The sequence below is a fragment of the Clavibacter sp. AC415 genome (assembly GCF_979252985.1).
The window spans coordinates 1-56,402 of the sequence record NZ_CEEDAR010000017.1 but is presented as its reverse complement, the minus strand read 5'-3'; the positions used below and the strand labels follow the sequence as shown (position 1 = coordinate 56,402).

Here is a 56,402-nt window from a genome sequence, read left to right as displayed (position 1 = left end):
TCGAATCGCGGAGTTCTTCACGGGGTCGGTCGCGGCACGGCTGACCCATCGACAGCACCGTTTAGTGCTCGTAGTGCCCGTTGATCCGGTCGGGTTCGATGCCCCACTGCCGTGGGGCACCCAGTGACCGGCCAGCTTGTTCTGCTCCGCGACGGACAGAGCACTGCGAACGCTGCCGGCACCTTCACCGGCTTGCGAGACGTCGCGCTGACCGAACAGGGCACCGCCGAAGCGAATCGGGCTGGGTTGCTACTTCTGCATGCGGGCATCCGACCGGACCTCGTGCTCACGTCGACGCTCGAGCGGGCGCTCCATACGGCGGAGCTCGTCACCGACGTCGTCGGACGTGATGCGCCGGTCGAGTCGACGTGGCGGTTGAACGAGCGGAACTACGGCGCCCTCACCGGCATGTCCAAGCAGAATGCGCAATTGGCGTTGGGGGCGGAGCAGTTCTTCGCTGTTCGCCGGACCCGCACGGGTCGGCCGCCACGCATGTCGATCCGCGCGTGGCTGGCGCTCCGGCGGACGCCGGCGCTTCGTGGGCTGCCGTGGGCGGCAGTTCGTCGAACCGAGACACTTTCCGACGTCATCCGCCGGGTCCAACCCGTCCTGTCGGACCGCGTCACCCCGGCACTCCGCGACGGGCAGACAGTGCTCGTCGTCGCGCACGGCAACTCTTTGCGGGCACTGTGTGCCTGCATGGACTGCCTGACTGACGGTGAGCTCGCGGACCTGAACCTCCCCACGGGCGAACCCCTGATCTACCGGTTCGACGGCGACGGTGGGTTCTGTCCGCGGGGTGGGGGGTACCTGCATCCGGCAGCACGAGCAGCAGCGGCAGCGGTCGCTGCGGAAGGTGGAACATGACCTCCCGAACGGACACGGACCTGCCCGATGGGCAGCTCCCGCCCGACCCGGACATCGACGCCAATGACCCGGAACGCATCGCCCGGCCAGTGCATCTGCGGTGGCGGTACCTGGGTGTCGTCGCACTCGGCGGCGCCATCGGTACCGCCGCACGCGACGGACTCAGCACCGCGTTCCCCGCTCAGCACGGAGTGTCCTGGGCGATCTTCTGGATCAACATCGCCGGGGCGCTCCTACTCGGTGTGCTGCTGGAACACCTCGCGCATCGCGGACCTGACGAGGGTCGCCGCCGGACACTGCGCCTGCTTCTGGGAACCGGTGTCCTCGGCGGGTTCACCACCTACAGCACCCTCGCGACCAGCACCGCGGTGTTGTTCCTCGCCGGCCGCGGGTTGGTCGGCACCGGGTACGGGCTCCTGACGGTCCTCGCCGGCGCGATCGCCACCGGTAGCGGCCTCGCGATCGCGGGCTTGGTCCGACCGAACGGAGCCACATCATGAGCGCCCTGGCCTTCCTCGGCGTCGCTGTCGCTGGCGGTGTCGGCGCGGCCGCACGGTTCTTCGTGGATGGTGCGATCAACCGGGGTCGGCAGTTCCGGCTCCCGGTCGGGACGCTGACGATCAACATCACCGGCTCGTTCCTGCTGGGCTTGATCACCGGCGCCGCCGGTCACCTCGGCGCTACCCCCGTCGCAGTGGTCGGAACAGGGCTCATGGGTGGCTACACCACGTTCAGCACCGCCAGCTTCGAGACCGTCCGCCTCGCACGCACCGGCCGCACCACCGCGGCTGCCGTGAACGGGCTCGGGATGCTTGTCGTCTCTGTCGCCGCAGCCGCCGGGGGCGTCACCCTCGGCACCCTCACTTGACCATCCGACTGGGAGAAGAGAAGCTCATGCACTTCGACATCACGATCGAGATCCCCCGCGGCAGCGGCAACAAGTACGAGGTCGACCACGCCACCGGACGGATCCGCCTGGACCGGGCGGTGTTCACCAGCATGGTGTTCCCGCAGGATTACGGCTCGATCGACGACACTCTCGGCGATGACGGCGACCCCCTCGACGCGCTCGTGCTGCTGCCCCGGCCCACGTTCCCCGGCGTCGTCATCGACGTCCGCCCGGTCGGGATGCTCCGCATGGTCGACGAGAACGGCGGCGATGACAAGATCCTCACCGTCCCCGCCGGAGACGTCCGCTTCGACCACGTCCAGGACATCTCCGACGTCGCCGAGCCGGTCCTGGCGGAGATCGAGCACTTCTTCTCCCACTACAAGGAGATCGAGCACGGCAAGCACGTCACCACCAACGGGTGGGGGAACCGTGTCGACGCCGAAGCCATCATCCGCTCCGCACAGGAACGATTCACCCCGCACCCCTGACCGGCACCCGCGCACCCGACACCATCCAGTGCGCGCCCTGAACCGCCGTGGGGAGGCAACTGGCGCCCAGTGATCGCCAGGAGGTCGTCCCTCCGCCTCCCCGCGGCCCACACCCGCACGACCAACCCGAAAGGCGACAACCGCCATGAACGACTACATCAGCAACGTCCACCACACCACCCACCATCAGGGCGAGTACGTGACCCACACGAGCCGCCCCGTCACCATCAGCAGCCTGCACGGCTCCCGGATCCTCGACTCCCGCGGCTACCCGACGATCCAGGTGCGTCTCGAGCTCGAGGACGGCATCGTCGTCACCGGTGACGCCCCCGCAGGCGCATCCACTGGCGCGCATGAGGCTGTCGAGCTTCGCGACGGCGGCAGCAGCTACGGCGGCCGCGACGTGAGCCAGGCACTGCACCTCATCACGGCGGACGTCGCACCGATGATCACCGGCCAGTCGTGGACCTCGATCGGGCAGGCCGACGCCGCCCTCGCTGCCCTCGACGGCACCGCGAACTACCGCCGGCTCGGCGCGAACAGTGTCGTCGCGACCTCGATCGCGATGGCACGCGCTCTCGCCGCCGCAGCGGAGCTGCCGCTCTGGCGTTGGATCGCAGACGTCACCGGCAGCACGCCTCGCCTGCCCGTCCCGCACTTCAACGTGCTCAACGGCGGAGCGCACGCAGCGAACGCGCTCGACTTCCAGGAGTTCATGATCGCCCCGGTGAACGCCGAGACCATGACCGACGCGGTTCGGATCGGGTCGGACGTCTACCACGCACTGGCGGCACTGGTCCGGGAACGGTTCGGCAGTCTCGGTCTCGGGGACGAAGGCGGCTTCGCCCCGTCGATCGCCGCGCCCGAGGAGGCCCTCGACCTCCTCGTCGCCGCGATCAGCGCCGCTGGCTACGAGCCCGGCGTGGACACCGTCGCGATCGCACTCGACCCGGCGGCGAACGAGTTCGCGCTCGGTGACGGCAGCTACCGGGTCGTGGACCGCCGTTTCGACCGAGCAGGCATGGTCGACTACTACCGCGACCTCATCAGCCGGTATCCGATCCGGAGCATCGAAGACGGCTTCTCCGAAGATGACCACGGCGGCTGGAAGGCGATGTCGTCCGCGCTCGGCGACATGCTCCAGATCGTCGGCGATGATCTCTACGTCACCGATCCGCAGCGCATCCGCGACGGCGGGAAGGACGGGCTCTCGAACGCAGCGCTCATCAAGCCGAACCAGATCGGCACCGTCTCCCAGACCCTCGACGCGATCGGCGTCGCACGCTCGCTCGGGATGCGGAGCATGGTGTCGCACCGGTCCGGGGAGACCACCGACACGTTCATCGCGGACCTCGTCGTCGGCACCGGAACCGGACAGATCAAGTCCGGCGCCCCCGCCCGCGGAGAACGCGTCGCGAAGTACAACCGGCTCACCGAGATCGCGGAGGACGATCCGGAGCTGCCCTACGGGCTGTGCTGACCCCGACCGGCCACCTCGTGGGCGACGCGCAGGAAAGCAGAACCAGCTGGCTGGAGCTCTCCCGACCAGATCGCCCGCAACGGCCGGGCAAGTGGCGGCCCAGAGAGCGGGACCCTCACCAGCGACCCCGTGTCGATGTCGGCGGCGACCGTGCGGAGGCTCATCACCGCCGGTGCGATCCCGGCCTGCGCGTTCGCCCGGATGATGCTCGTGGTCTCCAGCACCGCGGCCGGGACCGTCATGTCCCGACCGGCCTCCCTGAGCCATGCGGCGAGGGTCGCGCGAGTCCCGGAGCCTTCTTCCCGCAGGAGCAGAGCCGCCGCCGACAGGACCTCCGCAGTAATCCCGGTCGACCGGGCCCAGGGATGGTCCGGAGCGACGACGACCGCGAGCTCGTCGTCCGCGATCACCTGCGCGGACACGCCTGCCGCCACCACCGGGGTCTCCGTGAACCCGAGGTCCGCGCCACCCGACTGCACGAGGTCCGTCACCGCGGCGGAGTTGCCCGCGATCAGACGCACGCGCACGTCGGGTTCACGGCGTCGGAACTCGAGCAGCCAGCCCGGCAGCAGCAGCTCCGCGATCGTCTGTGACGCCGCGACGACGAGCGAACCCGTGGGAGCCCGCAACGCAGCCACTCCTGCCTCGAGGCGACGAGACGCATCGAGGAGCGGTCCGGCCAGCCCGACGACGAGCCGACCGGTCTCGGTCAGCACCGACCCCGTGGCCGAGCGGTGCACCAGCGAATGACCGATCATGCGTTCCGCGACCCGGATCCGAGCAGACACCGCCTGTTGCGTGACGCCGAGTTCTCCAGCGGCGGCGGAGAGGGAGCCGGTCTCGGCGACGCGTGCGAGCACGTCGAGCGTGTCGAGGTCGAGCGTTCGGTCCGTGAGTCGCCGTTGTGCCACAACCGACGATTGTGCCCTATCAAGAGGAACCCAGTACCGCCAGGAACAGGATGCGCGCAGGCTCGACCCATGACCGCACTTCGCACCGACCCCGCACACGCGTACGGCAGCCAACTGCTCCAACGGCCGCAGACGGCGTTGTTCCGCGATCTGGAGCGGCCAGGCCTGATCGTGTCGAACCTCACACCGAACTGGTTCGCATCGATCATGGGCACGGGGATCATCGCCGTCGCAGCTGCGTCATTGCCACTCCAGTTCCCCGGACTGCGCATCGCGGCGACGGTCGTGTGGGCGATCGCCGCGGTGCTCCTCGTCGCCCTCACGGTCGCGACGGTGCTGCACTGGATCCGCTACCGGAGCACCGCAGCCGGGCACCACCTCAACCCGGTCATCTCCCACTTCTACGGCGCCCCGCCGATGGCGTTCCTCACCGTCGGCGCCGGGACGCTCCTGCTCGGCAAGGACTGGATCGGCCTGCCCGCCGCCGTGACCATCGACTGGGTCCTGTGGACCATCGGCACCATCGGCGGACTGCTCACAGCAGTCCTCGTGCCGTACCTGGCGTTCACCCGCCACGAGAACAAGCCCGACTCCGCGTTCGGCGGCTGGCTGATGCCCATCGTCCCGCCGATGGTGTCCGCCTCCACCGGCGCCCTGCTGCTGCCGTACACGCCCGCCGGACAGGCGCGGGAGACGCTCCTGTGGTCCTGCTACGGCTTCTTCGGCCTCAGCCTGATCACGTCACTGGTGGTGATCACCCTGATCTGGAACCGGCTCGCGCAGCACAAGGTCGGAGCAGCGGGGATGGTGCCGACGCTGTGGATCGTCCTCGGTCCGGTCGGACAGTCGATCACGGCGGTGAACCTCCTCGCATCGAACGCGCCCACAGTCGTCGACGCCGGCACGGCGCGTGCGCTGGTGGTCGTGGCGCTGGTGTACGGGTTCGCGATGCTCGGCTTCGCGCTGCTCTGGACCGTCATCGCCCTCGCCATCACCGTCCGCACCGCCCGCGAGCACCTGCCGTTCAGCCTGACCTGGTGGTCGTTCACGTTCCCCGTCGGCACCTGCGTCACCGGACTGAACGGGCTCGCCCTGCACTCCGGTCTCACGGTCGTCGCCGGCCTCGCCGTGCTCTACTACGTCGGCCTGGTCGCCGCGTGGATCGTCGTCGCCGCCCGCACCTTCCACGGTTCCGTGATCCGCGGCACCCTGCTCGCACCACCGCGAGCGGCCTGACCGGGATCGACGACCATCGTGGATGTCCGGACCCTGAACGCCCTCGCCGAGACCTGGCGGAGTACCGCGGACGCGACCGGACGCTTCGTTCCGGGCTTCGATCCCCGCTCCGGCGGCACCGCCAGTCGCGTCCTGGTGCTGATGCAGTCGCCTGGCCCTCGGACGATCGCCGCGGGATCCGCTGCCGTCTGCAGCGAGGACAACCTCGGGCCCACCGCCGCCGCGTTCCGGGCGGCCCGCATCGAGTCCGGGCTCTCCCGCGACCACTACCTCCGATGGAACCTCATCCCGTGGGAGATCCCTGCTGGCCGCGTCCGCCCCACGGACATCGAGCAGGGCCGGCTCGCGCTCGGTGAGCTGCTGGATCTGCTGCCCGCGCTCGAAGCCGTCGTCACCTACGGGACCGTGGCGCTCGACGGGGTCATGCGCTACCTGACCCTGCACGATGATCCCCGCGTCGTCCCCGTCCTCGGGGCACCGCATCCCTCGCCGGCCAACGGACGTCACCGCGCCGACCAGCATCTCCGCTCCGTGAACGCGCTCCGCCTGGCGGATCGTCTCGGTTCCGGTCGGCGCGTCGCAGACTGACGGCACGGGAGGCGACGTCCGCGGCTCGGCCGGCACCGGTCGTCGTGACCGATGAGGCGCTGATCTCAGACGGTCCCCGTCCTCGGACCGCTGATGGGAACGGCCTGGTCGTCCACGACGTCGACGGTGCACGCCGCGCCGTGCTCGAGCGTGTGGCCGACGGTGCACTGGCGGTCGATGGCCCGGTGGGTGCGTTCGGACAGTGAGGCGATCCGCTCGGGATCGAGCGCCGACAGGTCGGCGCGGATCACGGCGGTGATCGAGTCGTAGCGGTCCTCATCATCGGGCTTGGTCGCGGTGATGTCGGTGGTCGCTTCGAAGTCGGCTCCGAGCCGGCTGGCGAGGATGTGGTCCGAGGAGAGCATGCCGCAGGCGGCGAGGGCGAGGTGCAGCAGCTCGCCAGGCGAGAACACGCCGTCGGCGTCCGACCCGCCGATGCGGACCTCGGCTCCTCGCGCGTTGCGGCCGATGAAGCTCCTCGGGCCCTCGCGAGTGATGTGCAGCGGCGTGGGTTCGGTGCTCATGGTCTGCTCCTGTCCGATGTCCGCGCGGCAGCGCGGACAGTGTCGGTGTCCTCTGAGGGCGGGCGGTGTCTCAGGTGTCGGTGCGGACGAGGGGGGAGTCCGTGCCGCGGACCCTGATGTCGACCCCGGTGATCTCCGACCGGGCGATGCCCGTGGATGCCGCGAGGTCGATGGCGCGCTCCCCGGCCGCCGTCCAGGTGGCGACGGCGGTCGTGCTGCCGTCCGTGCGCGTGATGACGAGTTCGTACTCCGCGTCGGCGGGCGCGTCATCACTGTAGGTGCAACTCCACTCCAGCCGGGTGCCCCACGGCTTCCCCTCGACCTGGATGTCTGCGGCGAGAGCGGGATCGGCCGCGATCGGGTCCATCGGTTCCAGGGTCGCCTCGCTCGCCACGGGAGCGTCCGCGATGCCCGTGCCGAGCACGACCCCTCCGAAGACGGAGGCGGTCACGGCGGCTGTGACGGCGAGGGACATGACCAGCCGGCGCTGACGTCGGCGCGTCCGGACACGGTGAGCGATGCCGGGCAGCGTCACCAGGGTCGGCGGCGTGTCCTCGCCGTCGTCCGATGCGGTGATGGCGAGAGCGTCCGCGAGGGAGAGGCGACCGACTATGCCGGGCATTCCTGCCAGCTCTGCCACGGCTGCGCGGCAGGCCGCGCAGCCGCTGAGGTGCTGCTCGTACTCGAGTCGCTGATCCGCGGGGAGAGCGCCGAGGACGTAGGACGCGTCCCAGTCGCGGTACTCGTCCTCCGTCGCGGAGCTTCCATGGTGGTCGTTCATCGGGTGACGCCCCTTTCCTGCAGAGCCAGTCGCAGTCCGCGCAGTCCGTAGTGCAATCGAGATCTCGCTGTCCCCTCGGGAATGGAGTGCCGGCGGGCGATCTCGGGGGTGGTGTGCCCGAGGAAGTACGCGTCCACCACGATCTGGCGATGCTCCACCGACAGCGATGCGAGAGCGTCCGCGATCAGGATGCTGTCCAGGACCGCGTCGGTGCGATCGGGGACGCCGCCGCCGCCGTCGTCGTCCTCCGCCGGGACTTCTCGTCGGCTCCGAGCGGAGCGGGCGTCGTCGATGACGAGGTTGCGGGCGACGGTGAACAACCACGCGCGAGCAGCGTCGGCGTCGCGTTCGAGGACCTGCGGGCGCTGCCAGGCCCGCACCATCGTCTCCTGCACGACGTCCTCCGTCAGCGCCGCGTTCCGAGTGAGGTTCTGCACGAATCGCCGCAACGCCGGGCCGTGACTCTCGTACAACGCCGCCAGGAGCTCATCGACGGGGCGGGGCACAGCACTCACCGCCTCGAAGCGCCACGGTGCGCCCCCTCATCCCGGTTGCTGCGATCACTGCCGGTCATCCCTTCCGTCCTTGCCTGTCGAGGACCGGCGACCCGTCCGGGCGCTTCGCTGCGCGCGGGGACGGGTCGCCGTCGCATCAGGGCGCCGGGGTGGCGGTGCTCATGGCCGCGGCTTCCTTGTTCATCGTGCCGTCAGGGAGGAGGACGTACCAAGCGTCCTTCACGCCCTGTCCGTTGACCTGGCCCGGCGCGGTGTCCTTCGCGAACCGGTAGACCGGCCATCCGTCGACGGTCAGCTGGGCCGTCCCGTCGGTGCGCGTGATCGAGCCGACCTCTCCGGTGATCCCGTCCGCGGCGGACGTGCTGGTCGCCGATACCGCCGGCCACAGCGTGGCGCACTCGTCGTAGCAGCTGCTGCTGCCCGAGTCCTGCGTGTCCATCATGAAGGTGTAGACGGTGTAACCGGCCTCGTCCGTGATGATGTCGCCCAGCGGCGAGGACGCCGTCGTGAGAGCCGCCGGCTCAGCCGAGGGGGTTGCGGTAGCGGAGGGGCTGTCGACCGGCACTTCCGACGAGCCAGCCGAGCCGGCTGCCGTCGAGCATCCGGCGAGAAGGACGGCGGCGAACGCCGCAGTCGTCACAGTGGTCGCGATTCGCTTGAGCATGATGCCTCCTGTAGTGCGGGGACCGAGGTGGTCCCACCGAGGACACGACACAGCAGTCGCGAACGTTCAACGAGGCGAAAAATTTGCTGGCAGAGCATCTGCACGGCAGGCGGCGTCAGCGAGAGCGATGATCCGTTGCGCGCACCTTCGCGTGAGGGCCCGAGACAGCGCGCTGCTCGCCGGCATCCCCGCGCAGACCGAGGCGAACGAGCACACAGACCGCCAGGTAACGGCGCCCGCGGCCGTACTGCTGAGGATCCGGGCCACGTTGTCGAGTGGGATCGTGCATCGCTGCATCGCCACCAGACGGACGCCACTCGGCGCGCACCTGCTAGCGAGCAGACAGCCTCCCAGTAGAGGCTCGTCCTCTGGCCGACCCACCGCCTCGGCGGCAGGCACCACGAGCAAATGAAATGGACGCCGACCTCGGTCGGCGTTGTGGTGCGCGCTGGGCGCATTTGCCTGGAAGCCTTCGGCAGCGTACGGGCCTCCGGTGTCCACGCAAGCCGCTGCGCCGCCAGCTCCTCCGAGGTGCTCGGCACGCGGTCGCTGCGCTCTAGGTTGTGGGCCGCCCTGACTCTGGCTCGGAAGGTGCCGGCCTGACCTGCAGTGCGTCTCAAGTCATGGGTTGAGAGACGTCTCATGAGCTGAGCTCGGCGCGCTGACGGTTTATGGCGGGGGAGTGTCGCGTAACCATGTACTTCAAGTAGGTGCTTGACTGGCGGTGTTCATCGTTGGTTGTGAGACAGGTTGGTCGTCGTGGGGAAGCTCATCGGGTACGCGCGGGTGTCGACGCGTCAGCAGGACGCGGATCGACAGACGACCGACCTCCTTGCCGCCGGCATCCGCCGCGATGACCTCTACGTCGATCACGGCGTCTCCGGAGCTCGCGCGTCCCGGCCGGCATTTGATGAGGCGCTGCGCGCGCTGCACGACGGCGACACCCTCGTCATCACGACGCTGGACCGGTTGGGCCGGTCGACGCAGAACATGCTCGCCCTGGCGGAGGGCCTGCGGGGAAGGGGTGCGTCGCTTCGGGTGCTGAACCTCGGCGGGGGAGACGTCGACACGGCGACTCCGATGGGTTCCATGGTCTTCACGGTCATGGCGGCGCTCGCGCAGATGGAGCTCGAGATCAAGCGGGAGCGGATCACCGACTCGGTGTCGAAGCGGCGGGCTGCGGGCAAGGACCTGGGCGGTCGGCGCCAGGCCTTCACCGACAGCCAGGTCAAGAACGCCGCCCGGCTGATCGATGCCGGAGAGCCGGCCGCCCAGGTCGCGCGCGACATGGGCATGTCCAGGGCGACGCTATACCGCCGACTTCGGGACATTCAGAGAGCCGACGCAGCAGCCGCGATCACGAGCTAAGAGGCCACCGAGGGTGTCTCGCTTAGCGCCCTTCCCCGGACTCATCACCGGACGACTCTGGTGAGGCACGCGGTGTAGTGAGACTGAGAGTGTGGCTGATGAAGAAAAGTAACACCTGCACGTCGCCTCAATGTCACCGTAGCGTGAGCGGACACCGTGTCAAAGTTCTTCGTACCGGTAGCCAGCTTTTTTGACGTGGAGGTCGAAGTATGCTCCTACGCTCTTTCCCGACTCGTGCGCGGCTATAAGCGAGTCAAACACACTAGTAGGCACATCGAAATACCGATACACGCCGCCATGCTTAAACTCCACCTCCAGCGCGCCGGTCTGTGCGTCGTGGCCAATCGACGCGACGTTGCTGCTCTTAACGGAGATGCGATTCATTGTTACTCCTCCTGCTCACTTGCACGGTTCGTGACCCTCCGCTTGTGCCAATACTTCATGCAGCATCGGGGGCACTATTCCATCAGATTCAAGGGTAGCCGTCCGGTATGCAAGCTTATTTTTGTCAAGCGAGATTCCAGCGGCAGCTTCGACTGCTTCGCAAGCAGCCAACCATTCAGGCCATTCAGCGGCCAGGAAGGTCTCGAGACGGTCGTGGAAAAACGCCACGTTATCTAGCACTGCTCCCGCAGGAAAGTCCTCTTCGGGTAGCCCGAAGTAAGCGAGCAGCCTGCGGTTCTGGATCGAGTGTGAGTTCCTGTCTTTTGGCGCTGACTCGGCATCTACGTCGAACAAGGCATATGTGGGAATGCCGAGCTCAGCGAGGATCGCATGCGCCAGCGGAATGCTTCCCTTGCCGTTAGCCGGAACGATGGCAACACCGCGCGACTCAAGCCCTGCGATCGTCTGTCTGTCTCCGACGCCGTAAAGCACCGCCAAATCTGTCGGTCCTTCCACGATGAGCGCACGCGATGCGAATAGGGCAACTGCTAGCTCACCGGTCGCTGCACTGCTCAGCTGGCGCTCCACCTGGTCTGAGGTGATGGCTCCCTTGACTCTCCTCTTCACGTCGGCGATAGTTGCCGAATGCACCGTAACGCCGGGCGGCTCGGCATTTGATCGCACTAGGCGCCGTACCTGCTCGAAGTGGCGACCTTCAACGAAGTACGGGCTATGTGTTGCATAGGTCACCTGAACCCGCTTGGACTCGTCCTCGGCCAAGGCGCGTAACACCTTCGCGAACGCCTGCGCCTGGATCGGGTGTTGGAATAGTTCGGGTTCTTCGATCGCCAGGCAGATCGAGCCTTCTGCCGAGGCGGCGCCAGATTCTGCGAGCACCTGAAGCGCCGAGATCAACAGCGTACGTTGGAATCCGTGCCCCTGGCGATCTACTTTCGTCTCGGTAGCACCATCGATGACTGCTACCTCGAATGTTGTCCGGGGGGCCTTTAGCTCGACCTCGGTTGGCTTCACTGTGATTGTGCGGCCTGGAGAGTAGCGCGCGACCACTTCATCGAGCTTCGTTTCGACGTCTGCCAGTTGCGTTTTAAACTTGTCAGCGTAGACTTTCTGTTGTCGGGCCCGGCTCTCCTCAACGATGGTCGCGATCTCTTCATCTGCGGCCGTTCTGTCAACCGAGCGTTCAAGAATTCGGCCAATGATGCTCGCTTTTCCGTCAAGCGATTCTTCGCTTGCTCGAAGATCTGCCGTGACGAGGACAAAGTCGAATAGCCCGCTCATCTTACCGCTGCTGTTGAAGCCAAAAAAGTTTGTGGGCAGCCCTTCGGGGGCTTCTGTCAATTGTTCCGTGTGGGCCGACTCCCAGGTCGTCATCGCTTCGTCGATGAGTCCAGACGTTGCTGCAGCGGGTAGTTTTAGCTCTGGTTGCGTCGCGCGAAGCGCGACGTAGAGCTTTTTTTTCTCGGCTACAGGGCCAGCGGACCTGATGTCGTTAAAGGGTGCGAAGCTCTTTGCATTCGCCGACATTGTCTCGGAGCCATCGGGGTGACGAATCTTCCAGGCCGTAAATGTCGTGGACCCTGGAGGCGTGTACTTAGTGAGAGCCTCACGATCTGCGGCTGTTAGGTCCGAGAATGTCACCTGTACCTCGATGGCCGCGACTGCACCGAACGCGCAGTCGTCGTCGCTGAGGGCACCAGGCTTGCCGTTGAAAAACCAGTCCAAAGCCCGAAGTGCAGTGGATTTTCCTGTGCCATTGGGTCCGATGAACGTAGTGACTGTGTCGAACGCAATCTCGACATCCTCAAGGGCGCGAAAGTTGCGTATTCGTACAGAACGGATGCGCATCAGCGCCGCGATTTTGCGTCGAACGCACTCGGGGCGCTGAGACGCTCCCCCTGGGGACCACTGGGGCCGGGCGCTGTCATGCTCAAGGCAACTCACTCCTGTGCAGCGCACGGGCGTCGCTGCATCCCTTCGAGGCTATGGGGCGATGGTCGCGCGGCCTAAGCTCCGGCGAGGGTCCCCCCCCGGATTGGGGCGCGGTTCACGCGTGTCCGGGTAGCCATCCCCTACCGGACGCCTCACCGACGCGCCGCGGAGATCTATGCCGATGGCTCGGGACGTTCGAAGATGGTGTCTGGAACTTGGACCTGGTTGTAAGGCAGCACCCGCCGTCCGGCGCGCTCGTGCAGCCGTTTACGCGCGAGTCGAGCCCGACGCGGGACGGCCTCGCTAGAAGAAGCCAGCGCCAGCGTCCCGAGGATTGCTACCGGCATGCCCCACGGGATCCAAGGGCCGATGTCGCGGTTGACCGCCACCGAAAGGATCGCGGTGACGATGAACCAGGTGATGCCTCCGATTGCCAGCACTGCCCCGACCGAGGCGAACAAGGTACGTCGACCGTTGCGGTTCTCCGTGTCGTCGTAGAACGAGCTGATGCGGAGGTCAGCGACCGGATTGTGCGCCTGTAAGGCCGGGAGCCCGTCACTGATGAAGTCATAACGCACGAGGAAGTCCGCGCGGACGATACTCGGCCGCACGCGCCAGGTTGCGTTCTCGCCAGCTTCGAACTGCACGTCCGCGGCACTCGTGTGCTCTTCGGACCGAACTGTTGAAGCCACAACGGGGGCACCGAGACGGATTTCAAGGTCGTCGGAAAAGGAGTCGGCGCGCACGTCCTTTGCTCCGGCGCGCCAGACCCAGAGGCGCACCTGGTACGGCGCCTCCACCAGCGCCCCGTCGACGAGGTAGGTGACGCCTGTGGCCGCCGTTGTGGGGTGCTTCACGAACAGGGGTGTCGCAGTGAAGTCCATCCAGAGCTCATGGTCTCCAAGTGGCTGGAGCCACCTGTCGCTGGTGCGGGTGAGGACGACGCCGACGATCGCGCTCAGTAGCAGGGACACCGCCCACAAGACGGTCCCGAACGAGTCGTCGAGGCCGCCGCTATCCGAGGCGCTTGACGCATGGCCGACGCCCCAGGGAATCACGCCCTCACCGGTTTTCTCACCTGCTGAATCTAGCGATTCCAGGGAGCGGCAATCTACGTCGGGTCCGAAGCCGCCCCAGGCTCGACCACGCCGCGCCGCGCGCACGGGCTCGGGCTCCTCTGGCGCAGGAGCCCATCAGGCTGAGTGCAGGAGCCCGGGAGACGAGGTCAGAGATCCGTCAACTCGCTGTCCGAGTAAAAGCGCACCTCTCCTGAGTCGAGTAAGACAGGCGTCACATTGACGGTGATGCCCCGCTGCCTTACGAGCGGGTTGACGATCCGCTCGCTGAACTGCCCTGACCCGCTGGCTGGCCAAATGAGCTCGGTCGCGTGACCATCGGGAGTGTTGACCCTCTTTGGATTGTCCATGTGCTGAACGTATGCCGACGCTCAGCTCGCGTCTATGGGGGAGCGAGTCGCCATTGCGTCCGCAGGATGGCCGGAGTCACCGTAACCGACGAGCCGACCGTGCACGTCGCGCACAACTTCGGTATGTCGACGTCGACGCTGCATCGGCGCATCTGGGATCTGTCGGCACCGCCTCGAGCTCGTGCCCGAAGACAAGATTCGCTAGCGGACGCTCGAATCGTCGCCCTGGTCGACGTCCGGGTCGAGTAGCGCTTCATCGTCGAGCGTGATCGCACGATCAGTGCGCACCCATCCCTGTTCCGGCGAGTACCGGATGACGCGGTGACCGACGTGGGTCCTTGCAAGCCAAACGTCGGTGACGCCCGGGGGAAGAGCTGGTCCAGTCTGCGGCAACGGCCGGCTCTCGTCGCGGAAGGCCACCCATCCGGGGTATTCGCTACTGATCGTGACCCAGATGAACGCGTGAGCTCGACCCGGGCCAGCAGCCAAGTTGAGCTTGTACGGCACGTCGGGCGTACGCGCAAGGAACCGCTCGACGTAGCCGTTCAGATCAGGGCCTGCCCCGCTGTAGGTCACACCCTCTCCGGTGAGGAGGATCGTCGGAGGGCCGGCGACGTCGACCGGGGAGATCGCATGCACGCCCAGCTCCTTGAGGGCCGCGGGCACCTTCTCGAATGTCCCCGAGGGGTCCAGATCAGCGAGGAGCGGCGGCAGCGTCGCCGAGAGCCTGGAGGTGCGCGATCCGCGGGACATCATGACCCACCAGCTTTGAGTGCCTGCCGGCAGCGGAATGCCGTCAGGGTATCGACCGAGATCCGCGGCCTGTTTCATCACCCCAGGCGCGACATCCATGACCACCTCGAGCGGGATCTGCGCGTCAGCAGCGTGGATCTTCGCGTCGACCATCGAGGAGCGGCTGTTGTCGTCATGTTGCTCGACTGGGACTCCGAGCACGTCGGCGACAATCCGTCGCGCAAGCGTCTCAATCGGACGCTCGCCCATCATTCGATGCCCCGCTCGTCTTGATCTCGACACGAGTCCAGTGTGGGGCCGTACTGGGGTCGGAACGAGCTGCGCGGTGCTGATAGCCCGCATCCGTGGCTGCGCGACCTGGGGCTGCAGCACAGGCGAGAGCGCCTATCGAGATGTGTCAGTTCGGTACTTGTTGAGCGCCTGACGGCTGATTTTGATGCCCTTTTCGACCGCGAGTGAAAGTTCTTCAGTCCATCCGCCGGGGGTGTGAGCTTCTCGGGTGACGCTCCAGTCGCCACCGGCTTGACGCACCCAGGCAGTAGGCCGCCAGGCGTCTTCGAAGTGGCGGAGGATCAGGTAAAGACCGTCCTCGTCGCGCCGGACTTGGACGGCGTCGCCGTTGTCTAGAACCTGGTCGGTAGACCCGACGGCGAGTGTGCTCCAGTCCCTCATGGCTGGTCAGGAGGCTTGGATGTAGGCGGCGGCGGCGTCGCGGAGGATCTGCGACTTGCTGACGCCTCGGCGGATGGCGAGCTGGCTGATCTGCTGGTCAAGGGCCCTGGTGGAGCGGACCTTCCACATGGGTCCGACGGGGCCGGAGTCCAAGCGGGGCCGGCCGACGGCGACGATCATCGCGTCGTCGATCGTGGTGGTGCCGGTGACGTCCATGAGCATGGCGCGGGTCGCGTCTCGAGAGGCGTCGCCGCGGCTGAGGGTTCCGGGGATGGGTGTGAGCTCGCCGCGCTCCGCGCGGGCGGCGAGGTCGTCGTAGTCGGTCATGTCAGTTCCCTTCGTTGAGCAGGTGCCGGTACAGGTCGCTGAGCGGCATCACATGGAAGATCGTCAGCGTCCGCGGCGGGCGCAGGGCCGCGATCACCTCGATGTACCGATCCGTCTGGCTGTGCGGGTGTCCGACGTAGACGGTTGTCGTCTCGCCTGAGTGTCCTGGGATCTCAACCTTGGCGTCGTGATTGGTCATCGCGTAGAGCGCGTCCGTGTGGGAGATCCCATGCTTGTCGGCGCTGCTCGTCCACTCAACCCCCATGACTAAAGCGTACCACGTAATGCAGGCCACACGGGCATGCGGGAGAAGTAGAAGTGGAGGGTGATGGCATGGCGGGCAAGTGCCTGGGACGTATCCCGTGCCGTCTGCGCTGCCGCTGCCACGTAGCGGGGGAGGGCCGTGCTCAGGCTGACTGCGAGTGGCGTGCTCGACGAAAGATGAGCTCGTGTGCCCAGAGGAAGCTTGTGAGGTGTGCGGCTCCGAGGACGGCGTTGATGCGGGAGTACTGCGTTCGAGAGACGCCGTGGGCTGAGGCGTGGCGACTGAACGTCCCGGGGATGGGACTCCCATCGCCGCCGCGGTACGCCTGGTAAACGCCGCGGAGCTGCGCGTAAGCGAAGAACCGCGTTGCCTTGAAGTCGCGGAGGTTGCCTCGCACGCGGTCCTTCGACGACGTGACTGCGGCCTTCGTGTGGGGCTCGAGCCATCGTGTGGCGACGGTGTCGAGGGTGTTCGCGGCAAAGGCTTGGGCGAGCTCGGGGTGGCCGGCGCGGATGCCGTCCACGACCTTGAGTCCGTACGTCGCGTAGGGCGCTACTTCTGAGCTCGTCACGGCGTGAAGGCGGTCCTCGCAGTCGGTGAGCACAGACCGCCACCGACTCCCGTAGACGAGTCGACGTCGTGCCGGAGTTCCAGCGGCGAAGATGGCCTCGATCGTGCTCGGTCGTGGCACCCACGCGATGGGCAGGGCCTCGTCCGCCATCCACGTCTCCAGTGAGCCCTCGTCGAACTCGACACGCGCCTCGATGAGGTTGTCTGGGTAGATCGCCCGGGCGATGTCCGAGAAGTTCGGCAGGCTCTGAAGGATGCCGGCGAAGAGGTTCGGGACCACGGCTCCCGCAACCGCGGAGGCAATGTCGGCGCGTACGCCGCTGAAGGCGTGCGCCACTATGGCGGAGCCGGAGAAGTCGCCGATTGTGAAGGCGCCAGTGACGCTGTTCCGCGCGGCGAGCGACGCGGCCGCGTGCGTCGACTCAAAGACCCTGTTAAGGCCGAGCGTCGGCAACATCGCGCTGACGTCGATGCGCGGGAGAAAGCCACTCATGTCGATCGTCGGCGACCACTGCGGCAAGCCACGGAAGACGCGGTCCGCTCGGAACCCTGTTCGTGGCAAGGGGACCTTCAGCTCCGTCAGCTCGGAGGAATCGCTTCCCGGCGGCACCCGATCATCTAGCTCGGGGGAGGACGGCTCGGTAGATGCGATCTGTGCATCCTCGTCCGGGTCACGCGTCATGCGCGCGTGTCGTGCTCGTCCGGCTGCGCGGTAATGGGCGTCGTGGTTGCGGGGCTCTTCCTACGCGCACGTCGCACTACTGCGTTCGGCGATCGCGCGCCGGTGGCTCGCAGGTCCTTCTCGCTCCACCCTGAGCTGAGTGCGGCCGACCATGCGCGCTCGTGTGCCGCCTTGGCCTCCCGTGCGCGCTCCTCGGCTGCGTCACTTTGGTTCGCGGCACCCGTCAGAACTTCGACGGCGCGGACGCGACGGTCGACGTCCTTCTCGAGGATCTCGCGTGCTCGACGGGCGGCCTCTTCGGGGGTGGCGTGTGCATCACTCATGCACCCGATCTTAACCGGGAGCCATGCTGGCATCCATCCCGAATCGACCCCTGGTCGGAGACGCATCCGAGCACCGTCGTTCAGCTACTCGCGGTGCTAGTACGTGGAGCAAGCTAAAGACTTGGGTGCCCCAAGTTGCTCGCCGGCCTTCCGCTGCGCTCCGTCGCCGGGCATACTGGCCGTATGGTCCCCGCCTGAGTGGGCGGGTTCGCTGCGCTGGGCCGGAGGGATGTGGTGCTCGTGTCCGAGCCGAGAGAGCACCGCCTTTTCGGGCGGAAGCGACAGGCGAACGCTCCGGCAGGGGAGAAGCGCGAACACCGGCACGTCGTGAAGTTGACCGACGAGCAGGAGGTTCAGATCGCGGCCCGTGCGGCCGTCCGGGACGTGTCGATCCCGCGGCTGCTCGTCGAGGCGGCGATGAACGAGCATGTGGTCATCAGCTCGGAGTGGAAGGCCGCAGCGGCAGACCTCATGGACCTCCGGTCCAAGCTCGGCTACACAGCCAACAACATCAACCAGCTCGCGAAGTTCGCGAACAGCGAGGGGCAGTTCCCCGCCGAAGCCGAGGCGGCTCTCGCGGAGTACAAGGCCCTGATCCCGCAGATCCAGGCCGCGGTCGCGAGGGTGGCTGCGCTGTGATCGCGAACGTCACGCGCGGCAGCCGCATGGGCGGCCTCATGTCGTACTTGCAGAGCGAGGGGCGCGCCAACGAGCACACCGACCCGCACCTCGTGGCCGGCAACTCCGCCATCGTCAGGATGCACGGCTACGGCGTCCTCGACCGCGCCACTGCGCTGGCGATCGCCGAGGATCTCGACGAGCCGCGACGCGTGTTCGGCACGGAGATCACCCGCAACGAGAAGACCGTGGATCCCAAGACGGGCGCCACGTCGACGCACCGTGTCGCCGCAGATGTATGGCACGCGTCCCTGTCGATCGCCGCTTATGAGGGCGAGCTCACGGATGAGAAGTGGGCGGCGATCAGCGAGCGGTTCGTCGAGAAGATGGGCTACGCCGGCCAGGAGATCGGGAAGGCAGATTGCCGCTGGGTCGCGGTGCGGCACGGTCTGTCGAAGAACGGCAACGACCACGTGCATGTCGCCGTGTCCCTGGTCCGCGAGGACGGCACGAAGGCGAGCACTCACCTCGACTACGCCCGTGCGCAGAAGGCGACGCGGGAGCTTGAGCGCGAGTTCGGGTTGGAGCTGCTGCACGACACCGAGCGCACCGTCGCGCAGCGCGGCGAGCGTCCGGGGGAGCGCGAGTCCGCAGCCCGCCGTGGCGCCACCGAGGTCGACGCCAAGCGCCTCGAGCGGACGATCCGCGCCGCCGCCGGCGCGTCCCAGGACGAGGGCGAGTTCGTCCGCCGCGTGCGTCGCGACGGCGTGCTCATCCGCCCCCGCTATGCCGCGGGCCGCGACGACGTGGTGGCCGGCTACTCCGTGGCGCTGCGCCCCGAGAAGGGGCAGCCCGTCGTCTGGCACGGCGGCGGACGCCTGGCCCGCGACCTCACCCTCCCGGAGCTCCGAAAGAGCTGGCCCGACAACCCCGAGTCCGCCACCGCGGCCGTCGCGGAGTGGCAGGCAACCGCGAAGAACCCGTGGCAGTACAAGCCCGCCGCTCCCGGTCGCGAAGAGGCCGAGATGCGGCCGGAGATGTTCAAGATGTACGCCGACGACATGACGCGGCTGCACGACTACATCGCCCGTCTCGACCCGAACGACCACGCCTCATGGGCTCACGTCGCGAAGGACACCGCCGGCGCCTACGCCGCCTGGTCCCGCCGCCTGGAGCCGACCCCCGGCCCCCTCGCCGACGCCGCACGAACCCTCTCCCGGGCATCCCAGATCCGCGCCTACGAGAGCAAGCCGCGTCCGCCGCAGATGCCGTCGATGACGGGCACCACGGCGCTCATCCTCGCGCAGGCGAGGAAGGGCGAGAACGCCGCCGCGGAGGCGATGCTGCTCCGCCAGCTCTCGCAGACGTCGCTCCACGTGTACCGGGCGATGAAGGCCACGGGAGATGCCCGCACCGCGCAGGCGACGGCCGACGTCATGAAGCAGCGCCTCACCGTCATCCGCGACAGCTACACGGCCCAGATCGACCGGAACACGCTCGCCGAGCTGCCCGCCGAGACGCGGCAGACGATGCAGCGCACGCAGCTCGCCAGTGGCATCGGATCACCCGTGCCGACCAAGCTCACGCCGCAGGCGAAGCCCGTCGACGTCCCGACCACACGCGCACCATCCAAGCCTGCGCGTGACGGCACCGAACGATAGAAGGAGGCACGCGACATGACCGATCAGGGAGATGGAATCGACGACGAGCTGTCTAGCGCAGCACGAGTCGCGATCACCGTGGCCACGCAGATGGCCGACCGGCTCGCACGAGCACGCGAGGAGGCCGCCCGGACCGCACAGGGCCGCTCCGAGCACGAGGTGAAGCAGCTCCAGCAGCGCCTCAGCGCCGAGCGCGACGTCGCCGTGGCGAAGGTCGCCGTCGTCGAGCGGCCCGAGTTCTGGGAGCGGTCCACGCTCAAGGAGCAGGCGTCCATGCACGAGACCGCGCAGCAGTGGAAGGACGTCGACCCGCGCGCGCAGGCCGCCTCAGAGACCATCGGCCGGGAGCTGCGCGAGCGCTACGGGATCGACGTCACCAACCCCCAGGCGAACCCCGACGCCGTGCGCGCCGCCCTCATCCTCCGCGAGCGTGCCGAGGCCGAGGCGGCACAGAGCGCCGCGGCCGCGGAGAAGTCCGGACGCGGCGAGGCGGCCGTCGAGACGGCCCTCGCCGGCGCCGCTCTCGACGAGGCTGTACGGCTCGACGCGCGTGCCGCGTCAGAGCGCAACGACGGTCAGGCGATCGCCGCCGAGCCGAACACCGACGTCGACACCAGCCGCACCGACCGCGCCGCCGAGCTCGAGCTCCAAGCGCGCGAGTACGACTCCCAGGCCGACGCCGGCGGCACCGCCGAGCGCAGCCCCGATGAGCTCCGTGAGCTCGCCGAGGACGCCCGTGCACAGGCACAGCTCCACCGGGAACCGGCCGAGGTCGGCGCCACACAGAGCGCCCCGCAGCAGGACGCACAGGCGCGTGCCGAGACGAACGCCGCCAGCGACCAGGGGCGCGCGAACGCCGATCGCAGCACGGGGGAGGCCCACTACGACAGCGCCGAGCGCCGGACGGCGATGGCCGCCGAGCTCGGCCGCCAGGGCGTACCGCAGCAGACCGTCGACGTCCGCATGCGCGCCGACGTCTCTCACGCACGGCCTGCGTCCGAGGCGCCTGTCCAGGGGCAGCAAGTCAACGTGCCGCAAACCAAGCGCGGCCGTGGTGCCGATCGGGCGACCGAGCGCACCCAGCGAGACCGCTAGAGGGCTTCCGCGTCGAGAAAATTGGGCGCACCCGTATAGGGACCGTGTCCTCCATATGTAGGACAAGATGTACCCTTTCGCATGTACAGCGCCTTCCCGGGCTCGTACCTCGTACAGCCGCTCGCTCGTCTGACCCCCCTCATGACCGGCAGCTGGCCCAAGCGACACCGTGTGCGTCAACCCGAAGAAGACCACACGCGAAGAGCCCGTCATGCGGTCCCCAACCGCCATGCCGGGCTCTTCCCCTTCTCTCGCACCTCCCGATGATGCGTGCCGACGTGGCACGCGGAGGAAGTGACCGTCTTTCCGCGGCGATGCGAGCAGAAAAGCATGCTCGGCTGGGTCCGGTACTGAGATTCGGCACCCGGATGCCAGTACCTCCGGAGGCACGCGGCACGCGGCGCGCGAAGCAACCGCTATCGTCAGAATCGTCTGTTGCTTCTTCGGGTGAAGCGCGACACGTGTCAGCTCGAGCTGCGGGTAACAGCTTTCTGATTGCCCGGCCCCGTCACCGGGGCCGGGCAGAATACGTCCTCAGGCGCATCCCCTGAAAACCGCAATCGTAGCGAGGACGGGCGCGCGCGTTCGAGGTCGCATTTGTCGGAGCCGCGAGGCCCTTCGTGAACAGCGACGTGCGGATGATGCCCGCGTGGTGCGTCTCGACCGCGAGGATGCCGGCGGCCGCCTCGAGGTACGTCTTGTTCGTGATGAGCGGGGCGGCGCCCTTGTAGGCGGTCACTCCGACGTCCTCGAACACGAAGGACGCGAGCAGGAAGTTCTCGTCGCTCGCGAACGCGTCGAACTTCTCGCCCGGCTTGATGAGGCCGGCGGCCGTGGCGGCGGCGGAGAACTCCGCGTCGAGGTCGATGGCCGGACGGGCGACCTTCGCCGAGCCCAGCGCTGCGCGCAGGAACTTGACGTGGGCCTTCTCGTCCTGGGCGATCTCGCGGATTGCGCGGTCCTTGAACTGGACCTGGCGACCGCGGGTGACGCATCCTGGGGTGCCGACGCCGGAGATGTCGTTTGGGACGAGGCCTGCACCGGTGGAGGCGCGGAGGTAGGGCTCGGCCTCGAGGTACTCGGGGTTGAGGGCGAAATTGAAGACGGTGAGGTCGGTCGCCGGACCCGCGTCGGCCGGAGCCCGGGGCGTCGGCCGCCTGGGCTCCGGTGGCGGGGATGAGGGTCGCGGCGCCGGCGCCGGCGCCGACGCCGCGACCCGCGGCGCTGGCATTAACCACGCCTGAGTTCCGATTGACATCTGTTAGGCGGACTGCCAATCAGGATTACCGTATGGCGGCGGCGCGGGGTCGGCGGAAGGAGAAGTACTTGTGGCCCGTGTAGCTCGCGATGGTGATGACGATGGTGACTATCACCTGCGCCAGGATGGGCTTCAGTGGGGTTGTCTCGACCACGAGCGGGAGCAGCAGCATGTTGGAGATAAGGGGTATGAGGTTCACGAGCGCGTACCGCGAGAAGTCTGGGATGACATTGCCGCTGACCTTAAACACGAGCTTCCTGTGCAGCGTGAAGGCGATGGGCAGTTGTACAGCCCACGCGATGACGACTATCACCGGATATGCGATGGCGTGTCCCCACAGAACGTAGAACAGTGCGAACCACGCCGTCCCCAACAGGGTGTTAAATCCTCCGACGAGCAGGAATGAGATGCGCTCATCCTTGATGAGCCGCAGGAGCACGCCGGGTGCCTCGGTTCCTGCGCGTGCAGAGTCGGCGTCGTTCCTGGTCGTGTCCACGTGAACTCCTTGCGGTGCCGCGCACGGCGCGACGGTCAGCCGACTGCGCGATGGCGGTCTTGTGCGGGGACCACTGTAACTGGCGGTTCATGCGGGCCGGCCCCGGCCGGCTGTCGATCTATGCCGACGAGTCCTTTGCCCGCCCACACCTAGGGGCGTGGTGGACGAGCTGGAGAGTACTCGCGCTCACGCGCCGCGGTGGGAACGGTGATGCTCGCGCCGATCCGCGCTGAAGTGTTCTGCCGAGGATCATCGTCGGTCGGTCGCCCTCCGGAGGAATTCGAGGGTTGCTGTCAGCTCGATGATGGCGTTCGTGTCGAAGTGCGGGCGAGCTTGAAGGGCTTCGCGTATCGAGGCGATTCGAGAGCTGTCCACCTCTTCGAGCAGTCGTCGACCTGCGCTACCCAGGGTCAAGACGCTGCCCGTGCTGTCGCTGGTCTCGACGACGTAGTTTTGGTTGATCATGGATGCCAGTCCCGGGGTGATGGCACCGCGGGAAGTGCGGCAGTCGCGACCGAGTGCGGCGCGGGTCACTCCGTCTCCATGACTGATCCTGATGAGGAACATGACCTGCAGCCCCGTGAGGGGTCCCCATGCTGGGATGGCCGCCTGGTAGATGTCGCTCGTGAGAGCGACGACGACGTCGACCAACCGTGCGAGCGCATCGTCTGAGGGATCGCGGATCGACGTGTCTTGGGACTCCATCTGTGCACCTCTTCCGCCGCTCGGGCCGCGACTATCGGTCAGGCAGTCTCGCCCTGGATGATCCGGAGAGGGAAGTGCAGGTCGGCTTGCTCGACTGGCCGACCTGTGATGGTGTAGAGGAAGCCGGCCACGGTGAGATGCGCAGCCTCGGCTGCGGGGTAGTCGATGGTCGTCAGGCGCGGCACGATGACCTGCGACAGGGGAGTGTTGTCCATGCCGATCACCGCCAGATCCTGGGGGACCCGGAGGCCCCGGATTTTCGCAGCGAAGACGAGGGCCGTCGCGACGTCGTCGTTGTAGCACGCGATCGCGAGGGGCGTCTCCGCTAGGGCATCCACGACGCTCAGCGCGTCCTCGAGATCGACGCCCAACCTGAGGATCGCAGGATCTGGCATGCCGCGATCCCGGCATTCGTCACGGACACCCAACTCGCGCTCATCGCCGAAGACGTCTTGCCGCGCATCGCGCAGTCGCGCGAACGCCACTCGCTCATGCCCACGTTCGATGAGGTGACGTGCCTGGAGTCGCCCGATGTCGTAGTTCACGCCGTGGTGGTACCCCGAGGGGGGAGCGGTAACGAACTTCACTCCGCGCGCGCGCATGATCTCCTGCTCCCTTTCGGAGAAGGGAGTGAACGAGAGCACGCCGCGAGGATTCGTAGTGACCATGAGCCGGTCGAACATCTGCGTCGAGGGCGTGGAGAGTCGCAGCAGCAGCGTCAGCCCGTTCTCCGCGAGCTCCTCGGTCGCCCTCTCGAAGATGTTCTGGAGGTTCACGCCGAATGTCGTGTCCGGGATGAGGGCGATCACGAGGTCGCTGGTGCCACGGACGAGGCTGCGCGCGGCCGCTGATGGGTGGTACTCGAGCTCCCGTACGGCGCGTTCGACCTTGTCGCGAGTGCTTGCGGCGAACTTGGAACCTCGACCGTTCAGGATCTCGCTGACGGTCGATCGAGACACGCCCGCATAGATCGCGACGTCGCGACTGGTGGTGACCACCTCGACCCCTTTCAGCGTTCGACTTGACCAGGGTAGCGGCATTGAGTTGACCTTGAGTGATACGTGACAAACGAAGTTGCGCTGTGTATTGTCGCGTAACAACACGCGTCGAGGGTTCTTCGGCGCTCGGCTTGTAGCCGGAGCCTCTGCTCGGCGTTCATGACAATGGAGTTCTGATCTATGACTGGCATGCCCTCTGACGACGCGACGTCGTCTCCCGCTCCTGACCCGCGGCTCGCGGAGGTCCCCCTGAATCAGCCGGCGACCATCCAGGTCGGCGCTGAGCGGATCGAAGAGGCGAGGGCCAACGTTCCCGCCCCCGCTGAGAAGAAGCTGCGGACGCGGTACCTCGTCGCGATCTATATCACGCAGCTGACGCTCTACATCGCCTTCATCGTGCCCATCGCGTTCTCGCTCGCTGTCCGAGTCGCGCAGGTGGCTCCGGACAACCGCGACTCGATCCTGGCCATCGCGGTCGGTCTTCCCGGGTTGTTCGTCGTCCTGGGCACGCCCCTGGTCGGTGTCCTCAGCGACCGCACGCGTTCGCGCTTCGGGCGGCGCCGTCCCTGGCTCCTGTTCAGCAGCTTCCTCGGGCTGGCAGGGTCGGCCTCGATCGCCCTCACCGACGACGTCGCCGGTCTCGTCGTGGGCTGGTGCATCGCCTACACCGGCTACGGGATCACGTCGTCGATGCTCAACACCCACCTCGGCGATGCCCTCCCCGCCCTCCAGCGCGGCCGCGTCATGGGCGTGCTCGGCGCGCTCACCCAGATCGCTCCGCTGCTCGGCATCACCGTCGCAGGCTCGTTCGTCGACCAGCCGATCGGCCTCTTCCTCCTGCCGGCCGCCGTGGCGTTCGTCGGCGGGGTCTTCTTCACCCTCGTGATGCGCGACCCGCAGGTCACCACCGAGCGTCCGCCGCTGAACCTGTCGAAGGTATTCCAGGGCTTCTACTTCAACCCCCGCCGATACCCGAACCTCGCCTGGGTCTGGATCAGCAAGGCCTTCGTCTTCCTCGCCATCTCGATGTCCGGCCTGTACGGGGTCTACCTCCTGACCACCCGTCTGGGCCTCAGCCCCGCCGAGGTCGGCACCCTGCTCGCGGCGACCGGCCTGCTGACCGTCGCCGCAGGCATCCTCGGCGCGATCGGCTCCGGCTACCTCTCCGACAAGCTCAAGACGCGCAAGCCGTTCCTGGTCGTCAGCGCCATCGCCATCGGCGCGAGCATGGTCGTCACCGGCACGGCGCAGTCGATCCCGCAGTACATCGGAGGCGGTCTCATCCTCTCGCTCGCCATCGGCTGTTACGGAGCGGTCGATCAGGCGCTCGCGCTGGACGTCCTCCCGCGCGACACGGATGAGAACGGTCGCTTCCTCGCCATCATCGGCATCGGCAGCACCCTCCCGCAAGCGATCGGGCCCTTCGCTGCCGGGATCGTCTTGTCCCTCGGATCCGGTGACTACACCGTCGTCTACTTCGTCGGCGCCGCCATCGCGGTCCTGGGTGCTCTCTTCATCGTCCCCATCACCGCCGGTCGACGGGCCGATCTCGACACCCACAGCATCACGGTCATGGAGTGAGCCGGTGGCGGGCGCTCGCGTCCGCCACCCTCTCGGCACCCCGAGGTGCCACCCGAACCGCCACCAACCATCGCGAGCCGGAACCACCGGCACTCGCGTGCAGACAGCCCCGCACAAAGGAGCAGACCCATGACGACCACCGCCTTCAACGACGGATGGAACGTCCGCGACAAGACGAGCATCTTCGAGAGCCTCCAAGGTGCCGCCGAGATGCAGTCCGTCCGACTGCCGCACGACGCTCTCATCCACCGCGATCGATCCGACACCGTGGGTACGTCGCACACCGGCTACTTCCCCAGCGCGACCGTCGAGTACAGCCGAGACCTCGACATCCCGGAGGAGTACCGCGACAAGCGGGTGACCCTCGAGCTGCAGGGCGTGCACCGCGACGCGATGGTCTACGTGAACGAGGTCTTCGCCGCGCAGCGCCCGTTCGGATACTCCACCTTCTTCGTCCCCCTCGACGCCTACCTGCACTACGGCGCCCTCAACACGATCCGCGTCGAGGCGCGGGCCCACGAGGACTCCCGCTGGTACACCGGCGTCGGCATCCACCGCGACGCGCTGCTGCACGTCACCGAGCTCGTGCACGTCACCCGCACCGGCGTCGAGATCACGACCCCGGACATCGACTCCGGTCGTGCGGTCGTCGAGGTCGTCACCCGCGTCCAGAACGAGAGCACCGCCACCGCGCAGCGCCAGGTCTCCACCGTCCTCCGCGACCCCGAGGGGCGGACCGTCGCCACAGACACCGCCCCCCTCACCGTCCGGGCCGGAGCGACGGCCGTCACCCGCCAGCGGCTCTACGTCCCGGCCCCGCAGCTGTGGGACGTCGACAGTCCGTCCCTCTACGCGGCCGTCACCACCCTGGTCGACACGGGGACCGCGGTCGAGGAGCGGGAGACCCGCTTCGGCATCCGCACCCTCCAGCTGGATCCGATGGAGGGCCTGCGCATCAACGGGAAGACGGTGAAGCTGCGCGGGGCGTGCATCCACCATGACAACGGCATCCTCGGAGCCGCCACCATCGGCCGGGCTGAGGAGCGCCGCGTCCAGCTGCTCAAGGACGCGGGGTTCAACGCGATCCGCAGCTCCCACAACCCGCTCAGCCAGGCCATGCTCGACGCCTGCGACCGCCACGGCATGCTCGTCATGGACGAGACCTTCGACATGTGGACCATCGGCAAGTCCGCCTTCGACTACTCCCTCTCCTTCCCCGAGTGGTGGGAACGCGACGTCGAAGCGCTCGTGGCCAAGGACTTCAACCACCCGTCCGTGATCTTCTACTCCATCGGCAACGAGATCCCCGAGACCGGGAACCCGCTCGGCTCCGACTGGGGCCGGAAGATCGCCGAGAAGATCCGCTCCCTCGACGAGACCCGGTTCGTCACGAACAGCATCAACGGATTCGTGGCTGCGATCACCGACGTCGCCCGCCTCATGGCCGCGCAGCGCGAGGGAGAGGCACCCGCCGGCGTCAACGCCGCAGGCGACTTCATGGGCGCGATCAACGCCTCCGACATGGTGACGGAGAAGACCGCCGAATCCTTCGCCGCCGTCGACGTCGCCGGCATCAACTACGGCGACTCCCGCTACGTGGCCGACCGCGACGCGTTCCCCAACCGCATCATCGTCGGCACCGAGACGTTCCCGCGGAACATCGACGTCAACTGGCGCCTGGTCGAGGAGAACGCGCACGTGATCGGGGACTTCACCTGGACCGGCTGGGACTACCTCGGCGAGGTCGGCATCGGCCGCATCCAGCACCTCGCCGACGGGGAGATCCCCGCCTTCGCCGCCCCGTACCCCTGGCTCGCCGCCTGGTGCGGCGACATCGACATCACCGGATTCCGCCGGCCGATGTCCTATTACCGGGAGACGGTCTTCGGGCTCCGCCACGAGCCCTACATCGCGGTCCAGCCGCCGCAGCACCATGGCTCTGTCGCAATACCCAGCCCGTGGGCGTGGTCCGACGCGGTCGCCAGCTGGACCTGGGACGTCGCGATCGGCTCTCCCGTCACGGTCGAGGTGTACAGCGACGCCGACGAGGTCGAGCTGCTCGTGAACGGCGACAGCATCGGCCGCACACCTGCTGGTCGTGAGCACGGCTACCGAGGCGTCTTCGAGACCCACTACGCACCCGGCGAGCTCACCGCCGTCGCCCGCACCGCGGGGTCGGAGGTCAGCCGGACGAGTCTCCGCAGCGTCACCGGAGGCGCGCAGCTGCAGGCGGAAGCCGACCGCCACCACCTCCTCGACGACTCCTCCGACCTCGCCTTCGTCACCATCGAGCTCCGCGACGCCGACGGCACCCTCGTCACCGGCGCCGACCGTCTCGTGCAGGTCGAGGTCGGCGGTGCGGCGATCCTCCAGGGTCTCGGCAGCGCACGCCCCGACCCCACGGAGAAGTACGACTCGAACGAGCACACCACCTTCCAGGGGCGCCTGCTCGCTGTCGTCCGGCCCACCGGCGTCGGACCCGCCAGCGTCACCGTGACCGCCGACGGATCGACGACCGTCACCGTCGCGCTCGACGTCGCAGCGGCCGACTCCGATGTACGTCGCGACGACGTCGTCGGCCACGAGGCCGCGACGCTGGCGTGACCGAAATCTCCGTCACTCACCCATCCCCACAGCCCGGCCAACAGATCATGACCACCCAGGAGAAGCACATGACCGCCTTCCGACCCGGATTCCTCTGGGGAGCCTCGTCCGCCCCTCACCAGATCGAGGGCAACAACCTCGCCAGCGACTGGTGGAGGAACGAAGGCATGATCCCCGGCCTCGAGCCCAGCGGAGACGCCGTCGACAGCTACCACCGCTACCGCGAGGACATGCAGCTGCTCGCCGACGCGGGACTCGACACGTACCGCTTCGGCATCGAATGGGCGCGGATCGAGCCCCGCGCCGGGCAGGTCTCGCACGCCGAGCTCGCCCACTACCGGCGCATGATCGACACCGCCATCGAGCTGGGCCTCACCCCGGTCATCACCCTCAACCACTTCACGATCCCGCTGTGGTTCGCGGAGGAGGGCGGCTGGACCGGGGACACCGCCCATGCGCGATGGAGCAGCTTCATCGACACCGTCATCCCGAGCCTCACCGGCGTGGAGTGGATCATCACCTTCAACGAGCCGAACATGCTCTCGATGATGCTCAACGCGCAGAACGTCTTCGCCGACGCGGATGCCGACGCCGGTGACTGGGTCAGCCCGACCGTCGAGGCCGAGGAGAACACGGGACGAGCCGCGATGCTCCCCGACCCCGACCCGGAGATCGGACGACGCCTCATCGAGCTGCATCGCGCCGCGCGCGAGACCCTCCGCGCCCGCACGGGCGCGAAGGTCGGCTGGACCGTCGCCAGCCTGGCCCTCTACGCCGCGCCCGGCGGCGAGGAGGCCCTCGAGCAGGTCCGCTACGTCTGGGAGGACCTGTACCTCGAGGCCTCTCGCGAGGACGACTTCCTCGGCGTCCAGGCCTACTCCGCGCAGGCAGTCGATCAGGACGGCCTCGTCGCCCACCCGCCGCACCCCGACAACACGCTCACGGGTGCGGCGTATCGGCCCGACGCCCTCGGCATCGCCGTACGCCATGCCGCGAGCGTCGCAGGGGTCCCGCTCCTGGTGACGGAGAACGGCATCGCGACGGCGGACGACGCGCGGCGCATCTCCTACACGGAGGGCGCCCTCGCCGGGCTGGCCTCTGCCGTCACCGACGGCATCGACGTCCGGGGATACCTGCACTGGAGCATCCTCGACAACTACGAGTGGGGCCACTGGGGACCCACCTTCGGGCTCATCGCCGTCGACCGGACCACCTTCGTCCGCACCCCCAAGCCCAGCCTCGAGTGGCTCGGGCAGCGCGCGGCCGCCGAGCGGGGATCCGCGTGACGGCGGAGACACGCGTCCCTTTCACCGCCGACAGTAAGGGCCGCCCATCCGGCCCCCCGGTCGCAGGCTCCGCCGACACCGCCGGGGACAATCGCCTCCCGAAGCGCGCAAAGCTCATCATCGGACTGCTCCTCGCCTCGGCATTCGTCGTGATCCTCAATGAGACGATCATGGGCGTGGCTCTCCCGAGCCTCATCCGAGACCTCGGCATCACCGCCGCCACGGCCCAATGGCTGACCACCGCCTACCTCCTGACGATGGCGATCATCATCCCCACGACCGGCCAGGTCCTTCAGCGGTTCGGCACGAAGTCGGTGTTCATCGCCGCGATGACCCTCTTCACCCTCGGCACCCTGCTCGCGGCCGTCGCCCCCGGCTTCGAGGTGCTCCTCGCCGGACGCGTCGTGCAGGCCAGCGGCACCGCGCTCATGATCCCGCTGCTGATGACCACCGTGCTGACCTTCGTGCCGGCATCGAGACGAGGCCGGATGATGGGCTTGATCTCGATCGTGATCGCCGTCGCTCCTGCGATCGGCCCGACGATCTCGGGACTGATCCTGAACTCGCTGTCCTGGCGCTGGCTGTTCATCGTCGTGCTCCCCATCGCGCTCATCGCCCTCGTCCTCGGCTCCCTCCTCATCACGGACATCGCCGAGACCCGCAAGACCCGATTCGACGTGCTGTCGATCCTGCTCGCCGCCGTCGGGTTCGGCGGGCTCATCTTCGGGCTGAGCAGCCTCGGGGAGGCCGCAGCCGGAGAGGTCCTCCTCCCGCCCGTGGTTCCCGTGGCCATCGGCGTGCTCGCCCTGGCCGCCTTCGTCCTCCGTTCGTGGTCGCTGCAGAAGCAGGAGCGGGCGCTCATGGACCTCCGTCCATTCCGCTCGCGCTCCTTCGTGATCTCCACCCTCCTGGTCATCGTCAGCATGGCGACCCTCTTCGGGTCGCTCATCCTGCTCCCGATCTACCTCCAGGACGTGCTCGGCCTCGACACCCTCCAGACCGGCCTGACGCTCCTCCCCGGCGGAGTCGCCATGGGCGTCGCCGCGCCGATCGTCGGCCGGCTCTTCGACAGATTCGGACCCCGGCCCCTCGTGACCCCCGGCGCCGTGCTCCTCAGCGCATCGCTGTGGGGACTGACCACGGTCGAGGAGGGAACCGACGTCGCGTTCATCATCGCCGTCCACGTCGCGCTCAACATCGGACTCGGCTTCATGCTCACTCCGCTTCTCACATCAGCGCTCGGATCGCTTCCCAAGAACCTGTACTCCCACGGATCCGCCATCGTGAACACCCTGCAGCAGGTCGCCGGCGCCGCCGGGACGGCCCTGTTCATCACCCTGATGACCACCGGGACGGTCGCCGCGACGGCCGCTGGTGCGGAGCCCATTCCCGCCCAGGTCTCCGGCGTGCACACCGCCTTCGTCTGGGGAGCGTTCCTCTCGCTGGTACCCGTCCTGCTGTCGCTCTTCGTCCGACGCCCCGCCGACGCCGACCGGAGCACGATGCCGGCGCACTGACCAGGCGCTGGCCGACGGTCCCACCGGCTCCGACGGCCCGCTCCGCACCCCACCGCCAGACCAGGGCGGGCACCGCCCGCGACCGCACCGCGCCCGCCGCCCGCGAGGAACCGGCGTCCCACACGTAAAAGGAGAACGACATGGCACTCACGTCCAAGAACACCGTCCACGAATGGCTCACCGACCCGGTCGGCGGTCCGATCCTCCGCGGCGTGCTCGAGCACGCCGGCCAGAGCGAGGAGGTGCTCGCGGCCGCGCGAGGACTGACCCTGCGCGCTCTCTCCGACATCTCCGGCGAGGCGTTCCCGCGGGCCGTCGTCGATGCGCTGGTGCAGGAGGCGAACGGCGGGTCGATCCCGCCGGAGGAGACCGAGGACGACGCCGCGGGCGCCGCTTCTCCGCGCTTCGCCGGGAAGACGATCATCGTCACCGGTGCCGGCTCCGGCATCGGACGAGCCACCGCGCGACGGATCCTCGCCGAAGGGGGCCGCGTGATCGCCGTCGACGTCGTCCCGGGCGGCATCGACGCACTGGTGGACGACGCTCACGAGGGCACGGTCGTCGCCGTCACCGCGGACATCACCTCGACGGACGGCGTCGCCTCGATCGTGGCCGCGGCGGGGCAGACCATCGACGGTCTCGCCAACATCGCCGGGATCATGGACGGCATGACGCCGTTGCACGAGACGGACGACGCACTGTGGCGTCGCGTCATGGCCGTCAACGTCGACGGGACCTTCGCGCTGAGCCGGGCGGTCCTGCCGTCGATGCTGGCGCGAGGACGCGGATCCATCGTCAACATCGCCTCCGAGGCAGCCCTCCGCGGCAACGCGGCCGGAACCGCCTACACGGCGTCCAAGCACGCCGTCGTCGGCCTCACCAAGAGCTCCGCCTTCATGTACGGGCCCTCCGGCATCCGCACCAACGCGGTCGCACCCGGACCCACCGCCACAGCCATCCAAGGATCGATCGCGTCGGAGTTCGGCGGAGAGCGCCTGGGGCCCTTCCTGGCGCTGATCCCGCCGATCGTGACGGCCGAGACCATGGCCTCCTCCATCACCTGGCTGTTGAGCGACGACTCCACGAACGTCAACGGCGTCGTGCTCGCCTCCGACGGCGGCTGGTCCGTCCAATGACCACCCGCCCGGTCGACCGGATCAGCGGCCGATGACCAACGCTCCACAGGCCAACCCGAATGAGAGATCGACTCCCCATGAGTGAGACCATCGCACCCACCACGACGAGCTCCGGCCCGAAGGCCGCTCACCTGCACCTGCGCACGGATCAGCCGACGACCCAGATCAGCCCGACCCTCTACGGCCTGTTCCTCGAGGACATCAACTTCGGCTGCGACGGCGGGCTCTCCGCGAACCTCGTCAACAACCACAGCTTCGAGGGGGTCTACCTCACCAACGGCACGCTGCCGTACGCGCCACTGGACCTGATCCCCGACGGCGCGCGCGAGCGCTTCGCCGCCATGGCCCCCGAGGACCTGCCCCTGCAGGCCACCACCCCCGCCGGACGGCACCACGACCGGCTCCGGCACTGGCGCGTCACCGGCGGACGCCTCGAGTCCTCCCGGAAGGGGGCAGCTTCGCCGGGAGCGTCCTTCGCGCGACTGCGTCTAGACCAGGAGCAGGGCACGCTCGAGAACCAGGGCTACCCGGGCGGGCTCCCGGGCATGGCGTTCGACCCCGAGCGGCCGATGCTGCTGGACCTGCTGCTCCGCACCGACGCGTTCGACGGAGCGCTCGAGGCCCGCCTCGTCGGCGCCGACGGCACCGTCCTGGCGAGCGGAGCACTGCCGCACACCGCAGGCGGATGGACGGAGTGCCGGATCCAGCTCGCACCCACCGCCGCCGCCCTCGGATCGCTGCAGATCCTCGCCACCGGCGCCGGCACGGTCGACATCGACGAGGTTCGACTCGTGCACGAGGACCACTGGGGTGCCGGCGACCCGCGCTGGAGCCAGGGCCTGCTCCGCCGCGACCTCGTCGAGGCGCTCGGCGCGCTCGCCCCGCGCTTCCTCCGCTTCCCCGGCGGCTGCATCGTCGAGGGCTGCGGCGACGGCAGCCACTACGACTGGAAGAAGACCGTCGGTCCCGTCCTCACCCGCCGCGCCGAGTACAACCTCTGGGGTCAGTCGCGCACGGACGGCGACTACAGCCAGAGCAACCAGATCGGCTTCTACGAGTACTTCCTGCTGTGTGAGGACCTGGGCATGGCACCCATCCCCGTGGTCTGGGCCGGCGACAGCTGCCAGACCCGACAGGACGAGCACCTGCCGCTGGAGAGCGCCGAGTTCGCCGCCGTGATCCAGGACACCCTGGACCTGATCGAGTGGGCCACCGGCGACGCGACCACGAACCACTGGGCGGCCCTGCGTGCGGCGGCCGGCCACCCGGAGCCGTTCCCCCTGCAGCACCTCGGCATCGGCAACGAGAACTTCGGCCCCGAGTACCTCGCCCACTTCCAGCGGATCAGGGACGCGGTCGATCGCGCGCACCCCGGGCTGACCGTCATCGTCAATGGCGGAGTGATGCGGCCGGGCGAGAGCGCCGACCCCGCGTGGGAGATCTACGGCGAAGACGGGGCCGTCCTGGTCGATGAGCACTTCTACAACTCCCCGGCCTGGGTGTTCAACGCGACCGACCGCTACGACTCCTACCCGCGCGGTGGTGCGCGCCTCTTCCTCGGCGAGTACGCCGCCTATCTCGGCTACGACCTCGGGGACAGGCACCCCACCGTCCCGGAGAGCATGCTCGCGCCCGAGCCGAACACGTGGCTCAGCGCCCTTGCGGAGGCCGCGTTCCTCACCGGCGTCGAGCGCAACTCCGACGTCGTCGCCTTCAGCTGCTACGCCCCGCTGCTGAACCTCGTCGAGCACGGGCAGTGGCCGCACTGCCTCATCGACTTCAGCCCGAGCCACGTCGTCCGGACCGCCAACTACCTCGTGCAGCAGCTGTTCGCCACCCGCATCGGCGAGCACGTCGTGCCCATCGACGGCGGGCTGCCCGACGGCGTCTTCGCGTCCGCCAGTCTGGGCGACGGGATCCTGCACCTGAAGCTGGTCTCCATCGGCGCCGATCCCGTCGCCCTCTCGCTCGGCATCGACGCGGCACAGGACGGCCCGGCGACCGCCACCGTGATCGGCGGCCCGCTCGACGCCGTGAACCGGCTCGCCTTCGAGGGCGAGCCGCGCATGGAGGTGGAGCCGCGCGAAGTCGACCTCGCGGTCCACGGGCGATCTGTCGACCTGGTCCTGGAGCCGACCAGCGTGCTCGCCGTCTCGTTCCCCCTCGCCACGCAGAAGGGCGCCTGATGACCTCCTTCGATGCTGGCCGCCTCGTGCGGAAGATGACCTTGGAGCAGAAGGTCGCCCAGCTCCGCGGCCTGTTCGCGACGGAGCTCTTCGTCGCCTCACCGGAGCCGGGGCTGGATCCGTCTCGGGTGGAGGTCATCCGTCCGCACGGCGTCGGGCACATCTCCATGGCCTGGTTCCTCGCCGAGAAAGCCGAGGAGTTGCGCACGCAACTCGACGCCGTCCAGGAGCACGTCCGCGCGACCTCCCCGTTCGGGATCGGCGCGATGGTGCACTTCGAAGCGATCAACGGGGTCGTCCACGACTCCGGGCCGCAGTTCCCCACGGCCTGGGCTCAGGCGGCATCGTGGAATCCCGGGCTGATCCGTCGCGCAGCGGCGGTCAGCTCCGCGCTGACCGAGCAGATCGGCGGCCACGCCGTCTTCTCCCCGGTCATGGACCTGGCGCGCGATCCGCGCTGGGGCCGGGTGCACGAGACGTACGGGGAGGACCCGGAACTCGTGGCCCAGTGCTCCGTGGCCTTCGTCCAGGGCATCCAGGGCAGCGACGGCGAACGGCCCATCCTCGCCACCGGCAAGCACTTCCTCGGCTACGGCGCATCCGAGGGGGGCCTCAACCAGGCCATCACGCAACTGGGACGCCGATCGCTCGTCGACGAGTACGCCGAACCGTTCCGCCGAGCCATCGCCGAGGCCGACCTCGCACTGATGATGAACTCGTACAACGAGGTCGACGGCGTGCCCGCGGCGGCCAACCGGTGGATGCTGACCGACCTCCTGCGCGGACAGCTCGGGTTCACCGGACCTGTCGTCAGCGACTACTCGTCGATCGCGATGCTCCGGACCGTCTACCACACCGCCCCCGCGGCAGGCGATGCAGCACGCCAGGCGCTCCAGGCCGGTCTCGACGCGGACCTCCCCGGCGGCGAGGAGTACGAAGCGCTCGAGGAGGAGGTCCGGTCGGGACGCCTGGATGAACGCGTCGTCGACCTCGCGGTCGAGCGCACCCTGGCTGCGAAAGCACGAGCAGGGCTCATCCCGGAGTTCAGGCGGCCGGGCAACGCTCCGCGTGTCGACCGTGACGAAGCCGGCGAGGTCCGACGGGCCCTCGCAGAGCAGTCCGTCGTGCTCCTCAGCAACGACGGCGTGCTGCCCATCCGCGATGACCGCACGAGGGTCGTCGTCGTCGGGCCTGCCGCCGACGAGCTCCGCATCCACTTCGGCGCCTACACCTCGGTGTCGAACACGGAGATGTGGCGGGGCTCCCAGGCGCTCCGGGCCGGCGAGATCCCCGGGATCAGCGCCGAAGAGGCCATCTTCACCGACATCTTCCAAGCGCGCATGCCGGGAATCGAGCCGACCTTCGAGGAGGCGGCGAAGCGGCTCCACCCCGATGCGCTCACCGTGCGCGCAGCCCTGCAGGCGCGCCGGCCGGACGTCTCCTTCGTCGAGCTCGGCGACCTGATGCCCGACGCGGCCGCCCTCGACGAATCGACCGTGGCCAGCGCCGTCGACGGTGCGGACCTCGTCATCGCCGCGGTGGGGGAGCGCACCGGGTGGGTGGGCAACAACACCGCAGGGGAGGGGCAGTCCACCAGCGAACCCCGCCTCCCCGGGAACCAGGAGCAGCTCGTCGCGCTCCTGGCCGGCACCGGGGTACCGGTGGTCACCGTCGTCGTCACCGGACGCCCCCTCCTGCTCACCGAGGTCGCGGACCGCTCGAGCGCCGTGCTCATGGCCCCCCTCCTCGGCGAAGAGGGTGGCGAGACGATCGTCCGGGTGCTGTTCGGCGACGTGAACCCGAGCGGCAAGCTCCCCAGCTCCTTCCCGCGTTCGATCGGGCAGATCCCGATCTACCACGGTCACCACTTCGGCAGCGGCTACGACCACCCGACCGGCATCCGCCACGGCTACAACGACCTCGTGTCGCAGCGCCCGCTGTTCGCCTTCGGTCACGGGCTCTCCTACACCGAGTTCGACCTGCATCTGGAGGGGTCCGAGCCGACCGTGGAGCCCGATGGTCGGCTGGCGCTGACGGCCACCGTCCGCAACGCCGGTTCCCGACCCGGCGACACCATCGTCCAGCTCTACGCCCGCGACGAGGAGGCGTCGGTCGTCCGCCCCGTGCGTCAGCTCGTCGCCTTCGAGCGGGTGGCGCTCGACGTCGGGGAGGAGAAGACGATCGAGCTCTCGGCGCCGGCGGCCCGACTCGCCTTCACCGGCCTCGACGACCGGCGCGTCATCGAGGCCGGACGGGTGACCCTCAGCGTGGGCTTCGCCTCGGACGACATCCGCGCCACTGCCGAGACGGAGATCGTCGTCTCGGCCACCTCCGCATGAGCGGGGATGCGGGCGGGAAGGGGAAGCCGCTTCCTCCTGCCCGAACGACCACCCCGCCCAGGTCCGCAGCTCACCCCGAACCCAGGAAGACGACCATGACGAATCGCGACCACGATCCCCTCGGACCCGAAGCCGGCGTGGTCTCGTACCGCCGCTTGCCCATGACAGCCATCCGCCGCACGCCGGACCTCGACCTGGACGGGCACTGGTCCTTCCAGCTCCTCCCCTCCTGGGACGCCGAGCCGACTGACGACTGGCAGGAGGTGACGGTGCCGGAGCTGTGGACGATGCGCGAGCCCGGCGATCGCCCGCACTACACGAACATCACGATGCCCTTCGACCTGGTCCCGCCGCAGGTCCCGAACGCGAACCCGACCGGCGTTTACCGCCGGTCGTTCGAGATGCACGAGCTCGGGGAGGACCGCGTCGTGCTCCACGTCGGCGCCGCCGAGGGATACCTCCGAGTGATCGTCAACGGGAAGCTCGCGGGGGAGAGCACGGACTCGCACCTCGCGGCCGAGTTCGACATCACCGATGACGTGCGGGACGGCGACAACGAGATCGAGCTGCGCGTCGCGAAGTGGTCCGTCTTCACCTACCTGGAGGACCAGGACCAGTGGTGGCAGTCGGGTCTGAGCCGCTCCGTGCAGCTCCACCGGCTCCCACGAGCCCGGTTCCAGGACGTGCGGGTCGTCGCGGACTACGACCCCGACACCCGCCTCGGATCGGCCAGGATCGTCGCCACGGTCAACGGCGCGGACCAGAGCTTCGAGAGGACGCACTCGGTCCGGGTGAGCGTCGCCGGCAACGCCGTCGAGAGCCCTGTGGGCACGCGCCAGACCGCGCTGACCATCCCCGCCCAGCTCTCCGGACCGCACCCGCCCCCCGGCACCGCTGATGCCGGACGGGATCATGGACCTGATGAGCCTGCACGCCGCGCGGGCCCCGCTGGCCCCTGAGGCAGAGGCGGCCGCTGCCGCCTCGCACGCGGCGATGCACCCCGCCGAACGCCCCGGCGCCGCGACGATCGAGCTGGTCGATCTCGTCGTCGAGCCGTGGTCCGCGGAGACGCCTCACCTGGAAGCCGTCATCGTGGAGCTCATCGACCTGGACGGCGTCGTCGCCGATCGCGCCGAGATCCGCGCTGGCTTCCGCCGCGTGGAGATCGTCGGGCGGGACCTGCTGGTGAACGGTCGCCGGATCTGGCTCCAGGGAGTCAACCGGCACGACTTCCACCCGGAGACCGGTCGCGTCCTCACCCGCGAGGACCAGCTCGCCGACCTCTCTCTGCTCAAGCGCTTCAACTTCAACGCCGTCCGCACCTCGCACTACCCGAACGACCCCGTGTTCCTCGACCTCTGCGACGAGCTCGGCCTCTACGTGTTCGACGAAGCCGACATCGAGGGTCACGCGTTCGCCAACCAGATCTGCAACGACCACCGCTACCTGGAGGCGTTCGTCGACCGCGTGTCCCGCATGGTGATCCGCGACAAGAACCACCCCTCGGTCATCGCCTGGTCCCTGGGGAACGAGACCGGCTACGGAGCTAACCACGACGCCGCAGCCGCCTGGGTGCGCGGATACGATCCCACCCGCCCTCTGCACTACGAGGGGGCCATCGCGGCCGACTGGCACGGGGGTCACGCCGCCACCGACATCGTCTGCCCCATGTACCCGCCCATCTCCGCCCTCGAGGCGTTCTCCGCGCACGCGGAAGCAGACCGGCCGCTGATCATGTGCGAGTACGCCTACTCGCAGGGCAACTCCACCGGGGGACTCGCGGACTACTGGCGATCCATCGACTCACTTCCCGGCGTGCAGGGCGGATTTATCTGGGAGTTCAAAGACCACGCGCTCGACGTCGACGGCGACCGTCGCTACCGGTACGGCGGCGACTTCGGCGACGAGCCGAACGACGGACCCATCGTCCTTGACGCGCGTCGTCTTCGCCGACGGCACACCCAAGCCCGCGCTCTACGAAGCCCGCGGCCTGTTCAGCCCCGTGCGCATCGTCTCCTCGATCCAGCAGGCGCTCGACGGTCGCATGACCGTCCTCAACCGACAGACGTTCGCCGACCTGGCATCGCTCACGTTCGCGCTGACCGTCGAATCGACGGAGGGTCCGACCGAGCGGCTCGCGGTGCACATCCGAGCCGACGCGGGGCACACGGTGACCATCGATGTCCCCGAGACGCTACGGCGCGCCCTGGCCGCCGACGGCGCGCTCGCCCTCACGCTCGACGTCCTGACCGCGGAGGACAGGGCATGGGCCCCAGCCCAGACCGTCCTGGCACAGCACCAGCTGACACTGCCGATCGCTGCCCAGGGCTCCGCGACCGCGCCTTCGACTGGCCGCCCCGTCATGGCCGACGGCCGACTCGTGCACCCCCTGCTGGCGGTCGCCCCGCGCCTGAACCTCTGGCGCGCGCTCGTCGACAACGACACGTCCTTCTTCCTGGACCAGCGGTTCGTCCGGACGGGCTTCTTCGAGCTGACGAAGGAATCCACCTCCGTCGAAGACCAGCCCGACGGTGCCGCCCTGGTGCGCACCCGATACCGGACGGCCTTCGGCGACGAGGTCCTCCACGACCAGCGGATCACGCGAGTGGCGCCCGACGAGTTCCAGTTCGTCGAAACCGTTCAGCTGCCCGAGAGCACCGTCGACGGGCTCCGCGTGGGCGTCGAGTTCGAGCTCGCCGGCGCCTTCGACGACCTGCAATGGGTCGGGCTCGGGCCGTGGGAGAACTATCCCGATCGCCGCGCCTCCGCGCTGCTCGGCCGATGGGCGACGAGCATCGACGACGCAGCCGTGCCCTACGTGCTCCCGCAGGAGAACGGCGGGCGCGGCGAGGTCCGCTCGACCCGCATCACCGGCCCAGCCGGAGTGGTGACCACGGCACACGAGGTACCTCTGCATCTCACCGTCACCCGCCACACCATTCAGGAGCTCGAGGCGACCGAGCACTGGTGGGAGCTGCTGGAGAGCCGCCGGACGATCGTGCAGCTCGACATCGCGCACCGAGGCCTCGGCACGGCTCAGCTCGGCCCCGACACGCCCCGCGAGCACCGGCTGTCCGATCTCGAGTACCGCTGGTCGTGGAGCCTGCGACTCGATGCCGCGGCGGACTCCTGATGCGCCCACGCACCCGAGCGCCGTCCCGACGGGATCGCCGTCCGATCCCGTTCCGCCCTCACCCCAGACCCCTCCGATAGGAGCACGTCATGCCCGCACGATTCCCGATCCCCACCACCCTCTCGCCAGAAGCGAGAGCAGTGCTCGCGGCGGTCCACGAGCGTCCACTGCTACCCACCCCCACCCCGTCCGACACCGAAGGCTGGGCGGCCCTGGAAGCGGCGGCCGCTTCGACGGAGCCCGAGGTCCTGGAGATCATGGCGCTGTCCACCGTCGGAGCCGTCCCGTCCGACGAGCAGGTCGACGTCGTCGACCGCACGGTCGGTGAAGCCACCTTCATCGTCGCCACCCCGCGATCCACGACCCCCGAGGACCGCCGTGTCGTGTTGAACATGCACGGAGGCGGCTTCACCTTCGGCGGAGGCGCGACTGCCCGACGATCGACGCAGCTGCTGGCCGCGAACATGGGATTGACGACGTGGGGGATGGACTACCGGCAGCTGCCGCACCACCCCTTCCCCGCCGGGCTCGACGACTGCATGGCCGTCTACCGCCTGCTCCTCGACGATCACGCTCCGGAGGACATCGTCGTCATCGGGCAGTCGGGCGGGGCCAATCTCGCTGCCGCCCTGATGCTGCGGGTCCGAGACGAAGGACTCCCCACTCCCGCCGCTCTCGGGCTGGTCTCACCGCCGACGGACTTCACTTTCCAGGGCGAGACCTGGTACACCAACGCCGAAGGCACCACCTCCGACGGGTTCGTGAACATGCTCGCTCTGTACAAGGGCGCGTTCCCCGCAGAGCACCCCTACATCTCGCCGCTCTTCGGCGACTGGGATGACAGCTTCCCGCCGACGATCATCACTTCCGGCACCCGCGACATGCTCCTCTCCGACGCCGTCCGGCTCCATCGGAAGTTGGTGGACGCCGGTGTGAAGACGGAACTGCATGTCTGGGAAGGCGCACCGCACGGCTTCTTCATGGGGAGCGCGCCTGAGGACCACCAGCACGTCCAGCGGGTGCGCACGTTCCTGCACGCGCACCTGGAGTGACCGCCGGACTGTTCCTGGAGCAGTCGTTCCGATGCCCGACGAAGAACCCGAGGAGTCGCGCGGCGACGACGCGGAAGAGGCTCACCGAAGCACTTGTGGACTTGTTGTCACGTGTCCGCTAGCATCCAGTGTCGCGTGTTACTAAGCCACTCACATCCGGGCCGAGCCCGGTGGCTTGCGGCACCACCACCCACACCATGACAAGGGAGTCAACGACATGAAGGTTGCGTCAGCAATCAAGGCGGTGGCGGTCGCTGCCGTCGCCGCGATCGCACTGGCGGGCTGCTCCGCCGGCGGATCCTCGGGAGGATCGAGCAGCGAGGACCAGACTCTGCATCTGTCGCAGGGCGGTGCCCCGGGCAACTTCACGATCGGCCAGTGGAACGGCAGCGAGGCCATGCTGTCCACAGCCGTCTACGACACGATCGTCACGCTGGGCGTCGACGGCACGCTGCTCCCCGGCGTAGCCGAGGCGTGGGCGTACGACGACAGTCGCACCACGCTCACCCTCGACATCCGCACCGGGACGACGTTCACCGACGGCGAGGCCCTCGACGCCCAGGCCGTCGCGGACTCGCTCAACGCGCTCAAGACCGGAACGGCCAGCCAGGCCATCTGGGCGAGCGTCGCGTCGGTGGAGGCCACCGACGAGAAGACCGTCGTCGTCACCCTGTCGGCTCCCGACGCGGCCTTCCTTCCCGCGTTGGCCACCGTCAACGGCTCCGTGGGCGCTCCCAAGGCCCTGACCGCCGAGAGCTCGCAGCTCGAGCCCGTCGGCTCCGGCCCCTACGTCCTCAACCTGCAGAAGACGGTGGCCGGCTCGAAGTACGTCCTGGACCGGAACCCGGACCACTGGAACGTCGACGCTTACCCCTTCGAGCACGTCGAGGTCTCGGTCCTCGCCGACACCACGGCTGCGCAGAACGCCCTCCGCTCCGGTCAGCTCGACGTGCTGCCCTCGGCCGGCACCCCCGAGCAGGTCAAGCAGTACCCGACGAGCCAGTTCGACTCCGGCGAGAACAAGCCGACCGCACTCGGGGTCCTCTGGCTCTCCGACCACGCGGGATCAGTCGTGCCCGCCCTGGCTGATGCACGCGTCCGGCAGGCGATCAACCTCGCGTTCGATCGCGAGACCATCGCGTCCAAGCTCATCGGCGCCGGATCGAAGGCGACCAACCAGGTCGTCAGCGACATCGACCCCTCCTTCTCGAAGGACCTCCTCGACGCCACCCCGTACGACGTCGACAAGGCCAAGGACCTGATGGCAGACGCCGGCTACCCGGACGGCTTCAGCGTCACGATGCCGAGCACGCCGTACTCGGTCCAGTACGAGTCGGTAATCACGCAGTCCCTCGGGGACATCGGCATCACGGTCAACTGGGAGTCCATCGCGCTCACGGACTTCTTCACGAAGGTCTTCACCAAGAACTACGCGATGTACTTCATGTTCAACGGGCTCGCCTCGAACGACGCGACCGACACCAAGTCCTCGCTCGGCGGCATCTTCGACCCCTTCGGCAGCGCCACCCCCGAGCTCACCCAGCTGGTCGCCACGGCGGACGCCGCGTCCGACGAGGAGCAGAGCGCCGCATGGGGGGACGTGAACGAGTACCTGGTGAAGAACTACTGGAACGCGCCGCTCAACCAGACCAACGGCTACTGGGTCGCGTCGAAGAAGGTCACCTACACCGCTCCCACGCAGTTCAACCTCAACCTGCTGCCCTACGCGCCGGCCGGCGAGTAGCGAACATTCCGATCGGGCGGTGCGGGGAATCCCTTCCCGCACCGCCCCGGGGTCAACATGCTGACATATCTGCTGCGTCGCATCGGCGACGGTCTCATCCTCATCTTCATCGTGACGGGCATCACGTTCTTCATGACATACGGCGCGAACCTGCCGGTCGCGTACAACATCCTCGGACCCACGGCGACACCGGAGCAGATCGCGCAGCTGAACGACCAGCTCGGTCTCGACCGCCCCGTGCTCGAGCAGTACTGGAGCTGGCTCACCGGGGTGTTCCAGGGGGACCTCGGCACCTCATACTTCACGAGCGAGCCCGTCGTGGCATCCCTCTCCACACGGCTGCCGGTCACCCTCTCCGTCGTCCTCGTCGCCTCCGTCCTCGTGATCCTGCTGAGCACGATCCTCGGAGTGGTCTCCGCCGCCCGAGGGGGGATCGTGGACACGGTCCTCCAGGGCATCTCCACGATCGCCTTCGTCTTCCCGGGGATCGTCCTCGCGATCGTCCTCGTCTACGTGTTCGCCATCCAGCTCGCGTGGGTGCCGGCCGTGGGGTTCACCTCGTTCGCCGACTCACCCTCCGCCTGGTTCTCGTCCATCGCGCTCCCTTCGCTCCTTCTGGCGATCGGCGGGATCGCGTCCCTCGGCGCCCAGATCCGCGGGGCGATGGCCGACCAGCTCGAGCGGGACTACGTCCGGACCCTCCGGACCCGTGGCGTCTCCGAGGGGAAGATCCTCCTCAAGCACGCACTCCGCAACGCCGCCGCCCCGGGGCTCACCGTCTTCTCGCTCGAGTTCATCAGCATGTTCGGCGGCGCCCTCTTCATCGAGAAGGTCTTCGCGCTCCCGGGCTTCGGCACCTTCGGGTACCAGTCGACGATCCAGGGAGACCTCCCCGCGATGATGGGCGTCACCCTCTTCGCCGTCGGCCTCGTCGTCATCGTCAACCTTCTCGTCGACATCCTCAACGGATGGCTCAATCCGAAAGTGAGGACCCGGTGACCACAGCGGCCGACCTGGCAACCGCTCTCCCCGACGCACCCGCCACCCGGCGCCCCAAAGGCGCCTTCACCCGCCTCCTGCGCAAGCCCATCGGACTGATCTCACTCGTCATCCTCGTCGTGCTGATCATCCTCGCCATCCTGGCCCCCGTGCTCAGCACGCATTCACCCACCTTCGCCTCGCTCGAGCAGGTCAACGCCCCTCCCGGCACCCCCGGATGGCCTCTCGGCGCGGACCAGTACGGACGCGACATCTGGGCGCGCGTCCTCACCTCGCTGCAGGTGTCATTCATCTCCGCAGCCCTCGGCGCGGGAATCGCCGTCATCGTGGGAACGACCTGCGGCCTCATCGCCGGGTACATCGGGAAGCGGACCGACGCGGTGGCGTCGTGGGTCTTCAACCTCCTCATGACCTTCCCCGGCATCGTCCTGCTCATCGTGCTGTTCCCGGTCACGGGCGGCACGTACCAGGCGACGATGCTGGTCTTCGGATTCCTCCTGTCGCCAGGCATCTTCCGGCTCGTCCGCAACCTCGTCCAGGGCGTCCGCAACGAGCTCTACGTCGACGCGGCACGCGTCTCCGGACTGTCGAACCGCAGGATCCTGACGCGCCACGTCCTCTACGTGGTCCGCGGCCCGATCGTCATCGCCCTCGCCTTCCTGGCGGCGGCAGCGATCGGCGTGCAGGCCGGCCTCGCCTTCCTCGGCTTCGGCGCCGTCAGCCAGCCGAGCTTCGGGAGCATGACCTCCGACGCCTTCATCAACATCTACACCGCCCCGGTGCAGCTCGTCTGGTCAGCCGGCTCCCTGGCGCTCCTCAACGGATCGCTCGTCCTCCTCGCCAACGCCTACCGCGACGTCCTCTCATCACCGCAGGCGAAGGCCAAGCGGCGACGGATCAAGACCGGGGAAGCCATTGTCGAGAAGGCCAAGGCACCCGTCCCCGAAGCCCCGTCGGGGAACGGCCTGCTTACGGTGCGGGGGCTGCGCGTGAGCTATCCCCAGTCCGACGGGAGCCGGAAGGACGTCGTCCGAGGAGTCTCGCTCGACATCGCACCCGGTGAGATCGTCGGACTCGTCGGTGAATCGGGCTCGGGCAAGACCCAGACCGCCTTCGCGATCCTCGGCGTCCTCCCCAAGCAGGCCGCCGTCGTCGCAGACGCCCTCGACCTCGCCGGTGAGTCGATGCTCACGAAGGACGCCAAGGAGATGCGCCGCCTCCGTCGCGGCGTCATCTCCTACATCCCGCAGGAGCCCATGTCGAACCTGGACCCTTCGTTCACCGTCGGCAGCCAGCTGATCGCCGGCATCTCCGCCGCCATGTCGCGCACTGAGGCGAAGGACACGATCATCGGCCTGCTCGCTCGGGTAGGCATCACCGACCCCCGAGCGGACGTACAACTCGTACCCGCACCAGATCTCCGGGGGGATGGCACAGCGAGCCCTGATCGCCGGCGCCGTGGCCTCCCGCCCGAAGCTCCTCATCGCAGACGAACCTACGACAGCGCTCGACGTGACCGTGCAAGCCGAGATCCTCGATCTCCTGCGCGACCTGCAGGCCGAGTACGGCATGGGCGTGCTCCTTGTCACCCACAACTTCGGCGTCGTCGCGGACCTCTGCGACCGTGTCCTCGTCATGCGGGAGGGCGAGCTCGTCGAGTCCGGGGACGTCCGAGGCATGTTCCACGATCCGCAGCACCCGTACACCCAGCAGCTCATCGGCTCGATCCTCGATGAGGACACCGTCCGCACCGACCCTCCGCGGCTTCCCGCGGAGACGACAGGGAGCACAGAATGAACCCACTGCTCAAGGTCGAGGACCTTCGACTGAGCTACCCGGGCCGCGGCTTCCGAGCGAAGCCGGCGGAGGTGCTCCGAGGCATCTCGCTCGAGATCGCTCCGGGGGAGACGCTCGGCCTCGTCGGCGAGTCAGGGTCGGGCAAGACGACCCTCGGCCGGGCGATCCTCGGCCTCGCGAAGCCGACGGGCGGCAGGATCGACTTCGACGGGACGGACATCACGAACCTCGGCGCCGCGGGGCGGCGTGGTCTCGCCAAGGACGTGCAAGTGATCTTCCAAGACCCGTACACATCCCTCAACCCGACGCTGCGCATCGACGACATCCTCAGCGAGCCCCTGATCGGGCAGGGAGCCGATCCCAAGGAAGCCCGCGCCTCGGTCGGTGAGCTCCTGGCTCGGGTGGGACTGCCGGCGGATGCGGCGCACCGCTATCCGAAGGAGATCAGCGGAGGGCAGCGCCAGCGCGTCGCCATCGCACGAGCGCTGGCTCTGAAGCCGCGCCTCGTCATCTGCGACGAACCCGTCTCGGCCCTCGACCTCACGACACAGGCCCTCGTCCTCGACCTGCTGATCGAGCTGCAGCGCGGCACCGGCATCGCCTACCTCTTCATCACCCACGACCTCTCGGTGGTCCGCCACATCAGCCATCGAGTCGCCGTGCTCTACAAGGGCGAGATCGTCGAGACAGGACCGGTCGCCGAGGTCACGGACAACCCGCAGAACGACTACACCCGTCGCCTCATCCTGGCCGCGCCGACAGCGGACCCCGACCGGCAGCGCGAGCGCCGCGAAGCCCGTCGACGACTGTCCGCGGGAACCCGATGATCGAGACGGGCCCCGAGGAGTCGCGGGCGGGCTCGGCGAGCGGGGTGACGCCCGAGCTACCGTCGCCCCTGACCCACTTCCCGCCGGGGGCGATCGACGCCCAGCGGCCGGAGCGCGCCATCGAGCACCGCGCCCTCATGTACTCGATCGAGGAGGGCTACCGACCCCTCGAGATGGACGTGTTCGTCCCCGTCGACGCCGAAGGCGCGGTGCCGGCAGTCGTCTGGATTCACGGAGGAGGATTCCTCTCCGGCAGCCGACAGCACCCTCCGCTCGAATGGGCCGCGGGGGTGCTGTTCCAAGCGCTCGTGAACGCCGGCATCGCCGTCGTCTCCATCGACTACCGGCACGCCAAGGAAGCCCCGTTCCCCGCTCAGCTCCACGACGCGAAGGCCGCCGTCCGGTACGTGCGCCGATACGCCGAGGCGCTGGGCATCGATCCGACGCGGATCGCCGCGTGGGGGGAGTCCGCCGGCGGGCAGTTGGCCGCGCTTCTCGGGCTCGTCCACGGTGACCCCGCCCTGGAAGGTGCCTCCGGGGCCACCGACGTGTCGAGCGCCGTCACCGCTGTGATCGACTTCTACGGCGTCTCCGACGTCGAGACCATGCCGCGGCTCGGCGACGCCTTCCCCGCGGAATACCGTCACCTGCTCCCCGATCCCGGCCCGGACGCGGCGGATCTCATGAGCACCCTGCTCGAAGGCTCGGCGCTCGTCCTCGAACGCGGCCGGCAGATCGCATCCCCGCTCAGCCACGTGAGCGCCGACGCGCCACCGTTCCTCCTTGTGCATGGCGACAGCGACTGGATCGTCCCCGCCCAGCAGAGCCAGGCACTGGCCGACGCGCTCGAGGCGCACGGCGTGCCGATGGAGCTCGTGCTCCTCCCCGGCGTGAACCACGTCTTCATGAACGGAGACCCGGCTCCCGAAGTGGAGCGCGGTCTTCGGTTCCTCCGCTCCCTCGGATTCTGACGACGGATCCGGGCGGACCTCCGCAGGAGCCTGGTCAGACCACGACTCCGGACGGATCCTTCTCCTCATCCTGCACACGGGTGGCGAGCGGGATCTCCTTGACGAAGCACATCAGCAGAGCGGACAGCCCCATCAGCGGGATCAGGAACAGGAACACCGGTGCGAGGGCATCCGTGTAGGCATCCACGACGAACAGATGCTGCGCCGACGGGAGCGCGTTGATGGCCGCGGGCGTGAGGCTGTTCGCCTCCGAGACGCCGCTGCCGCTGCCCGAGCCGGTCTGCAGGTTCGCCGTCAACCGCGCGACGAAGAGGCTGCCGACGAGCGCCGACCCCACGAGGGCGCCGACCTCGCGGAAGAAGCTGTTCGACGCCGTCGCGACCCCGAGGATCGAGTGCGGCAGCGAGTTCTGCACGATCAGCACCAGGACCTGCATGCCGAGACCGATCCCCACGCCGAGGATCCCGACGTAGACGGCGGCGAGCACCGGCGGCGTCGCCGCGTCCATCGTGGAGAAGAGCAGGAGAGCGACTATCACCGTCAGCGAGCCCGCGATCGGCATCCACTTGTAACGACCGGTCCGCGTCACGAGGTTGCCGCCGACGATGCTCGTGATCATCAGCATGCCCACCATCGGCAGCATCAACATCCCGGACTCGGTCGCGTTGATCCTGTTCACGATCTGCAGGAACGTCGGCAGGTAACCGAGCGCGCCGAACATGGTGAGCCCGAACATCAAGCCCGCGACAGTAGGCAGGACGAACGCGCGAGACCGGAACAGCGCAAGCGGGATGACCGGCTCGGCCGCACGATGCTCGGTCCAGACGAACAGGCCAGCGGCGACGACGAAGCCGCCGATGAGGCCGAGGATCAGGGGGGAACTCCAGGCATGCTCCGTCCCGCCCCACGAGGTGACGAGGACGAGGCAGCTGACAGCGGCCGCAAGCAGCGCGATCCCGCTGACGTCGATGCGCGGGCGCCGGCGGGGCTTGACGGGCAGGCGGATGGCCGCCAGGAGATCAGGAAGGCGGCGACGCCCAGCGGGATGTTGATCCAGAGGGCCCATCGCCAGGTGAGGGCGTCCGTGAACCAGCCGCCGAGGAGCGGACCGAGCACGAGGAGAGGCCCCAGACCGCCGCGATGTACCCGCCGTACTTGCCTCGTTCACGAGCGGGGATCACATCGGCGATGATCACCTGCGACAGGAGCATCATCCCTCCGCCGCCCACCCCCTGGATCCCTCGTCCCAGGATGAGCATCTCCATCGACGTCGCCGAACCACCGACGACCGAGCCCATGACGAAGATCGCGATGGCCGCGAGGAACAGGCCCTTCCGGCCGACCGCATCTCCGAGTCGGCCGTACACCGGCATCGTCACGGTGACTCCGAGGATGTACGCGGTCGCCACCCACAGCATGTGATCGACGCCGTTCAGCTCTCCCACGATCGTGGGCAGCGCCGTACCGAGGATCGTCTGGTCCAGAGCGGCGAGGAGCATCGTGATCAGCACGGCGATGAAGACCCACAGCACTCGCGGCTGACCCGCCTCCTGGCTGCCATGGACATCGGGCGTGACGGTTCGTGACGTCATGGGGTGCGCACCCGGAACCCGATCTCGGCCATCGAGTCGAAAGCCGCATCGAAGTGCTCGGCCAGGCTCCTCGCGCCTCCCGCATCGCCACTCCAGAGATGGGCAGCAATGTTGTACGCGGCGCCGATCACGTGGACGATCGTGACGGCTCGGAGGTGCACGCTGACAGGGGAGGAGGTGGGGTCCTCGGTGGAGAGGAGCTCCTCGAGGATGGCCGACAGCTCATCCCCGACGTCGCTCATCCGGCGGTAGTCACGGGCGATGAGCTGCGGGTAGCGACCCATGGCCTCCCGCCGGAGGAAGGTCCGCTCCGCCTCTTCCGGGCCGGTGTCGGCGAGCGAGTCGCGGATCATGTCCCGGACACGATCGAAGGCCGAACCGGTGCGGGCGACGAGGGAATCGCGATCGAAGTGCGCTCCGGCGCTCTTGATGTTCCCGAGCGCCGCATCCTCCTTCCCCGTGAAGTAGTTGAAGAAGGTCCGGCTCGTCACGTCCGCTCGATCGCTGATCGCCTCGACCGTCGTCTCCTCCAGCCCGTGCTCTCGCATGAGCTCCACCGTCGCCCTCTGGATCGCCAACGCGGTCGCCTGCTTCTTGCGCTCACGGCGCCCCGGTTCTGTCACAGGTCGATCATTGCACGCTGTGAAACATTTTAGTCCGCGAAATTCTGGCTCGCACGGAGCCATTCAGGCCGAGCCCGTCTCGGGCTGAGTCGGACGGGCGCTACTCAGCTCGATTCGCCGGGCACCAGCGCGACGAGGGACTCACTCGCTACCGAGGCATCGGCTTCGATATCGGATTCGGGCTGGCCGAAGAGGCGCTTGAGCGCCGCTACGAACTGCGCGTCGATCGGAGCCAAGTTGATCGCGATGGTGGTGAGCCGCGGTGAGACGAGCTGTCCCACGTCGATGCGGTCCACGCCCACGACCGCGACCTGATCCGGGACGCTCCGCCCCATCCGTCGGACTACAGCCAGGACGGCGATCGCGACCTCGTCGTTGTAGCAGGCGATGCCGACCGGGCCGTCGATCCGTTGCAGGACCGGTTCGAGAGCGGCCGAGGCGCCGTCCAGATCGAGAGGGACCTGGATCACCTCGGGTGGCTGGGCGCCCGCGGCAGCCGCACCCTCCATGACTCCCTCGGCGCGACGCATAGCGAAAGGGCCGACCCGCTCATCGGCGAGGATGGCGTAGAGAAGACGCCGGTCGGGCCCCTTCAACAGCTCCGTGACCTGCATGCGACCGACGAGGTGATCGAAGTCGCTCGAGTCGCCCGGCTCCTCCGAGGTCCTCGGCAAGACAGGGGTACCCGCCGCTTCGAGCTCGGCGCTCGTCGCGCGATCGAAGACCGCGAGATGGAACACGGCCGCGGGGCGGAGATCGCGGATGGTGGTCAGCGTCGCCGCCATGTCGCCTCCGACGTAGCGGACGACGGCGTTGAGGCCCAGCCGTTCCGCTTCGGCCGAGAAGCGCTCGATGGTCTGCTGCAGACGAGTGCCGAACGTGATGTTCGGCACCACGATCACGATCAGGTCGCTGACCCCGGAGACCAAGGCCCGACCGGCGCGGGACGGGCGGTAGCGGAGCTCGGCGGCGGCCGCCGCCACCCGGTCACGGGTCTCCTGAGGGAAGCGCGCGTCGTTGCCGTTGAGGATCTGGCTGACGGTCGACCGGGACAAGCCCGCGAGCTCGGCCACGTCCCGGCTCGTGGCGCGCGGACTCGATCTCTCCATGGTCACGTGGGCAGTTTCCCACACGGCCGTCCCCGGCGGTGTGGGTCGGCCTTGCGGACCCGAGGGCCCGTCAGCATAATAAGTGACACGTGACACCAACGATGTCTGTCGGGTAGCCCGTCAGCGGAACAACGAGGTTCGATGCCGACGACCGAACCCAGGACGTCTGCCCTGGCCTCTCTGCCGCCCGTCCCCGTCCCGTGCTCGCTCGAGATGCCGTCCCCCTTCGCTGCTGCGCGGACGCGCCCGCCGACGGCGCGTCGATCGGCATGCGAGTTCGCGCAGCCGCATCGCGCCCGACGTGCTCGGCGATCACCCGCGGGAAGTCGGCCTGACCCAGCTCTGAACCCCACGCGGCAGCCATGAGGACCGCTCCTGCCTGCCGCGCCCACGTCCACCAACGGAGAATCACATGACCACGCCTCTCTACGGCGATGCCTCGGCGTCCGTCCCTGCCCGCGTCGACGACCTCCTCGGGCGGATGACCGTCGAGGAGAAGGCCGGGCAGCTCACCCAGTACTTCTACTTCGGGGCCCCCGAGATGCCCGCGGACTTCGACATCGAGTCCCTCCCTCCGGAGCACCGGGCGTTCCTCGAGCAACCCGCAGCGGTGGACAGCGCCTTGGAGAAGGGGACCGTCGGATCCGTGCTCTTCGTCACGGACGTGAGGGTCACGACACGTCTGCAGAAGGTCGCTGTCGAGCAGACCCGCCTCGGCATCCCGCTGTTGTTCGGCTTCGACGTCATCCACGGCTTCCGCACCATCCTCCCCGCACCCATCGCGTTGGCCGCCACCTGGCACCCCGACCTCATCGAGCAGGCGCAGGCCGTGGCCGCCCGTGAAGCACGCGCCGTGGGCATCCACTGGACGTTCGCACCCATGGTCGACATCGCCCGCGACGCCCGCTGGGACGCACTCGTCGAGGGAGCGGGAGAGGACCCCGTCCTCGGAGCGGCGGTCGCAGCGGCACAGGTCCGGGGGTTCCAAGGCGATCTGGGAGAGGACCGCGTCCTCGCCGGCCCCAAGCACCTCGCCGGCTACGGCGCCGCCCGCGGCGGACGCGACTACGACGACGCCGAGGTCTCCGACTCCGAGCTGCGCAACGTGTACCTCCCCCCGTTCCGCGCGGCGATCGACGCGGGTGCGGCGAACGTCATGAGCGCCTACATGGACCTCAACGGCGTCCCCGCCTCGGCCAACCGATGGCTGATGACCGACGTACTGCGCGACGAGATGGGGTTCGAGGGGTTCGTCGTGTCCGACGCGAAGCGCGGTGCGCTCACTCGAGACGCAGCACTTCGCGGAGGACCTCACCGATGCCGCGGTGCGCTCCCTCGAGTCCGGGCTCGACATGGAGATGGCCTATCTCGGACGCGGCCTTCTCCCGCCTACCCGAGGCCGTCGCCGCGGGGCGCATCGATGAGAGCGTCCTCGACACCGCCGTCCGCCGCGTGCTCGAGGCCAAGTTCCGCCTGGGTCTGTTCGAGCGGCCCTACGCCGACGCCTCCGCCGTCCAGGAAGTCCTCGACGCGAACGGACACCGGGAGATCGCCCGGATCGCCGCGGCACAGTCCTTCGTCCTCCTCAAGAACGCCGACGGTGCACTCCCACTGTCCTCGGAGCGCCTCGGCACCGTCGCCGTCGTCGGGCAGCTGGCGGACAGCGAGCGGCACATGCCCGGACCGTGGGTGTTCGACCACGACACCTCCGAGACCGTGACGATCCTCGACGGCCTCCGCTCCCGCCTCGGAGACGACGCCGTCGTCCACGCCCCGGGCGCGGGGATCCTCGAGCGCAAGTTCCCCACGGCCATGGACCAGGCAGAGCCCGACCATCGCCTCGACTCCAGACGACTGGGACGACGACACCGAGATCGAGCGCGCGGTCGCCGCCGCGGCCTCCGTGGCCGATGTCGCCGTCGTAGTGGTGGGCCAACGGCAGAACCAGGCCGGCGAAGGGGCCTCGACGGCCACACTCGACCTCCCCGGCCGCCAGCAGGAGCAGCTCGAGCGGATCGCCGCCACCGGGACGCCCGTCATCCTCGTCGTCATCTCCGGGCGTCCTCTCGACCTGCGCTGGGCGGATCGAGAACGTCGCCGCCATCCTGCAGGCCTGGTACCCCGGCACACGAGGCGGCGATGCCATCGCCGCGACCCTGCTGGGCGAGGACTCGCCAGCCGGCCAACTCCCGTTCACCTGGCCACGCCACGTCGGCCAGGTGCCGATCATCCACTCGCACCTGAGGACCTTCGCGCCCCAGGACCAGGGGACCCGCTACTTCGAGGAGGAGAGCACGCCGCTGTACCCCTTCGGACATGGCCTCTCCTACGCGGCGTTCGAGTACTCCGACCTGCGTGTGGATCGCGACACGATGGAGGTCGGCGACACCGCATCCGTCTCAGTCGATGTCCGCAACACCTCGGACCGCACCGCGGACGAGGTCGCGCAGCTGTACATCCACCAGCGGCACGGAACCTCCTCACGCCCACTCCGCGAGCTCAAGGGATTCGAGCGCATCACGCTGCGTCCCGGTGAGCGGCGCACCATCACCTTCCCCGTCGGCCCCGAGCAGCTGCGGTACTGGAGCGCCATCGCGATCCGACACCCAGGACGCGACGACGATCGACTTCGGCATCGGCCCCTCGTCGGCCACACCCCTCGACATGACCCTCACCATCAGCCCGGCCCACGTCCGATGAGCGCGCAGGAGCAGCACATGACAACCCGTCGACCCGCAGCAGTGTGCAACCCGGTAGACCTCGTCTACCGATTCCAGGAGGTCCACGACGGCGGGGCCGAAGCCGCGCGGGCCGGACCGTGCATCGAGAGGCAGCAGACCCGTCGATCGTCCGCTTCCAGGATCGCTACTTCCTCTTCGCCTCGATGTCCGGAGGCTTCTTGGCACTCGGACGATCTCGTCTCATCGAGGAAGTACCAGCCGACCACGAAGCTCCCCGCGTTCGACTACGCACCCGACGTCCGCGAGGTCGACGGCGCTCTCGTCATCAGCGCCTCCCGCCGCGAGCGACAGCCCGTACTTCCGCAGCGAGAACCCCCTCGACGACGACTTCATCGAGATCAGCTCCGGCTTCCCGTTCTGGGACCCCAACGTGTTCCAGGACGCGGACGGCCGCACCTACTTCTACTGGGGGTGCTCGAACAGGGAACCGATCAGAGGCGCCGGAGTCGACAGGGCGTCCTTCGCTCCCGTAGGCGAAACGGTCGACCTCATCAGCGCGGACACGGATCGGCGCGGGTGGGAGAAGAGCGGTGAGGACTACGTCATCAAGGTTCCGACGACCGATCGCGAACGGCTGATCCTGCAGCACGTCGGCACAGAGCCTTACGTCGAAGGGGCATAGATAGCCCACGCCGGCAGCTACTACCTGCAGTACTCCGCGCCCGGCACCGAATGGAACACCTACGCGGACGGCTACTACGTCGGGGGAGACGCCGCTGGGGCCGTTCACGTACTCGCCCCACAGCCCGTTCTCGCTGAAGCCCGGGGGCTTCATCACCGGCGCCGGCCATGGGAGCACCTTCCAGGATGCCCACGGCAACTGGTGGCACGCAGCCACGATGCGCATCTCCGTCAACCACTCGTTCGAACGCCGGATCGGCATCTTCCCGGCCGGGTTCAACGCAGACGGCGTGCTGTTCAGCAATCAGGACTTCGGCGACTACCCCACCCTCGTTCCGAGCGGCCTCATCGATCCCTGGAAGGACACCTTCGCCGGGTGGATGCTGCAATCCTTCGGCGCGCAAGCCACGGCCTCGTCGTCGAAGGCCGGTCGCGACCCGCGTCGACGGTCAACGAGGACATCCGCGACTGGTGGGTCGCGGGGTCCTGGATCCCGGGGAGTGGCTGCACCTCGACCTCCACTCAGAACGGACCATCCACGCGATCCAGGTGAACCTCGCCGATGACGACCTCGCGTCCATCGCGCCCGAGGCGGACGTGGCGCAGAAGTTCGAGTACGAGCACCGGGGACATTTCACGGGTAGCCGGGCCCGACCGAGTTCCTGATCGAGCTGTCTACCGACGGAACGAACTGGACGACCGCGGTCGACAACGGGGCGGATTCGGCCGAAGCGCCCCATGCGTTCGCGGTGCTGGAGACTCCCATGCGCGCACGGTACATCCGCCTGACAGGCGGGCTGATGCCGTTCGGCGGCCCGATGGCCGTCAGCGGGCTGCGTGTCTTCGGCCTGGGCGACGGCAGCGCACCAGCAGCCGCGACCCCCGCAGGCCACTCGCGAGAACGAGCTCACGGCGAAGCTCGACTGGGGTCCCAGCCACGGCGCTCAGGGCTACAACGTCCGGTACGGCATCGCGCCGGACAAGCTCTACAACAGCTGGCTACCGGGCAGACCTCCCTCAAGCTTCCCAACCTCAACGCGGGTAGCGACTACTGGGTCGCCGTCGACGCCTTCAACGAGAACGGGATCACCGCGGGACCGACGACCGCCATCGACTCCGCTCCGACTCGATCGGCAGCAGATCGGCCCGGTGAGCCTCGCGGGGGTCAGTCGCGGGCGCTACGCAGCTCGCGGCTGACCGCCCGCAGCCCGGTCTCGAGCGCTTCGAGCTCCTCGAGCGACAGGCGCGAGAGCGCGTCCTCGCCCAGCTTGGGGCGGGCGGCCATCAGCTGCTCGCGGACCACGGCGCGGCCGAGCTCGGTGGCGTGGATGCGACGGACGCGCTGATCGGCGTCGTCGGTACACGCTGGCATCGCCGGTCTACTTCGTGTGGCTCACGGTGATGCGTCCGGCGAGGATGCCGAGCGCGAGCGCGACCGCGACCGCGCCGATGCGGGTGCACGTGCTACGGGCGTGGTCGCGCAGGAGGACAAACGCCTGCTCGGTATCGATGCCGTTACGGCTCGCGATCCAGCCCTTGGCCTGCTCGATCACGGCGCGGCTGTCCAGGGCGGCCTTCAGCTGTGTGCGGGTGAGGGCGTCGTCGTCGAAGGTGCGCTGCTGGACGAGGGTGATGGTCGCGATGTCCGCGAGGCCGCGAGCGGCGGCCATGTCGTCGACGTCCCACGCCCCGGTGGCGCGGCGGAAGAGGTTGAGGGAGCCGACGCCGGTGCTGCGGAGTCGAAGCGGGATCGAGTGGACCGAGAGATAGCCGGCGTCCTCGGCGGCGGGGGAGAAGACAGGCCACCGGTCCCGATGCGTGGCGATGTCGCCGACCGACACGATCTCTCCGGTACGTGCGGCGTGCAGGCAGGGTCCCTCGTCGGCTTCGAGCTCCAGGAGCTCGATGCCGCTATGCGGCCCGACCGACGCGGCGACCTTGAGCTGGCCGGTCGTGTCCCGGAGCATGAGCCCGGCCGCATCGGCGTCGAAATGCGTCGCGGGCTTGTCGGCGACCAGCTGCAGCCGTCCCGGCCAGGATCCGGCGA

Annotated in this window: 57 protein-coding genes and 2 pseudogenes (1 of these 59 running past the window's edge); 32 read left to right on the top strand and 27 right to left on the bottom strand. The window is 68.3% G+C overall.

Features of this window, described 5'->3' with window-relative positions:
• From ACZ411_RS09560 to eno, 6 genes are all read left to right on the top strand, one after another.
• Window positions 1–127 carry the 3' portion of a universal stress protein gene (locus ACZ411_RS09560; protein WP_237582567.1) on the top strand. The gene continues 380 nt to the left of window position 1, outside the view, so 127 of the gene's 507 nt are visible here — the last part of the coding sequence; the start codon falls outside the window, past its left edge; its stop codon occupies window positions 125–127.
• Complete coding sequence (locus ACZ411_RS09555) at window positions 124–867, top strand: 2,3-bisphosphoglycerate-dependent phosphoglycerate mutase (RefSeq protein ID WP_464170206.1); 744 nt, start codon at window positions 124–126, stop codon at window positions 865–867. Before ACZ411_RS09560 ends, ACZ411_RS09555 begins: the two co-directional genes overlap by 4 nt.
• A gap of 89 nt (window positions 868–956) precedes the next feature.
• The gene (locus ACZ411_RS09550) at window positions 957–1,367 is read left to right on the top strand and encodes a CrcB family protein (protein WP_243575115.1); all 411 of its coding nucleotides are present in this window, start codon (window positions 957–959) and stop codon (window positions 1,365–1,367) included.
• Window positions 1,364–1,735 carry a fluoride efflux transporter FluC gene (locus ACZ411_RS09545; RefSeq protein WP_243575063.1) on the top strand — a complete coding sequence of 124 codons (372 nt, stop codon included), beginning with the start codon at window positions 1,364–1,366 and terminating at the stop codon, window positions 1,733–1,735. The genes ACZ411_RS09550 and ACZ411_RS09545 overlap by 4 nt, the downstream gene beginning before the upstream one ends.
• 26 nt (window positions 1,736–1,761) lie before the next feature.
• Window positions 1,762–2,247, top strand: coding sequence for an inorganic diphosphatase (locus tag ACZ411_RS09540; protein ID WP_237582614.1), 486 nt, complete (start codon window positions 1,762–1,764; stop codon window positions 2,245–2,247).
• Between the two features lie 145 nt (window positions 2,248–2,392).
• The gene (gene eno / locus ACZ411_RS09535; RefSeq protein WP_243575064.1) at window positions 2,393–3,727 is read left to right on the top strand and encodes a phosphopyruvate hydratase; all 1,335 of its coding nucleotides are present in this window, start codon (window positions 2,393–2,395) and stop codon (window positions 3,725–3,727) included.
• Here eno and ACZ411_RS09530 read toward each other — a convergent pair.
• On the bottom strand, window positions 3,712–4,638 hold the full coding sequence (locus tag ACZ411_RS09530; protein ID WP_194676209.1) for a LysR family transcriptional regulator: 927 nt from the start codon (window positions 4,636–4,638) through the stop codon (window positions 3,712–3,714). The two genes, eno and ACZ411_RS09530, sit on opposite strands and share 16 nt — an antisense overlap.
• A 69-nt stretch (window positions 4,639–4,707) precedes the next feature.
• Between ACZ411_RS09530 and ACZ411_RS09525 the strand changes: the two genes are divergently transcribed.
• Together ACZ411_RS09525 and ACZ411_RS09520 are read left to right on the top strand one after the other, a co-directional pair.
• Window positions 4,708–5,874 (top strand): TDT family transporter, encoded by a 1,167-nt coding sequence (locus tag ACZ411_RS09525; RefSeq protein ID WP_228504368.1) that lies wholly within the window; start codon window positions 4,708–4,710, stop codon window positions 5,872–5,874.
• A gap of 18 nt (window positions 5,875–5,892) precedes the next feature.
• Window positions 5,893–6,462, top strand: a complete 570-nt coding sequence (locus ACZ411_RS09520; protein ID WP_243575065.1) for a uracil-DNA glycosylase family protein — start codon at window positions 5,893–5,895, stop codon at window positions 6,460–6,462.
• Window positions 6,463–6,527: 65 nt separating this feature from the next.
• On the opposite strand, the gene ACZ411_RS09515 is transcribed toward ACZ411_RS09520, so the two are convergent.
• The 4 genes from ACZ411_RS09515 to ACZ411_RS09500 form a co-directional block, all read right to left on the bottom strand.
• Window positions 6,528–6,986 (bottom strand): OsmC family protein, encoded by a 459-nt coding sequence (locus ACZ411_RS09515; RefSeq protein ID WP_194676208.1) that lies wholly within the window; start codon window positions 6,984–6,986, stop codon window positions 6,528–6,530.
• 70 nt (window positions 6,987–7,056) lie between these two features.
• Window positions 7,057–7,767, bottom strand: a complete 711-nt coding sequence (locus ACZ411_RS09510) for an anti-sigma factor family protein (RefSeq protein ID WP_194676207.1) — start codon at window positions 7,765–7,767, stop codon at window positions 7,057–7,059.
• Entirely contained in the window at window positions 7,764–8,273 is a 510-nt protein-coding gene (locus ACZ411_RS09505) for a sigma-70 family RNA polymerase sigma factor (RefSeq protein WP_194676206.1), read from the bottom strand. The genes ACZ411_RS09510 and ACZ411_RS09505 overlap by 4 nt, the downstream gene beginning before the upstream one ends.
• Window positions 8,274–8,418: 145 nt before the next feature.
• The gene (locus ACZ411_RS09500; RefSeq protein WP_194676205.1) at window positions 8,419–8,946 is read right to left on the bottom strand and encodes a COG4315 family predicted lipoprotein; all 528 of its coding nucleotides are present in this window, start codon (window positions 8,944–8,946) and stop codon (window positions 8,419–8,421) included.
• A gap of 759 nt (window positions 8,947–9,705) precedes the next feature.
• Here ACZ411_RS09500 and ACZ411_RS09495 point away from each other — a divergent pair.
• On the top strand, window positions 9,706–10,314 hold the full coding sequence (locus ACZ411_RS09495) for a recombinase family protein (protein ID WP_464170198.1): 609 nt from the start codon (window positions 9,706–9,708) through the stop codon (window positions 10,312–10,314).
• Window positions 10,315–10,473: 159 nt separating this feature from the next.
• Here ACZ411_RS09495 and ACZ411_RS09490 read toward each other — a convergent pair whose 3' ends face one another.
• From ACZ411_RS09490 to ACZ411_RS09445, 10 genes are all read right to left on the bottom strand, one after another.
• A complete protein-coding gene (locus ACZ411_RS09490; protein WP_464170196.1) occupies window positions 10,474–10,698 on the bottom strand; it encodes a KTSC domain-containing protein in 225 nt (74 codons plus the stop codon).
• A 15-nt stretch (window positions 10,699–10,713) separates the two neighbouring features.
• A complete protein-coding gene (locus tag ACZ411_RS09485) occupies window positions 10,714–12,564 on the bottom strand; it encodes an ATP-dependent nuclease (RefSeq protein ID WP_464170194.1) in 1,851 nt (616 codons plus the stop codon).
• 257 nt (window positions 12,565–12,821) lie between these two features.
• Window positions 12,822–13,706: a hypothetical protein gene (locus tag ACZ411_RS09480; protein ID WP_464170192.1), complete on the bottom strand. Its 885-nt coding sequence runs from the start codon at window positions 13,704–13,706 to the stop codon at window positions 12,822–12,824.
• Between the two features lie 167 nt (window positions 13,707–13,873).
• Complete coding sequence (locus ACZ411_RS09475; protein ID WP_464170190.1) at window positions 13,874–14,074, bottom strand: hypothetical protein; 201 nt, start codon at window positions 14,072–14,074, stop codon at window positions 13,874–13,876.
• 201 nt (window positions 14,075–14,275) lie between these two features.
• Window positions 14,276–15,076 (bottom strand): hypothetical protein, encoded by an 801-nt coding sequence (locus tag ACZ411_RS09470; RefSeq protein WP_464170188.1) that lies wholly within the window; start codon window positions 15,074–15,076, stop codon window positions 14,276–14,278.
• A 135-nt stretch (window positions 15,077–15,211) separates the two neighbouring features.
• Window positions 15,212–15,499: a hypothetical protein gene (locus tag ACZ411_RS09465; protein ID WP_464170186.1), complete on the bottom strand. Its 288-nt coding sequence runs from the start codon at window positions 15,497–15,499 to the stop codon at window positions 15,212–15,214.
• Window positions 15,500–15,505: 6 nt separating this feature from the next.
• The gene (locus tag ACZ411_RS09460; RefSeq protein ID WP_464170184.1) at window positions 15,506–15,826 is read right to left on the bottom strand and encodes a ribbon-helix-helix domain-containing protein; all 321 of its coding nucleotides are present in this window, start codon (window positions 15,824–15,826) and stop codon (window positions 15,506–15,508) included.
• A gap of 1 nt (window position 15,827) precedes the next feature.
• On the bottom strand, window positions 15,828–16,091 hold the full coding sequence (locus ACZ411_RS09455; protein ID WP_464170183.1) for a hypothetical protein: 264 nt from the start codon (window positions 16,089–16,091) through the stop codon (window positions 15,828–15,830).
• A gap of 142 nt (window positions 16,092–16,233) precedes the next feature.
• Window positions 16,234–17,343 (bottom strand): hypothetical protein, encoded by a 1,110-nt coding sequence (locus ACZ411_RS09450; RefSeq protein ID WP_464170181.1) that lies wholly within the window; start codon window positions 17,341–17,343, stop codon window positions 16,234–16,236.
• A complete protein-coding gene (locus ACZ411_RS09445; RefSeq protein ID WP_464170179.1) occupies window positions 17,340–17,666 on the bottom strand; it encodes a hypothetical protein in 327 nt (108 codons plus the stop codon). The genes ACZ411_RS09450 and ACZ411_RS09445 overlap by 4 nt, the downstream gene beginning before the upstream one ends.
• Window positions 17,667–17,993: 327 nt before the next feature.
• Between ACZ411_RS09445 and mobC the strand changes: the two genes are divergently transcribed.
• The 3 genes from mobC to ACZ411_RS09430 are packed head-to-tail and all read left to right on the top strand — an operon-like array spanning window position 17,994 to window position 21,040.
• Window positions 17,994–18,305, top strand: a complete 312-nt coding sequence (gene mobC, locus ACZ411_RS09440; protein ID WP_464170177.1) for a plasmid mobilization relaxosome protein MobC — start codon at window positions 17,994–17,996, stop codon at window positions 18,303–18,305.
• Entirely contained in the window at window positions 18,302–19,945 is a 1,644-nt protein-coding gene (locus ACZ411_RS09435) for a relaxase/mobilization nuclease domain-containing protein (protein WP_464170175.1), read from the top strand. The genes mobC and ACZ411_RS09435 overlap by 4 nt, the downstream gene beginning before the upstream one ends.
• Before the next feature lie 15 nt (window positions 19,946–19,960).
• Window positions 19,961–21,040, top strand: coding sequence for a hypothetical protein (locus tag ACZ411_RS09430; RefSeq protein WP_464170173.1), 1,080 nt, complete (start codon window positions 19,961–19,963; stop codon window positions 21,038–21,040).
• 508 nt (window positions 21,041–21,548) lie between these two features.
• Here the strand turns inward: ACZ411_RS09430 and ACZ411_RS09425 are convergent.
• From ACZ411_RS09425 to ACZ411_RS09410, 4 genes are all read right to left on the bottom strand, one after another.
• Window positions 21,549–22,271: a ferritin-like domain-containing protein gene (locus ACZ411_RS09425; RefSeq protein ID WP_464170171.1), complete on the bottom strand. Its 723-nt coding sequence runs from the start codon at window positions 22,269–22,271 to the stop codon at window positions 21,549–21,551.
• A gap of 52 nt (window positions 22,272–22,323) precedes the next feature.
• On the bottom strand, window positions 22,324–22,794 hold the full coding sequence (locus ACZ411_RS09420) for a GtrA family protein (protein ID WP_464170169.1): 471 nt from the start codon (window positions 22,792–22,794) through the stop codon (window positions 22,324–22,326).
• A gap of 249 nt (window positions 22,795–23,043) precedes the next feature.
• A complete protein-coding gene (locus ACZ411_RS09415; protein ID WP_464170167.1) occupies window positions 23,044–23,499 on the bottom strand; it encodes a hypothetical protein in 456 nt (151 codons plus the stop codon).
• Between the two features lie 38 nt (window positions 23,500–23,537).
• A complete protein-coding gene (locus ACZ411_RS09410) occupies window positions 23,538–24,497 on the bottom strand; it encodes a LacI family DNA-binding transcriptional regulator (protein ID WP_464170165.1) in 960 nt (319 codons plus the stop codon).
• Window positions 24,498–24,686: 189 nt separating this feature from the next.
• Between ACZ411_RS09410 and ACZ411_RS09405 the strand changes: the two genes are divergently transcribed.
• The 16 genes and pseudogenes from ACZ411_RS09405 (at window position 24,687) to ACZ411_RS09330 (ending at window position 47,669) form a co-directional block, all read left to right on the top strand.
• On the top strand, window positions 24,687–26,078 hold the full coding sequence (locus ACZ411_RS09405) for an MFS transporter (protein WP_464170163.1): 1,392 nt from the start codon (window positions 24,687–24,689) through the stop codon (window positions 26,076–26,078).
• A 129-nt stretch (window positions 26,079–26,207) separates the two neighbouring features.
• Complete coding sequence (locus ACZ411_RS09400; protein WP_464170161.1) at window positions 26,208–28,682, top strand: glycoside hydrolase family 2 TIM barrel-domain containing protein; 2,475 nt, start codon at window positions 26,208–26,210, stop codon at window positions 28,680–28,682.
• A 68-nt stretch (window positions 28,683–28,750) separates the two neighbouring features.
• A complete protein-coding gene (locus ACZ411_RS09395; protein ID WP_464170159.1) occupies window positions 28,751–29,968 on the top strand; it encodes a family 1 glycosylhydrolase in 1,218 nt (405 codons plus the stop codon).
• Window positions 29,965–31,485 carry an MDR family MFS transporter gene (locus tag ACZ411_RS09390; RefSeq protein WP_464170157.1) on the top strand — a complete coding sequence of 507 codons (1,521 nt, stop codon included), beginning with the start codon at window positions 29,965–29,967 and terminating at the stop codon, window positions 31,483–31,485. Before ACZ411_RS09395 ends, ACZ411_RS09390 begins: the two co-directional genes overlap by 4 nt.
• A 140-nt stretch (window positions 31,486–31,625) precedes the next feature.
• Entirely contained in the window at window positions 31,626–32,621 is a 996-nt protein-coding gene (locus tag ACZ411_RS09385) for an SDR family NAD(P)-dependent oxidoreductase (RefSeq protein WP_464170155.1), read from the top strand.
• Window positions 32,622–32,698: 77 nt separating this feature from the next.
• Window positions 32,699–34,807, top strand: a complete 2,109-nt coding sequence (locus ACZ411_RS09380; RefSeq protein ID WP_464170153.1) for an alpha-L-arabinofuranosidase C-terminal domain-containing protein — start codon at window positions 32,699–32,701, stop codon at window positions 34,805–34,807.
• Window positions 34,807–37,146, top strand: coding sequence for a glycoside hydrolase family 3 N-terminal domain-containing protein (locus ACZ411_RS09375; protein ID WP_464170151.1), 2,340 nt, complete (start codon window positions 34,807–34,809; stop codon window positions 37,144–37,146). Before ACZ411_RS09380 ends, ACZ411_RS09375 begins: the two co-directional genes overlap by 1 nt.
• A 161-nt stretch (window positions 37,147–37,307) precedes the next feature.
• Window positions 37,308–38,105, top strand: coding sequence for a sugar-binding domain-containing protein (locus tag ACZ411_RS09370; RefSeq protein ID WP_464170149.1), 798 nt, complete (start codon window positions 37,308–37,310; stop codon window positions 38,103–38,105).
• A pseudogene (locus tag ACZ411_RS09365) lies at window positions 38,044–39,024 on the top strand (glycoside hydrolase family 2 TIM barrel-domain containing protein); the annotation flags it as partial. The gene ACZ411_RS09370 and the pseudogene ACZ411_RS09365, both read left to right, overlap by 62 nt.
• A 52-nt stretch (window positions 39,025–39,076) precedes the next feature.
• Entirely contained in the window at window positions 39,077–40,279 is a 1,203-nt protein-coding gene (locus ACZ411_RS09360; RefSeq protein ID WP_464170147.1) for a beta-galactosidase small subunit-related protein, read from the top strand.
• Between the two features lie 89 nt (window positions 40,280–40,368).
• The gene (locus ACZ411_RS09355) at window positions 40,369–41,331 is read left to right on the top strand and encodes an alpha/beta hydrolase (RefSeq protein ID WP_464170145.1); all 963 of its coding nucleotides are present in this window, start codon (window positions 40,369–40,371) and stop codon (window positions 41,329–41,331) included.
• Between the two features lie 217 nt (window positions 41,332–41,548).
• Window positions 41,549–43,075, top strand: coding sequence for an ABC transporter substrate-binding protein (locus ACZ411_RS09350; protein ID WP_464170143.1), 1,527 nt, complete (start codon window positions 41,549–41,551; stop codon window positions 43,073–43,075).
• 57 nt (window positions 43,076–43,132) lie between these two features.
• Window positions 43,133–44,074, top strand: a complete 942-nt coding sequence (locus tag ACZ411_RS09345) for an ABC transporter permease (protein ID WP_464170141.1) — start codon at window positions 43,133–43,135, stop codon at window positions 44,072–44,074.
• The gene (locus tag ACZ411_RS09340; RefSeq protein WP_464170139.1) at window positions 44,044–45,810 is read left to right on the top strand and encodes an ABC transporter permease subunit; all 1,767 of its coding nucleotides are present in this window, start codon (window positions 44,044–44,046) and stop codon (window positions 45,808–45,810) included. Before ACZ411_RS09345 ends, ACZ411_RS09340 begins: the two co-directional genes overlap by 31 nt.
• 57 nt (window positions 45,811–45,867) lie before the next feature.
• Complete coding sequence (locus ACZ411_RS09335) at window positions 45,868–46,698, top strand: ATP-binding cassette domain-containing protein (protein ID WP_464170137.1); 831 nt, start codon at window positions 45,868–45,870, stop codon at window positions 46,696–46,698.
• The gene (locus ACZ411_RS09330) at window positions 46,695–47,669 is read left to right on the top strand and encodes an alpha/beta fold hydrolase (protein WP_464170135.1); all 975 of its coding nucleotides are present in this window, start codon (window positions 46,695–46,697) and stop codon (window positions 47,667–47,669) included. Before ACZ411_RS09335 ends, ACZ411_RS09330 begins: the two co-directional genes overlap by 4 nt.
• 34 nt (window positions 47,670–47,703) lie before the next feature.
• On the opposite strand, the gene ACZ411_RS09325 is transcribed toward ACZ411_RS09330, so the two are convergent.
• The 4 genes from ACZ411_RS09325 to ACZ411_RS09310 form a co-directional block, all read right to left on the bottom strand.
• A complete protein-coding gene (locus tag ACZ411_RS09325) occupies window positions 47,704–48,735 on the bottom strand; it encodes an MFS transporter (RefSeq protein ID WP_464170133.1) in 1,032 nt (343 codons plus the stop codon).
• A complete protein-coding gene (locus ACZ411_RS09320) occupies window positions 48,689–49,261 on the bottom strand; it encodes an MFS transporter (protein WP_464170131.1) in 573 nt (190 codons plus the stop codon). Before ACZ411_RS09320 ends, ACZ411_RS09325 begins: the two co-directional genes overlap by 47 nt.
• Window positions 49,258–49,884: a TetR/AcrR family transcriptional regulator gene (locus tag ACZ411_RS09315; protein ID WP_464170129.1), complete on the bottom strand. Its 627-nt coding sequence runs from the start codon at window positions 49,882–49,884 to the stop codon at window positions 49,258–49,260. The genes ACZ411_RS09320 and ACZ411_RS09315 overlap by 4 nt, the downstream gene beginning before the upstream one ends.
• Before the next feature lie 104 nt (window positions 49,885–49,988).
• Complete coding sequence (locus tag ACZ411_RS09310; protein ID WP_464170127.1) at window positions 49,989–50,957, bottom strand: LacI family DNA-binding transcriptional regulator; 969 nt, start codon at window positions 50,955–50,957, stop codon at window positions 49,989–49,991.
• 448 nt (window positions 50,958–51,405) lie between these two features.
• On the opposite strand from ACZ411_RS09310, the gene ACZ411_RS09305 reads away from it, so the two are divergent.
• Together ACZ411_RS09305 and ACZ411_RS09300 are read left to right on the top strand one after the other, a co-directional pair.
• Window positions 51,406–52,713, top strand: a complete 1,308-nt coding sequence (locus ACZ411_RS09305) for a glycoside hydrolase family 3 protein (RefSeq protein WP_464170125.1) — start codon at window positions 51,406–51,408, stop codon at window positions 52,711–52,713.
• Window positions 52,605–53,524: pseudogene (locus ACZ411_RS09300) on the top strand (glycoside hydrolase family 3 C-terminal domain-containing protein); the annotation flags it as partial. The gene ACZ411_RS09305 and the pseudogene ACZ411_RS09300, both read left to right, overlap by 109 nt.
• On the opposite strand, the gene ACZ411_RS09295 reads toward ACZ411_RS09300, so the two are convergent.
• Together ACZ411_RS09295 and ACZ411_RS09290 are read right to left on the bottom strand one after the other, a co-directional pair.
• The gene (locus tag ACZ411_RS09295) at window positions 53,474–53,779 is read right to left on the bottom strand and encodes a hypothetical protein (protein ID WP_464170564.1); all 306 of its coding nucleotides are present in this window, start codon (window positions 53,777–53,779) and stop codon (window positions 53,474–53,476) included. The pseudogene ACZ411_RS09300 and the gene ACZ411_RS09295 sit on opposite strands and share 51 nt — an antisense overlap.
• Window positions 53,780–53,914: 135 nt before the next feature.
• Entirely contained in the window at window positions 53,915–54,103 is a 189-nt protein-coding gene (locus ACZ411_RS09290) for a hypothetical protein (protein WP_464170562.1), read from the bottom strand.
• A 1-nt stretch (window position 54,104) separates the two neighbouring features.
• Here ACZ411_RS09290 and ACZ411_RS09285 point away from each other — a divergent pair, with 1 nt between their 5' ends.
• Together ACZ411_RS09285 and ACZ411_RS09280 are read left to right on the top strand one after the other, a co-directional pair.
• On the top strand, window positions 54,105–54,356 hold the full coding sequence (locus ACZ411_RS09285) for a hypothetical protein (protein ID WP_464170560.1): 252 nt from the start codon (window positions 54,105–54,107) through the stop codon (window positions 54,354–54,356).
• 470 nt (window positions 54,357–54,826) lie between these two features.
• Window positions 54,827–55,021, top strand: a complete 195-nt coding sequence (locus tag ACZ411_RS09280; RefSeq protein WP_464170123.1) for a hypothetical protein — start codon at window positions 54,827–54,829, stop codon at window positions 55,019–55,021.
• A gap of 499 nt (window positions 55,022–55,520) precedes the next feature.
• On the opposite strand, the gene ACZ411_RS09275 is transcribed toward ACZ411_RS09280, so the two are convergent.
• Window positions 55,521–55,727, bottom strand: coding sequence for a hypothetical protein (locus tag ACZ411_RS09275; protein WP_464170121.1), 207 nt, complete (start codon window positions 55,725–55,727; stop codon window positions 55,521–55,523).
• A gap of 7 nt (window positions 55,728–55,734) precedes the next feature.
• Window positions 55,735–56,402: ANTAR domain-containing protein (locus tag ACZ411_RS09270; protein ID WP_464170119.1), on the bottom strand; the 668-nt coding region annotated here is incomplete at its 5' end.

What these genes read in the sequence shown, in the direction of transcription:
- ACZ411_RS09450 (WP_464170181.1), bottom strand. Translation starts at nt 17,343, where the DNA reads ATGACGCGTGACCCGGACGAGGATGCACAGATCGCATCTACCGAGCCG.
- ACZ411_RS09475 (WP_464170190.1), bottom strand. Translation starts at nt 14,074, where the DNA reads ATGGACAATCCAAAGAGGGTCAACACTCCCGATGGTCACGCGACCGAG.
- ACZ411_RS09545 (WP_243575063.1), top strand. Translation starts at nt 1,364, where the DNA reads ATGAGCGCCCTGGCCTTCCTCGGCGTCGCTGTCGCTGGCGGTGTCGGC.
- ACZ411_RS09485 (WP_464170194.1), bottom strand. Translation starts at nt 12,564, where the DNA reads ATGCGCATCCGTTCTGTACGAATACGCAACTTTCGCGCCCTTGAGGAT.
- ACZ411_RS09320 (WP_464170131.1), bottom strand. Translation starts at nt 49,261, where the DNA reads ATGACGTCACGAACCGTCACGCCCGATGTCCATGGCAGCCAGGAGGCG.
- ACZ411_RS09305 (WP_464170125.1), top strand. Translation starts at nt 51,406, where the DNA reads ATGACCACGCCTCTCTACGGCGATGCCTCGGCGTCCGTCCCTGCCCGC.
- ACZ411_RS09355 (WP_464170145.1), top strand. Translation starts at nt 40,369, where the DNA reads ATGCCCGCACGATTCCCGATCCCCACCACCCTCTCGCCAGAAGCGAGA.
- ACZ411_RS09340 (WP_464170139.1), top strand. Translation starts at nt 44,044, where the DNA reads ATGGCTCAATCCGAAAGTGAGGACCCGGTGACCACAGCGGCCGACCTG.
- ACZ411_RS09335 (WP_464170137.1), top strand. Translation starts at nt 45,868, where the DNA reads ATGAACCCACTGCTCAAGGTCGAGGACCTTCGACTGAGCTACCCGGGC.
- ACZ411_RS09350 (WP_464170143.1), top strand. Translation starts at nt 41,549, where the DNA reads ATGAAGGTTGCGTCAGCAATCAAGGCGGTGGCGGTCGCTGCCGTCGCC.
- eno (WP_243575064.1), top strand. Translation starts at nt 2,393, where the DNA reads ATGAACGACTACATCAGCAACGTCCACCACACCACCCACCATCAGGGC.
- ACZ411_RS09380 (WP_464170153.1), top strand. Translation starts at nt 32,699, where the DNA reads ATGAGTGAGACCATCGCACCCACCACGACGAGCTCCGGCCCGAAGGCC.
- ACZ411_RS09465 (WP_464170186.1), bottom strand. Translation starts at nt 15,499, where the DNA reads ATGAGGGACTGGAGCACACTCGCCGTCGGGTCTACCGACCAGGTTCTA.
- ACZ411_RS09470 (WP_464170188.1), bottom strand. Translation starts at nt 15,076, where the DNA reads ATGGGCGAGCGTCCGATTGAGACGCTTGCGCGACGGATTGTCGCCGAC.
- ACZ411_RS09430 (WP_464170173.1), top strand. Translation starts at nt 19,961, where the DNA reads ATGACCGATCAGGGAGATGGAATCGACGACGAGCTGTCTAGCGCAGCA.
- ACZ411_RS09540 (WP_237582614.1), top strand. Translation starts at nt 1,762, where the DNA reads ATGCACTTCGACATCACGATCGAGATCCCCCGCGGCAGCGGCAACAAG.
- ACZ411_RS09395 (WP_464170159.1), top strand. Translation starts at nt 28,751, where the DNA reads ATGACCGCCTTCCGACCCGGATTCCTCTGGGGAGCCTCGTCCGCCCCT.
- ACZ411_RS09330 (WP_464170135.1), top strand. Translation starts at nt 46,695, where the DNA reads ATGATCGAGACGGGCCCCGAGGAGTCGCGGGCGGGCTCGGCGAGCGGG.
- ACZ411_RS09500 (WP_194676205.1), bottom strand. Translation starts at nt 8,946, where the DNA reads ATGCTCAAGCGAATCGCGACCACTGTGACGACTGCGGCGTTCGCCGCC.
- ACZ411_RS09415 (WP_464170167.1), bottom strand. Translation starts at nt 23,499, where the DNA reads ATGGAGTCCCAAGACACGTCGATCCGCGATCCCTCAGACGATGCGCTC.
- ACZ411_RS09460 (WP_464170184.1), bottom strand. Translation starts at nt 15,826, where the DNA reads ATGACCGACTACGACGACCTCGCCGCCCGCGCGGAGCGCGGCGAGCTC.
- ACZ411_RS09345 (WP_464170141.1), top strand. Translation starts at nt 43,133, where the DNA reads ATGCTGACATATCTGCTGCGTCGCATCGGCGACGGTCTCATCCTCATC.
- ACZ411_RS09370 (WP_464170149.1), top strand. Translation starts at nt 37,308, where the DNA reads ATGACAGCCATCCGCCGCACGCCGGACCTCGACCTGGACGGGCACTGG.
- ACZ411_RS09425 (WP_464170171.1), bottom strand. Translation starts at nt 22,271, where the DNA reads ATGCCAGCGCCGCGGGTCGCGGCGTCGGCGCCGGCGCCGGCGCCGCGA.
- ACZ411_RS09525 (WP_228504368.1), top strand. Translation starts at nt 4,708, where the DNA reads ATGACCGCACTTCGCACCGACCCCGCACACGCGTACGGCAGCCAACTG.
- ACZ411_RS09515 (WP_194676208.1), bottom strand. Translation starts at nt 6,986, where the DNA reads ATGAGCACCGAACCCACGCCGCTGCACATCACTCGCGAGGGCCCGAGG.
- ACZ411_RS09490 (WP_464170196.1), bottom strand. Translation starts at nt 10,698, where the DNA reads ATGAATCGCATCTCCGTTAAGAGCAGCAACGTCGCGTCGATTGGCCAC.
- ACZ411_RS09455 (WP_464170183.1), bottom strand. Translation starts at nt 16,091, where the DNA reads ATGGGGGTTGAGTGGACGAGCAGCGCCGACAAGCATGGGATCTCCCAC.
- ACZ411_RS09400 (WP_464170161.1), top strand. Translation starts at nt 26,208, where the DNA reads ATGACGACCACCGCCTTCAACGACGGATGGAACGTCCGCGACAAGACG.
- ACZ411_RS09405 (WP_464170163.1), top strand. Translation starts at nt 24,687, where the DNA reads ATGCCCTCTGACGACGCGACGTCGTCTCCCGCTCCTGACCCGCGGCTC.
- ACZ411_RS09385 (WP_464170155.1), top strand. Translation starts at nt 31,626, where the DNA reads ATGGCACTCACGTCCAAGAACACCGTCCACGAATGGCTCACCGACCCG.
- ACZ411_RS09325 (WP_464170133.1), bottom strand. Translation starts at nt 48,735, where the DNA reads ATGGGCCCTCTGGATCAACATCCCGCTGGGCGTCGCCGCCTTCCTGAT.
- ACZ411_RS09510 (WP_194676207.1), bottom strand. Translation starts at nt 7,767, where the DNA reads ATGAACGACCACCATGGAAGCTCCGCGACGGAGGACGAGTACCGCGAC.
- ACZ411_RS09375 (WP_464170151.1), top strand. Translation starts at nt 34,807, where the DNA reads ATGACCTCCTTCGATGCTGGCCGCCTCGTGCGGAAGATGACCTTGGAG.
- ACZ411_RS09445 (WP_464170179.1), bottom strand. Translation starts at nt 17,666, where the DNA reads ATGAGTGATGCACACGCCACCCCCGAAGAGGCCGCCCGTCGAGCACGC.
- ACZ411_RS09275 (WP_464170121.1), bottom strand. Translation starts at nt 55,727, where the DNA reads ATGCCAGCGTGTACCGACGACGCCGATCAGCGCGTCCGTCGCATCCAC.